The following is a 57,100-nucleotide window of genomic DNA, read 5'->3' on the forward strand; positions in this document are numbered from 1 at the left end:
CACCTGACCGAGCTGCTGCTGCGCATCGCTGCCCACGGTGCCACCGTTCACCAGAACGTCGGTACCCACCTGACCGAGCTGCTGCTGCGCATCGCTACCCACGGTGCCACCGTTCACCAGAACGTCGGTACCCACCTGACCGAGCTGCTGCTGCGCATCGCTGCCCACGGTGCCGAGCTGGCGTTGCACGTGTGCTGCGGCGGCGCCGCTGTTCTGCTGCAGATCGCTGCCGAACTGGCCCAGCTGCTGCTGCGCATTGCTGGCAGCTGTGCCGCCGTTGATCTGCAGGTTGCTGCCGAACCGGCCGATGTTCTGCGTCAGGTTGGATCCGAACTTGCCCAGCCGCTGCAGCGGGGACTTGTTTGTGCTCTGTTGCGACGAGGTTTGCCCCGTCTCGGCGTGTGCGGTGCCGGCGGCCACCGTGGCCGCGCCCATGCCCAGCGCGATGCCACCCCCGGCCACGAGCGTCGCGGCAATCATCCGGACGGAGGTTCCTGAACGACGGTCCATGTTGATTCTCCCTTTCAGCAAAGTCCCCAACCAACACAGCGAAGCTACCACGGCGGTTGCCCAGCGGGAAAGACCTTCGCTCAAAGCACGGTCCGGCCCCTAGCATGCCGTGGCGGCGGTATTTGCCGGCGACTGTGGTGAGAGCGCTCGACTTACACGATATACGCTCTCAATCAGCGCTTTCGCCAGCGTTTCCGCACCAGGGCACGCGTTTGAGTGCGATAGCCGCACATTGCCCACCCAGCCCCTGGCGACCCCGTAACAACCTTTGCCAGCACACCGATTTCAAGATCACGTGAATCGATATAGCAAAGTTATTGTCAACGAGGCGCAAAAGTTGTCCACTCGCCGCAGCAATCGTCGACGGCACCAGTGGTCGATCCGCCGACTGCGGGTGACAAACATTAGAGGCGCATTCCGGCCGGCGCCATGGCGCCGTTGCTGCCGGCTACTGCGTGAGGACCACCTTGACGCCGACCCATGGCACCCAGGTCATGTGGCCGCGCTGGAAGTCGACCCGGGTCCCCCGATAAGTCCACCGCTCTGAGGACGTCGCCAGGCCGAGTTCGGGCACCCACTTCTTGGCGAACTCCATGCTGGCGGTGTGCAGCCCTGTCTCCGGCGAGTACCAGACCCGGAACGGCTGCCAGCCGCCGAAATCCTGATAACCGTCCTTGAAGCTCGTCTTGGGCAGCATGTTCCGCTTACGGACCAGGTCGGCGACCGCCGTCGGAGACGCGATGATCTTGCCCGGCGATACCTCCCACAACGTGCCGAGCGTGCGCAACTGCGTCGGCACCTTGAAGGGGCCCGTGTAGACCGGACTGAGCACTTCACCGAACATCGGATCGGTGAACGCGGTGAACCGTTGAAAGGCCGCATTGGTGCCCGGTGGGGATGCCACGATCTGCTGGGCGGCCTTGGGCACCCAGTTCGACCGGTACAGACCGAAACGGTCATCATCGGAGTTACTGGAACTGTTGAGATCCCTTGTGGTGTACAGCATCAACGGTCCGGCGTACGGAAGTTCGCGCCACGTGCTGATCATGTCCGAGATGAACGCCGCCTGCGTTGCCTCGCTGACCCGATTGGTGGGGGCGCCGTACTCGGACACCCAGATCTTCTTCGGGCCGTCGCCCTGTTCCAGCATCACCCGTCGCATCCGGACCAACTGCTCCACCGGGGAATCCCGCTGCAGCATGCCCTGTGAGAATTTCATGGTGTAGCTGTAGGGGTGATAGGACAACGCGTCGAAGAACGGTTTGGCACCTGCCTTGTACATCCGAGTCAAGAAGGTGACCGGATCGATCGTCCACGAGCCCCACGTCTTGCCGGACCCCAGCACCCCGCCGATGACGATGGCGGCCGGGTCGACGGCCTTGATTCGCGGATAAGCGGCCTTCAACAGGTCGGTATATCCCGCCGGATCGGGAGCCGGGTGATAACCGAATATCCCGTTCGGCTCATTCCAGATCTCGTATGCCGCAATTCTGCCTTTGTACCTTTCGGCGACTTTCGCGGTGAATTTCCCATACTGATCGGGCGAGGCCGGCCGGCCGTGCGGCGGCAAGGCATTGTGCGCCTTGGCCCACCACGGACTGGAGGTGATGGCGCAGATGATCGAGATGTTTGCCGCAGCTGCGGCAGCGACCACCCGGTCGGACCGCGACCAGTCATACCGGCCCTGCCAGGCCTCGACACCTGCCCACGGAATTCCGATCCGCACGGTGCGGATATTGTTCTGCACCCATCGCTGCACCGTCGCGGCGACCTCGGCGTCGTCGTAGAAGTAGACCTGCGAATCGGCGAAACCGAGAGTGGTCGCTGAATTGCTCAGTGCCGTCAGATCATCGGTGACCACCTGACGGTGCCGCTGCGAGGTCGGGGTCGTGATCAGAGCCACCACACAAAGCCCGGAGACAATGGCACCGAGAGCCGCGCGTATTAATTTGCGACGCCGGAATATCCGTCCGCCGCGCACCGTGCTCACATTCAGCCCCGACCCTTCTCGAATTTGAGTCATTTGTAACGGAAAGGGCGTCGGAACCATGGCAGCCAATTCGGCGTGTCGAAAACCCCCGGTCACGGTACGGATACGGCCGGCGGGGCCGTCGGGCATGCTGGGCACATGCGGATCGGGGTGGTGTTCCCACAGACGGAACTGGGCGGTGACGCGGGAGCGGTGCGCGCGTACGGACAGCGCGTCGAGGAACTGGGCTTCACACACATCCTGGCCTACGACCATGTCGTCGGCGCCGACCCCGAGGTGCACACCGGGTGGAACGGACCGTACGACGTCCACACCACGTTCCACGAGCCTTTGGTCATGTTCGGGTATCTGGCTGGGGTCACCCACGCCGTCGAACTGGTCACCGGCGTCATCATCCTTCCGCAGCGCCAGACGGTGTTGGTGGCCAAGCAGGCCGCCGAGGTCGATCTGCTCAGCGGCGGCCGGCTGCGGTTGGGTGTCGGGATCGGTTGGAATGCCGTCGAATACGAGGCACTGGGTGAAAACTTCGGTGACCGCGGCAAGAGATCGGGTGAGCAGATCGAGGTCCTGAGACGGTTGTGGACCGAGCCGACGGTGACCTTCACCGGCGGCCACCACCGCATCACGGGAGCCGGGTTGGCGCCGATGCCGGTGCAACGGCCGATCCCGCTCTGGATCGGCGCGGCGTCCGATGCGGGCTACCGCCGGGCCGGCCGGCTCGCCGACGGCTGGTTCCCGATGATGGCGCCCGGCCCCCGCCTGCAGCAGGCCCGCTCGGTGGTCGATCAGGCCGCGACGGCCGCGGGCCGGGATCCGGCATCGCTCGGAATGGAGGGCCGCGTCGCGTGGAACGGTGATGACGACGCGGTTCTGGCCGACGTCGCCGCCTGGTCACAAACCGGGGCGACGCATCTGTCCATCAACACGATGGGCGCCGGACTGACCACGGTGGACGCTCACCTCGCGGTGCTGGAGCGGCTGGCCGCCGGGCTCTGAGCCGCGCAGCGCCGCCCGTACCCTGGTGGGACCATGCGTGCGATCCCCGATGCCGGCCCACGCAGAACGGCACGGGTGGCCTCGCTCACGGGTCTGCGCGCTCCGGCCGCTCTGCTGATCGTCGCCACCCACGCCGCCTACGGAACGGGCCAGCTGACCAACGGTTATCTGGGCTCGTTGTATGCGCGTCTGGAGGTGGGCGTGCCGATCTTCTTCGCCCTCTCCGGTTATCTGCTGTTCCGGCCCTGGCTGGTCGCCCTGCGCGACGGCACCGCGGCACCCTCGGTGCGACGTTATGCGCGGCACCGGGTGCGGCGGATCGCGCCGGCGTATGTCGTGACGGTGGTGATCGCCTACGCGGTCTACGAGTTCCGCGACGCCGGGCCCAATCCCGGACACACCTGGTTGGGTCTGGTGCAGCATCTGACATTGACCCAGATCTATCCGCCGCTGGCGGTCCTGCATCAGGGCCTGACCCAGATGTGGAGCCTGGCGGTCGAGGTGGCGTTCTATGCGGTGCTGCCGCTGCTGGCCGGTCTGCTGCTGACGGTGTTGTGCCGGCGGCGGTGGCGGCCGAAGTTGTTGTTGGCCGGGCTGGCCGCCCTCGGCGCGCTGACCCCGCTGTGGCTGTGGATTCAACACGCCACCGACGTGCTGCCGACCTCGGCCAATATCTGGTTGCCGGCCCAGTTGATCCACTTCATCGGCGGAATGGCGCTGGCGGTGCTGCAGGTGGCCGGGGCGCGCTGCCGCGGATATCTGATCTGGCCGGCCGCGCTGATCGCGCTACTGGTGGTGGCGCTACCGATTGCCGGTGAGGTCACCGCGACCGTGGTGCAGCCCGGACAGGCGGTGGTGCGATCCACCCTGTATGCGGTGGTGGCCGTCGGTCTGCTGGCGCCGTTGGTGCTCGATCCCGGTGGCGGTCCGGCCCGCGTGTTGGGTAGCCGCCCGGTGGTGTGGCTGGGTGAGATCTCGTATGAGATCTTCCTGGTGCACGTGATCCTGATGGAGATCGCGATGGCGTCGATCCTGGGCTGGCCGGTGTTCACCGGCTCGATGCTCGGGCTCTTCGCGACCACGCTCGCGCTGTCGATTCCCGTCGCATGGCTGCTGCACCGCTGGACCCGGGTGCGCCCCGATCCGGTTGGCGCACAACCCCGTCAGCTGGTCTGAGGTTGTTCCCGGATCCGTTGCTGCCAGGGCCAGCGACCGCTGATCTCCAGTTCCAGCGAGAAGCTCAGGAACGTACGGATCAGGACGATCACCGCGAGCACCGCGACACTCTCCCAGGTCGGGGTCAGCGCGACGGTCCGGATGATGTCGGCGGCGACCAGCAGTTCCAGTCCGAGCAGGATGGAGCGGCCCAACCGTTCGCGGAAGAACCGGTACGCGTCACCGGATTTGCCCACCAGGCGGCGGACGGTGGCCGCCGCCGCGATCAGCGCACCGATGGCGATGACCGCCACGCCGATGCCGTCGATTGCCTTGCCGACCGTCTCGATGACCTCGTAGAAGCTCATGGCGCAACGTTATGCCCCACGAGTCGTCAGTCGCAGCACGATCGCTGCTGCGGAACTGGGGCGCAGCAGTTTTCACCGCGCCACGCCTGCCTGCCCTCCTTGACCGCCACGGCGGCGATCACCAGGGCCGCGACCGGGTCGGCCCAGGACAGCCCGAAGGCGCTGTTGAGCACCAGACCGACCAGCAGAACCGCCGACAGGTAGGTGCACAGCAGTGTCTGTTTGGAATCCGCGACGGCCGACAGCGATCCCAGTTCGCGACCGGCCCGGCGCTGCGCCCAGGACAGTACCGGCATGATCACCAGGCTGAGTGCGGCCAAACCGATGCCGATCGACGAGTGCCGGGCCTCCTCGGCACCGGTCAACGTGCGCACGGCATCCACCGTCACGAACAGCGCCAGACCGAAGAACGAGAACGCGATGATCCGCAGCGCCACCTTCTCCCGCGCTTCCGGATCGGAACCGGAGAACTGCCAAGCCACCGCGGCCGCCGAGGCGACCTCGATCGTGGAGTCCAGGCCGAACCCGATCAGCGCGCTCGACGACACCCGCGCGCCCTCGGTGATCGCCACGAAGGCTTCGACGATGTTGTAGGTGATGGTCATGGCGACGAACCACCTGATGCGTCGCGACAGCACCGCGCGTCGCGCCTCGGTCACCGGGGCGGCCATCAGCAGCACACGCAATCGGTGCAGCAACCGGGATCGACCGCCAGGACGAGGCCCATCAGGTCGCCGAGTGCCCGACCGATGCGGGCATCGGCCAATTCGTAGCGGGTGCGGCGCCCCTCAGGAACCGCGACCACCAGACCGCACCCGCGCAGGCAGCTCAGGTGGTTGGACAGGATCTGACGCGTCACGCCCAGTTGCTCGGCGAGTTCGGAGGGATAGCCCGGTGCCCGATCGAGGCTCAGCAATATCTGTGCGCGGGTGATATCGGACAAGGCGTGACCGAACCGGGCCAGCGCATCGGTGTGGGTCAACGTCTGCACACACCAGATAGTACATCGAAATCTGTACTGATTGTCGCCGGTTCATGATCGAGCCGCACCACATTGGGGTATACGACGCGCCATGATCGTCACCGGGGCGCTGCTGGCCGAGTCGGCGGTCGTCGTCGACAACAAACTCGACATCGTCGGCGGCGTGGTCGACACCTGCCGGCCCGGCTCCGATCGCACGGCCCGCGTCACGCTGGTGGTGCTCATCGCGCCCGAACCCGGCGATGCGTCACCCACGATCGACATCCGGTTCACCGATCCGACCGGCACGGGAATGGACCTGCGCCTCGACGTTCCGCCGTCGAGCCTGGGCGGCGAGATCGGATTCGCCTACTACCCACTGGCGCTGCCGGTGCCGGTCGGCGGGCGGTATCTGCTGACCGTCACCAGTCGCGGCGGGTTCGTCTCGCTGCCGCTGAAGGTGCTCGGCTGACCTTTCCGATCAACGGACTTACGTCGTTGTCATGGAAAAGAAACACATCGGCGCCGCAGTCCTGCAAGCATGAGCACACCCGCACGACATGATTGGAACGCCACTGGTGACCGAATTCCTCAGTACCGTCAACAGCTACATCTGGAGTAACGCCCTCGTCTATCTGTGTCTGGCAGCCGGCATCTACTTTTCGATCCGCTCCCGGTTCGTACAGGTTCGGCAGATACCCGAGATGGTGCGGTTGATGTTGCGCGGCGAGAAGTCGCCCTCGGGTGTGTCATCCTTCCAGGCGCTCACCATGTCCCTGGCCGGCCGCGTCGGCACCGGCAACATCGCCGGTGTCGCGACCGCCATCGCCTTCGGTGGACCCGGCGCCCTGTTCTGGATGTGGACGGTGGCTTTCCTCGGGGCGTCCACCTCGTTCGTCGAGTGCACGCTCGGTCAGATCTACAAGGTGCGCGACCAACTCACCGGCGAGTACCGCGGCGGACCGGCCTATTACCTCAGCCGAGCATTGGCACACACCAAGGCGGCACCGTTCTTCAAACTGTATGGGCTGCTGTTCGCCGCGGTCACGGTGCTGGCCTGCGGCCTCCTGCTGCCCAGCGTGCAGTCCAACTCGATGGCCTCGGCGATGAGCGGTGCATGGGGCGTGTCGACCTGGTGGGTCGCCATCGGCACGGTGATCCTGCTGGCATTCATCATCATCGGCGGTGTCAAGCGCATCGCGACGTTCGCCTCCGTGGTGGTGCCGTTCATGGCGCTGATCTATATCTTGCTGGCCTTGATCATCGTGGCTGCGAACGCTTCCGAAGTACCCGGCGTGATCAGCATGGTCATCTCGAGTGCGTTCGGTGCCGATGCGGCGTTCGGTGCGATCCTAGGTGCCGCGATCATGTGGGGCGTCAAGCGCGGTATCTACTCCAACGAGGCCGGACAGGGCACCGGTCCGCACGCCGCGGCCGCCGCAGAGGTGTCACATCCCGCCAAGCAGGGTCTGGTGCAGGCATTCGCGGTGTACGTAGACACGCTGTTCATCTGCAGCGCAACCGGGTTCCTGATCCTGTCGACCGGAGCGTACCGGGTGTACGAGGGTGAAAGCGCCACGGGGTCGGTACTGGCCGACGGCGGCCGACTGCCCGCCGACGCCGAAGTGGGTCCGACCTTCGCCCAGGTCGGCTTCGACACGCTGTGGGCCGGCGGCGGTTCGACGTTCATCGCGGTGTCGCTGTTCTTCTTCTGCCTCACCACCATCATCGCCTATTACTACATGGCCGAGACGAATCTCCGTTTCCTGCTTGGCAAGTCCGCAACGGCCACCGTCCCGTTCCTGCGCGGCAGCGTCGGTCGCACGTCCACCATGCTGCTGCAGGCACTGATCCTGGTGTCGGTGACCATCGGCGCGGTGTCCACCGCCAGCGACGCCTGGACCCTCGGCGATATCGGCGTCGGGTTGATGGCGTGGCTCAACATCATCGGCATCCTGATCCTGCAGCAACCCGCCTACAAGGCGCTGCGCGATTACGAGCGGCAGAAGAAATCCGGGCTCGACCCCGCCTTCGACCCGGTGGCACTGGGCATCGTCGGCGCGACGTTCTGGGAGAACTACGACCCGAAGACGGGTAAGGATCGGGTACCGCCGGTGACGACCGGTCCCAGCAGCGGATAAGCCCCGGCGCCAATCACTTCCACTCGCGGAAGGCCGCCAGCAACCGGTCCCGGAAGGCCGGGTCGAGCTCACCGGAATCGACCCGGCCCAGGGTGTCCACCGTGGTCTGCAACTGCTGCAGGTAGTTGTCGCAGCCGTCGCACTCGGTGAGGTGGATGTCGAACCGCGCGCGGGTGTCCAGATCGAGGGCGCCCTCCAGGTAGGCGGTCACCAGCTCCACCAGTTCGTTGCAGTCCATCGATTCCGCGCTCATGCGGACTCCTTCAGATAATCCTCAAGTGCCTGCCGCACCGCGGCACGACCGCGGTGCAGCAGCACGCGTTGGTTGGCGACGCTGATCTGTAGCAACTCGCACACTTCGGCGGCATCCATGCCGAGCACATCTCGCATGGTCACGACCTCCCGCTGCCGGACGGGCAGTTTGTCCAGTTCCCGGCGGGTCACGTCCAGCAGCTCATCCCCGAGCACCGACCCCTCGGGGGTGTCGGGGAACGGCGACGGCGCCTCGCTGTCCTTCCAATGGCCGGCCCACTCCTCGCCGGCGTCGCGAAACCGTGCCGGGTCGACGGTGCCCTCGGTGAACGCCAGTACCTGCACCTCGGTGTCACGCCGTTCACGCAGTCCGCGCGCCTTGGCGATGTTGACCATGATGGTGAAAAGCCATGTGCGCAACGATGATCGGCCCTCGAATCGGTCGATGCCCTTGAGCAGCGCGATCCAGGTCTCCTGGACGACCTCCTCGGCGATCTGGTGATTGGGCACGTAGCCGGCCGCGATCCGCAGCATGGCCGGAGTGTGCTTTTCGACCAGGGCGGCGAAGGCCGCCTCGTCACCACCGCGCAGGGCGGCGACAAGGGCGGCCTCCTCCGTTGCCGATGTGATCATCGCCGGACCATCGTAGGTCTCAGCGCAGGTCCGCGAGGTCACTTCGGCTGCGGACCGCGGCCAGCGCATCGGCCACCAGCCACAGTGAGATCCCGATCAGGGCAACATCTTTGATCAGGAACTGGCCGGTCATCGACAGTACCGGGAAGCCGCCCGCGGTGGCCTCGCCCACCCCGGGTGTGGTGAACAGGAAGCTGATGGTCGCGGCGAACAGCCCCACCGCGATCACGCCGCCGGCCACGGCCACCCGCGGCAGCCACGGCTTGACGGCCAGCATGGCGGCCGTCGCGAGTTCCAGCACGCCGAGCAGCGCCGAGAAGCCGGTCACCGAGAAGATGTCGTATACCCAGCTCATCAGGGGTGAATTGGCGACCAGCGGCTCGATGCCGTGGGCCTCGTAGGAGGTGAACTTCAACGCCCCGATCCACCCGATCACCACCACCAGGCCGTAGCGGGCGACGTGCCCGCCGATGGTGGCGAGGGTGGACTGAGCCGAAGCGATGGGGTTTTGCTGGATGACGGTCATGACTGACTCCCTTGTTCGATGGATATGCAAGGGAGTGTGTCGTTCGGGGCCTACCGTTACAGACCGTCGCCGATCACCGCCGCGACCGCATCAGCCGGCGATGCGGATGAGTTTCTTGTTGACGAATTCGTCGATGCCGAAGCGGCCCAGTTCGCGGCCGAACCCGGAGCGCTTCACCCCGCCGAAGGGCAGTTCGGCGCCCTCGGCGCCGACGGCGTTGACGAACACCATGCCGGCGTCGATCTTGTCGGCGACGCGCTTGGCCTGCTCGGCGTCGGTGGTGAAGACGTAGGAGCCCAGGCCGAACGGGGTGTCGTTGGCCAGCGCGACGGCCGCGTCCTCACCGGAGACCTTGTAGACGGTGGCGACCGGACCGAACAGTTCCTCCTTGGCCGACGGCTTGTCCGGCGAGACACCGGTGAGCACGCCGGGCGGGAAGAACGCACCGTTGCGCTGACCGTCGGAGGTCAACGTGGCGCCGTCGGCGACCGCGCGATTGACCTGATCCTCCAGCCGTTCGGCAGCGGCCACCGAGGACAGCGGCGCCAACCCGTCGCCCTTGGCCAACACCTTGGCGGTGAACTTGTCGATGAATTCGTCATAGACGCCCGCCTCGACGATGATGCGCTTGGCGGCGTTGCACGCCTGCCCGGTGTTCTCGAAGCGACCGTCGACCGCGGCCTCCACGGCGGCGTCCAGATCATCGGCCGAGAGCAGGATGAACGGATCCGACCCGCCCAGTTCCAGCACGACCTTCTTCAGGTTGCGGCCGGCGATCTCGGCGACCGCGGCGCCGGCACGCTCGGAACCGGTCAGCGACACGCCCTGCACGCGCGGGTCGGCGATGGCCTCGGCGATCTGCTCGTTGGTGGCGTAGACGTTGACGTAGGCACCCTCGGGGTACCCGGCGTCGAGGAAGATCTGCTGCAGCGCGGCCGCGGACTCGGGGCACTGCGGGGCGTGCTTGAGCACGATGGTGTTGCCCAGCACCAGATTCGGGCCGGCGAAGCGGGCCACCTGGTAGTAGGGGTAGTTCCACGGCATGATGCCCAGCAGCACACCGACCGGACTGCGCCGGATGAGCGCGCTGCCTTCGCCTTCGAGCAGATCGATGGGCTCATCGGCCAGGAACTTCTCGGCATTGTCGGCGTAGAACTCGTAGATGGCGGCGCTGAACTCCACCTCACCGACGGACTGGTCCAGCGGCTTGCCCATCTCGCGCTGGATGATCTTGGCCAGTTCGTCCTTGCGCTCGTTGTGCAGGGCGGCGACCTTGCGGATCAACTCCGCGCGTTGGGCGACGGTGGTGGTCTTGGACCAATCGCCGAACGCCTGGGCCGCAGCGGCCAGCGCCTCCTCGATCTGGTCATCGGTGGCGGTCGGGTACTCGCGCACCACCTCGCCGGTTGCCGGATCAACCACTGCGTAGAGACTCATGTGTCGGCCTTTCTTCGATGTCGTTCGATCACAGCATGTCTGGGCGCTTCAACGGCGCGCCATGACGTTCGGGATGACGCGTTGCAACGCACCCGACGGCCAGAGTCTGCGTCCGACGCACGGCTTCCACACCGGGGCGCGGCATCGGTTCTCCTGTCGGCAGATCTGGGCGGTCAACCCGATCGTACAAGCCGAACAACCGGCCGTCCGGCCGATCCGACGGAACTCGTGCATCGCCGATGCAGGTACGTGTTCAGCCCATTCATCGGACTCGACGAAATCCGAGGCGGGCGTCAAGAGAGGCGCTCGTTTCGTCAAACACACTGTCCGACAACGGGTTGATCGACACGTATCGGTTCCCGGCGCGCAGGGCTGCCGCCCTGCGCGCCGGTGTGAACGGTGGACTACAACCGAATCCACTGCCCCAGGAACCAGAAGCCCCAACCGTCGCCGTTGCCGGCGCGCAGCGGTTCCACCCGGTGCCCGTTGTACATGAAGGGCTGATGGTCGTTGCGGGCCTGATCCATACCGCGTTGCTGCCAGTTGTTGTTCTGCGGAGCGGGTGCGCAGGCTGCGGCATCCGGACCCCCGCAGGGACGGCCCGGGTCGGCGCTCGCGGTGCCCATCCCGGCTCCGAGCAGGCCGGCCACCGCGATACCGCCGGCCAGGATCGGGGCGGCGGCGCGACGCGTGAGCTTCATGGGGACTCCATTCATCCGTGTGTGTTCTCGCGGCACCTCACCGCCACACGGATCAGCACGCTATGGCCGCCCGTTGGGCGGCCACTGTGGCGAAGTTAGGCGCGCGCTGTGCGTCGGATAACGAATCGGAACAGTTACCGGCACAGAACTATTCGACACCGGACACGATCAGGTCGGCCAGCGCGTCCAGGTAGCCGTCATCGACCTCTCGACCGTGGGTCAGGCGCCAGAAGACCGGCGCCGCCATCAGGTCCAGGATCAGCTCGATCCGCCCCGCAGGCACCTGCGCGCGTTCCAGTGCGGCGCGGCCCCATTCCCGACGCGGGCCGCCGATATGCGTGGCAGCGGCCTCGGCCAGGGCCGGATTGCGGTCGTACTCGGCGATCAGACTGGGCAGGATGGCGCGGATCCGCGGGTCGCCGAGCCACTGGGTCACCGCGGTGAGCATGGCTCGGACATCACCGCGCAGGGATCCGGTGTCGGGGGCCGGATCCTGCGGGACGCTGAGCCGCGCGAGCACCTCGGTGACCAGGTCCACCTTGGACGGCCAGCGCCGGTACAGCGCATGCTTGCCGACCCCGGCCCGCCGGGCCACCTTCTCCATGGCCAGTTTGGCGTAGCCCTGCTCGACGAGTTCGTCGATGGCGGCGTTGGCGATCGCCTCGGTGACGGCCGGTCGCATGACGGCGCCGCCGCTGGGTTTACGCCGGGGTGCCGTCATGACCGCAGCCTATCTCCCCCGAACGACACGGTGCCGTCCGGTATGTAGTGTGAACGGCACGGGTCCGTTCCATTCATGGAGGTGTTCAGATGAACGATGCCCAGCGCGCCCACACCAATGCCGTCATCGACCGGGCCTTCGAACTGCTACTCAGCCAGGACATGGCCGCCTTCGCCATGTTGTGGGCGCCCGCCGGAATCATGGAGTTTCCGTTCGCCGGCCCCGGACAGCCGCGCAGGTTGGACGGTCGCGCGGCCGTCACCGACTATCTCGCCGGTTACACCGACATGCTCGATCTGCGGGCCATCCCCGTTCAGACGCGGCACCAGACGCTGGATCCGCAGACGGTGATCGTGGAGTTCGAGGCCGAGGGGATCGCCGTGGCGGCGCAGCGGCCGTACCGCTTGGGCTACATCGCCGTGATCACAGTGACCACCGACGGCATCGCGTCCTATCGGGACTACTGGAGTCCGGCCGCCGCGGCCGAGGCGCTGGGATGACGCCGGTTCTGGTCACCGGCGCGACCGGCAACACCGGGTCGCTGGTATGGCGTGAGCTCGCCCGGGCCGGCGTCGTGGTGCGTGCGGCAAGCCGCGATCCCGGCCCGTCCGGGGTGCGCTTCGACTGGGCCGACCCGGGCACCCATCCCGCGGCCCTGGCCGGGGTGGAACGGATGTATCTCGTTGCGCCGGTGGGCGTCGCGGAACCGGCGCCGATCGTCGGTCCGGTGTTGGAGCGGGGTCTGCGCGACGGCCTGCGGCGGGTGGTGCTGCTCAGTTCGTCGGCCACCGAGCCGAGCGACACCGGCCTGGGTGCGTTGCATCGGCTGGTGACCGAACTGGTGCCGGAATGGGCGATCCTGAGACCGTCCTGGTTCATGTCGAACTTCGTCGGCGACCACCCCGTCGCGACCGGCCTGCAGTCGGGCACGCTGACCACCGCCACCGGTGACGGCCGGGTCGGTTTCGTCGACGTGGCCGATATCGCCTCGGTGGCAACAGTATTGCTCCGCCGGGATGCCGCTCCCAACGACGAGTTCATCCTGACCGGGCCGCAGGCGCTCAGCTATGCCGAGGTGTGCGCGACCTACTCGTGCGTGACCGGCCGCGCGGCCAAGCATGTGAGCGTCACCGCCGCCGAACGCATCACCCAGCTGATTGCATCTGGGTTGTCCCCCGACTTCGCGCAGATTCTCGCCGGCATGGATGCGAGCATCAGCCGTGGGTCCGAGGACCGGGTGACCGACACAGTCCACCAGATCACCGGCCGCCTACCGCGTTCGCTTGAGGAGTTCCTGTCGCATCGCTTTCGTCGATCGGGACGACCGAACTGTCACCGCTGACAATGGGCCGGGCAAGCTGCCGTCCGCAGGTGATCGCGGCCAGTTCGGACCCAACCCAACCACATTTTGATATCGCTGACCGGGCGACACGTACCGTCGTAGTCATGGTGCTGGAGCGGGAAGTGGGTGCGATCCGGGACGGTTTGGGTCGCGCGTTGTTCGGGTTGGTCGCCGGACCGGACGGGCCGGACAACCGGGCCCGGATCCACGAGACGCCGGGACCCCGGTGGTTCGCCGAGGATCGGCCGATCCGCCGGGTCCATGCCGACGCCTCGATGTTCGTCGGTGGGTTGCGCGCGCTGCTGTTGCAGTCGCTGCATCCGTTGGCCATGGCCGGCGTCGCCGAGCACTCCGACTATCGCGGCGATCCGTGGGGACGCCTGCAGCGCACCAGCACCTTCCTGGCGGAGACCACGTTCGGGCCGGCCACCGACGCCCAGCGTGCCGTCGACAAGGTCCGTGGCATCCACCGCCGCGTCCACGGGGTGGCACCGGACTTCACACCCTATGCAGCCTCCGACCCGCACCTGCTGGAGTGGGTGCACATCGCCGAGGTCGACAGCTTCCTGCTGGCCCATCAGCTCTACGGCGCCCAACCGCTGGACCCGGCCGGATGCGACGCGTACGTCGCCGATACCGCCCGCGTCGCCGAAGCACTCGGCGTGCCGGATCCGCCGCGGACCAGGCACGAGTTGCGCGAGCGCATCGAGGCCTATCGGCCGGAGCTGCGCAGCACCGCCGCGGCGCGCGAAGCCGCCCGTTTCCTGTTGCTGACCCCGCCGTTGCCGTTGCCGGCCCGCGCACCGTATGGGGTGCTGGCCACGACCTCGGTGGCGATGCTGCCGAGCTGGGCGCGAAAGCCGTTGTGGCTGCCCTACTTTCCGCCGCTGGAGGCGACGGTGGTGCGGATGTCCGGCCGCATCCTGGTCGGTGGCATCCGGTGGGTGTTGACGGCGCGGCGCGCTGAACAGGAGCAGACAGCGTCGGCCTGACCAGAGGTCCGCGCCCAGCCGAAACACCGGCGAACGCATGACTCGCACCACAACGGGGCATCCCGATTAGGTGACGACGACACAACGACCCAAGGTACTGATCATCGGCGGCGGGTTCGGCGGGCTGTTCTGCGCGCGGCGACTCGCCCGCCTCGACGTCGACGTGACGGTGCTGGACCGTTCGGCGAGCCACCTGTTCCAGCCGTTGCTCTACCAATGCGCGACCGGCAAGCTGAGCATCGGGCACATCAGCCGACCGCTGCGCGAGGAGTTCGCCCGCCACCACAACGTGCGGGCGCTGCTGGGCGAGGCCATCGAGCTGGACCCCGACGCGCACACCGTCACTGCCCTGCGACCCGACGAGACGGAGTTCACCATCGACTACGACGTGCTGGTGCTCGCCGCCGGCATGCGGCAGTCCTATATGGGCAACGAGCGCTTTGCCGAATGGGCGCCGGGAATGAAGACGCTCGACGATGCGCTGGAGATCCGTCAGCGGGTGCTCACCGCGTTCGAGATCGCCGAGACCCTGCCACCGGGACCGGAACGGACCAGCTGGCTGACGTTCGCCGTCGCAGGCGGCGGACCGACCGGTGTCGAACTGGCCGGCCAGATCCGCGAGATGGCGACCCACACCCTGGCCCACGAGTTCCACAGCATCCAACCGCGCGAGGCCCGGGTGCTGCTGTTCGACGGCGGCGACCGGGTCCTGAAGACGTTTGCCCCGCAGCTGTCGACGAAGGCGCAAGACACCCTGCAGGGGCTCGGCGTCGAGATGCACTTCGGCGTGCACGTCACCGATGTGCGCCGCGACGGTGTGACCATCACGCCGAAAAAGGATGGCGAGTCAACGGATTTCGCGACGCGCACGGTGTTCTGGACCGCGGGGGTGGAGGCCGTGCCATTCGCCCGCCATGTCGCCGCGACGCTCGGCGCCACGACCGACCGCGGTGGCCGCATCGCCGTCGAACCGGATCTGACGATCGCCGGGCATCCCGAGATATTCGTCATCGGTGACCTCGCCGGCCGGGACAAGCTGCCCGGTGTCGCCGAGAACGCGATGCAGGGCGGCTGGCACGCCGCGGCATGTATCCGGCGCGATCTCGAAGGACGACCCCGGCGCGCCTACCGCTACCGCGACCTCGGATCGGCGGCATACATCAGCCACCGCAACGCGATCCTGCAGGTGGGGCCGCTGCGGGTGGCCGGTGCGCCGGGCTGGCTGGCGTGGGGGCTGATCCACATCGCGTTTTTGACCGGTGTGAGCAACCGGATCAGCACCGTCGCGACCTGGCTGGCCTCGCTGGCGCGTCGCGGCCGCTATCACCGGGCCTTCATGCTCGGCGAGCACGACCGCCCGCAACAGCGCTACACGTACGCCAACTGGGATCCCGAGGAACCGTTCCGCCATATCCGCGGCAACGTCGCGCAGTGAGGACCGCGGCCCACCGGCATCCGATCCGACCCGAGTAGTCCGATACTCACACCGCCCGGCCCCGCTACCAGCACAATGCGAACTCAAGTGCTGGAGTTCGACACGGGCTGCGGGGGGATCATGAGTAACGGGCTGGGCTTCGGATTCGTACGGTCGGCCGTCGTGGCGCTGACGCTGTCACTCGGCTTCTGGCTGGTGGCACCTCCCGGTTCCGCCGGGGCGGTCACCGCGCTCATGATGGGCGGCACCACCCAGCCCTATCCCGATCGGGTGAACGGCTACATGGACACGACGTCCCGTCGTTACCTCGATCCGGTGTCGCCGTGCAAGGTGAGCACGTGCACGTTGCAGCCGGTCTACATCCCGAATGAGGCGTCACCGATCTACACCGACGGGATGGCATTCGGCCCGTCGGTGGTCGTGGGGACGGGTTTGCTCGAGGCCGCCGTGCGGTTGGCGCTAGCCCAGACCGACGAGCAGATCGTGGTGTTCGGCAATTCCCAGAGCGCGACGGTGGCCACCGAGGTGAAGCGGCTGCTGGGCGCCGACGCCACCGTCGACAAGAGCCGGCTCAGCTTCGTGATGATCGGTAATCCGAACCGGCCGAACGGCGGTTTCATGCAGCGGTTCTTCCCGGGCGAGGTCCCGATCTTCGAGTACGTGCCCAAGGGCACGCCGGCCAACGACACGGGGATGACGACCACCGATATCGCCTTCCACTACGACATCGCCGCCGATTTTCCCCGGTATCCGCTCAATCTGCTCGCCGTGCTGAATGTGTTCGTGGGCATGGCCGTTCACGGCGCCTACGACGACAAGGTGAATCCGAACGGTTACACCGAGGAGGAGCTGCAGGCTCAGATCAACGATCCGAAGAATCGGATCGTCATCGGCGACACCACCTATGTCACCATCCCGACCAAGGTGCTGCCGCTGGCACAGGCGATCCGCGGAATCGGTCACAGCACGGGCACCAGCGCGATCCTCACTCCGCTGGCCGACCTGCTGGAGCCGGTGTTGCGGGTGCTCGTCGAGCTGGGCTATGACCGCAGCACCCCTGCGGCGGTGCAGCGGTCCTTCGGCCTGTTGCCGGCCGTCAACCCGTTGAAAGTGCTCAAAGATCTCGGCGACGCCATCGGCCAGGGCGTGCACGACATGGTGACCAATATCGCTGCGCGTCAGCGTGGTACGTCCGGCCAGCAGCCGACAGAGCCCGCTACCACTGCCCCGGAACCGTCGGCGGCGCTGCAGTTCTCACCCCAGGCAGAACTGGAGCCCGCTTCGCGGCGCGCCGACTTGCAGACCCCGACGATCGATGACGACGATGCGGACGATCGAGAGCCGATCCGGACCCTCGATACCGAGGACCGGAACACCGACCTGCTCGACGGCTCGGACGATGACGGCGATACCGCGGTCGATCTGCTGACCGGGTCGGGTGCCGGTGACGACGACGCGTCCAACTCGCCGGCACGCGATGACGACGAGACCGTCACCGACGGCTCCGACGACGACTCCCCCGAGGAAGCCCACGGCGACGATGCGGACGCAGACGGGGGCACCGGCGGCGACGACGAGCCGTCGGAGGCGACCCCGTCGCAGGAGTGACCGCAAGCCGCGGATCCGATCCCGAGGCAATCCGCCGTCGGGCAAATGTGCGAACACACGCCCCGTAGCGGATAGAGTCTGCCCATATTGACGAGGGGGACAAATCGTGACGGGACACAATCCGATCCGCGCTGCGAAGCACCGACGGCCGGGACGCCGGCGGGCTGAGGGCCTGCCGGTCAGGTATTGGCTGGCAGCAGGCGCTGCGTCAGCCGGGATGACGGCGACACTGTGGGGCCTGACGCTTGTCGGTCCCGAGATTGCGGTCGCCGCCGCGGATGACGGTGTCTCGTCGAGCTCGAGCAGCACCGGCGGTGCGGACTCATCCGATAGCGGCAACGCCGGACCATCCGCCGATGAAGGTAGTTCCTCCGGTGGGGATGACGACCGAACGGCCGCGCCGGGGTCGGGCACCGCGCAGACCGACGACGAATCCGACGACGAATCCGACGCGCCCTCGGTCTCGAAGGACGACGAGGACGAAGACGGCGACGAGGGCGGTATCGCCGAGCCGGAGTCGCGCCTGGCAACCGCATCGACGGACCCGACGCCGCGGCGCTACGCGGCCGCGCCGGCCGACCGGACCGAGGACATCGACACCGAGGCGCAGCCCCACGCCACGGTGAGCGACGCCGCCGCCGACCCGCAGCCGGAACCGGCCGCGTTGGCCACTGCTCCCCCGGCCGAACCGGTGCCGGCGCCCAGCGATGTCGAGACGGTGACCCCGACGCACAACGCGGTCGTCGCACTCAACCGGCCCAGCTTCGGGCGGCAGTTGGTGGCCAACCAGATCTCGGCGTTGATGGGCACCGGACGAACCCTGATCTCGATCCTGCCCGTCGCCAATCCGGTGAAGGACTGGCTCAACGACTCACTCAACGGGACGCGCCGCACGCTGTTCAACCAGGCGCCGTGGCTCAGCCCCTTCCAGGTCAATGCGCAGGGATCGGTTCCGATCGTCGGCTCGCTGGGTGCTGTCGACCTCGAGGGCGATGTGATCCGGTACAAGGTCGTCACGGCACCGCTGTCGGGCACCTTGATCATCGAGGATGACGGGACCTTCACCTATACGCCGCATGAGGGGTTCACCGGCGTCGACAACTTCGTCATCTCCGCGAGCGACCTGGGCAACCACATCAACCTGCTCGATCCGTTCCGCAGCGCGAGCACGCGCGCCTCGCTGCTGGTGAATCAGAACGCGGTCACCTTCGTCTTCAACTACACCAGGGGCTCGCAGTACTGGACTCCCGAGGCGCGCAGCGCCTTGCAGCGGGCGGCCAACAATCTGATGGGCCAGTTCATCGTGACCACCCCGGTGGTCATCGACTACGACATCATCGGCGAGAACTCTTTCGACACAGACAATTTGGCGTCCGCGGGTAGCCCGCTGATCGGGTCCGGAGCGGGCTTCTTCCCCACCGTGGTGCAGCACAAGTTGCTCACCGGGGCCGATGCCAACGGTGCGGCGGCCGACGGCGAGATCAACTGGAACTTCGCCTATCCGTGGGCCTTTGGCGATTTCGTGTCCAGCTTCCAATACGACTTCACCACCGTCGCGATGCACGAGTTCATGCACTCGCTGGGCTTCATGTCGTATGCGCAGCCGTCGGAGGCGGGTACGCAGCGACGCTGGACGCTCTACGACAAGTTCCTGCGCACCGCTGATGACACCAGCCTGATCGGCACCGACTTCCGGATGGATCCGGCGCTGGCCGCCAGCCTGACCGGGGCGCTCGGTGGCCTGTACTTCGGCGGCGCCGGCGCGGTGGGCGCCTACGGCACTTTGGTTCCGCTGTACGCGCCGTCGTCGTGGGTAGAGGGCAGTTCCGTCTCGCATCTGGACAGCACGGTGTTCACCGGGTCCAACCGGCAGTTGATGAACCCGCAGGTGCCCACCGGTACCGGGGTGCGGGCCCTAAGCGATATCGAGCGGGCCATCATGGAGGACCTGGGCTACACCCTGGCGCCGATCAATGTGACCTCGGCGCTGGCGCTCGTCGGCTTCGTGTTCCTGCGGCGCCGGCGGACGCTGGACTGACTGCCCGGGGACCGGTCGCAATCATCTCCTAAGCTCGGGGCGGTGGCGTCGGGCAGCGGGCGATGGGGGCCTTGGTCAGGGGTGTCACGATCGGCCCGGACTGCGCGCTCCAAGCTGTACCGACAAGGATCGGCGATCTTCGCGATGCTGCCGCATCCGGTGCAACAGACCTGCAGACTAGCCGACGGCACCGTGCGCGGGGCGCTCGACGACCGGGTGCCCGGGCTGGCTGCCGAAGCCGCGCTGTTCACATTGATCTCGCTGCCGGCGCTGCTGCTTGCCATCATCGGCTCGTTGGGATTTGTCGCCGAGGCGCTGGGGCCGGCGGGTACCCGCGAGTTGCGGGAACTGGTGTTAGAGATCCCCCGTCCGTTTCTCTCCGCTGCCACCTACGCGTCCTATGAGAACCTCATCGACACCGTGCTGGCCCACACGCGCGGCGGAGTTGTCTCGGCCGGCCTTCTGCTGAGCTTCTGGACCGGATCCCGTGCCACCAATCGCTTCCTCGAAACGATCACCATCGCCTACAACGTCGACCCTCCATCCAGCTGGCGACGTCGGCTGTTGGCACTTGGACTGACCTTCGGCGGCCTGCTCGGCGCCGTCGCGATCCTGCCGCCGATGGTGCTAGGTCCGCAGCTGATCAGGTCGATGTTGCCGGACGCGATTGCCAACTCCACGTTGCAACTGTTCGATCACTTGTTCTGGCCGATGATGGCGGTGCTGGTGCTGGCGGGCTTGGCCACGCTGTATCACGTCGGCGTGCCGTGGCGGACACCGTGGTTACGCGATCTGCCGGGCGCAGTGCTGGCGATGGCGCTGTGGCTGATCGCGTCCGCCGGGCTGCGCGCCTATCTGGCGTTCAGCGCGCGCGATGACGCGATTTTCCGGCAACTCGCTGTTCCGCTGGCGGTGGTGCTGTGGCTCTATCTCACCGCTTTCGTGGTGCTGTTGGGCGCCGAGCTCAACGCGGAGATCGAGCGGATGTGGCCACACCGAGAACACCCGTGGCGGATCCGCCGGTTGCGCCGCACGGGCTCGGACAACCCCAGCTGAATCCTGTCGTTGGCCGTCCCGGCCCAGTGCCCCCAGTCGGACTCGAACCGACACTTGGCGGATTTTAAGTCCGCTGCCTCTGCCAATTGGGCTATGGGGGCTTTGCAGCTCAGAGCATACTTTAGGCCGTTTCAGCCTTCCTCTGACGTCCCGAATACCGCAGCGATACCGCAGTGCTGTCGATGGCCTTGCCCAGCGCATCAGCCACACCGCTCAAATCGTCGTTGAGCAGGTGCCCATAACGATCGAGCGTCATGGCCGCCGTTGCATGCCCCAGGAGTCTCTGCACGACCTTGACGTTAGCGCCTGCACTGATCGCCAGTGACGCCGTGGTGTGTCTCAGGCCGTGCGGTACCAGCCCTTCGATGCCGACGTCTTCACACGCGTTGTCGAATGCCCAGCGGTACTCACCGAGTGGCAGGAACCCGCCCTTCCGACTGGGAAACACCAGCGCATTCGGGTCGGCGGGCAGCTCAGCCTTGAGTTTCTTCCAGACAGGTTCGGGCACGGGCACGTGGCGATCCCGCTTCGTCTTGGTCGTCGACTCCACGATGCCCTTGCCGGTGACCGCCGTTGCAGACGAGCGCACCGTCAGCACCCGGTCCCCCACATGCCGGCGCCGCAATGCAACGGCTTCGCCGAACCTCAATCCGCAGTACCCCAGGACCAGCGTCAGCGTCTCGAACCGATCGGCAGCCTTGGCCAGCATCAACAGCTCGGAATGGCTCAGATATCGCCGCTCACGCTCCGCTTGCTCGGGAAGATCCTCGTCCCGCTTGATCTCCAACGCGACGTTCTTCGCCACCTTGCCAGTCCGTTGGGCGTACTTCAGGACAGCACCTACCAGCTGATGCGCTTGGTTGATCCGACTTGCCGATAAACCTGCTCCGCGTTGCCCACCGTCGACCGACAGCGACCCCAACCAGGTTGAATAGGACTCGTAGTCAAGCCTTTTCAGCGGAACACCTTCCCACTTCGGCAGCACCACGGTGTCGAGCAACGAGCGATATCCTGCGACGGTTTTCGGCTTACGGTGCTGTTTGGTGGCGAACCACTGCTCGGCCACTGACCCGAACGTCTCCGCGCTCTTCCTCGGGTCAACATACTCACCGCGCTGAAGATCAGCGGTCAGGCCGTTGAGGTACGCCTGCGCATCCGGCTTGCGCTGGAAACTCTTGGTGCGTTCGGCACCTGTGCTGTCGACCCATCTGACGCGCCAGCGCGAGACCTTGCCGTAGACCGCAGACCGCTCCGTGCGCATCGTCCCGTTCGGGTCCTTGACGCGCTTGCGCCAGCGGTCGTCGATTCCTGCCCGTTCGTTCCGGGTGATCACGAAACAACCGTACCGCAGCGATCCGTCGTTGTGATCCGCTTTGCAATCCGCAAGCAGGTGTCTTCGTCGGTTGGGCCCGCCCGATTCGGACAATTTTTCTACGGATGTGCTTGCGGTGGTGGACAGCTCCTTTGTACCCGGTCACTGTTGGCTCAGCTAAATCAATCGTGATTCAGGAGGAATCTCATGGAACTACTAGGAGCTAGGGAAGTCTCAGATCTAACCGGCGTGCCAGTTGGGACGCTGCGATACTGGCGCCATTCGGATATCGGTCCGGCGAGCTTCACATTGGGCCGCCGGGTCGTGTATCGACGCGATGAGGTTCTGCGATGGATCTCCGAGCGGGAGACTGCAACCCGCCGCGGAGGCGGCGACGCCGCGTGATGCTCACTCGTTAGAAAGACCTCGGGGTCTAGCCCGAGGTCTTTCGTTCGAACCACCCGATCGCTCAACCGGAAGTTCCCCATGAGAATAGCCCGTCATCCCCGCCTACAGAAGCACCGCACGCGGGAAAACCCATGAGCGCCAACCACGAGAGCGACAAGAAGTCAGTCGCCGCGCGCCTGGTAGCCATGGCTCAAGAACGGTATCTCCTCGGCGTCTCCGAAGACGGAGAGCCTTTTGGCGCTGACCGTGCCCGCCCTCATATGGCGATTCTGCTGCGTGCGGGAAAGTCGGGGCTGCGCGCCGAACTCGCCTCCCGCTATTTCACCGAGACCGGAACGGTCGCCGGCGGCCAGGCCCTCAGCGACGCCACCCTGGTTCTTGAAGGTCTGGCCGCCAACCAGCCACCCGAGAGGCTGCATCTCCGCGTCGCCGAACTTCACGGGACCAGCTACATCGACACCGGACGAACCGACGGGAAGGTCATTCGCGTCCGAGCAGGCACCTGGTCGGTGATCGACACCGCCCCGGTACGGTTCCTGCGCACCAAGCTGACCGCGGCCATGCCCCTACCGCCCCCGGCCGGGGACCTGTACCGGTTGTGGGATTTCATCAACGTCGCCCTCGCAGACCGTCCCGTGCTGCTCGCGGCACTCACCGCGGCACTGGTCCAGGGCGATGTGCCGCACCCAGTGTTGGCACTTTTCGCCGAGCAGGGCAGTGCAAAGACCACGACGACGCGCATGTTGGTCGACCTCATCGACCCCTCCCCCGTTCCGCTGCGCCAGGCGCCGCGCGACGCCGACTCCTGGGTGACCGCCGCCTCCGGCTCCTGGGTGGTCGCTCTGGACAACCTCTCAGCGATCCCGCCTTGGTTATCGGACTCGCTGTGCCGCGCCGCCACCGGCGACGGCAACGTCAAACGTGCGCTCTACACCGACGCCGACCTCGCCGTGGTCAAGTTCCGCCGCTGCATCATCATCAATGGCATCGACGTCGGCGCGGTGCGTCCCGACCTCGCTGAACGCATGGCGATGATCGATTTACGACGCATTGACCGCCACGTGCGAAAGCCAGAGGCCACGATGCGACAACAGTGGGAGGAAGCTCGACCAAGCATTTTGAGCGGGCTTCTCGATTTGGCTGCTCGCGTGCATCACCGTCTAGAGACCGTCCACCTCGACGATGCGCCACGGATGGCGGATTTCGGTCGCGTGCTGGCATGCGTCGACGAGATTCTGTTCTCGGATGGCCTGCGTCGCTATATGTCGCGTGCGGACCAGCTGTCTGAGGACAGCCTCTCCGCCGACCCGTTCGTCGAACGCCTGCGCCACCACACCCGCGAACCGTTGTGCGGGAAGTCCGGTGTCGACCTGCTCGCGTTGATCACGCCGATGAGCGGTGACTGGCGACGACCCAAGGAATGGCCCAGGAACGGCCGCGACGTCACGAGCCTCCTCCGAAGGCACGCGCCGGCGCTGCGGAAACTCGGATGGGCGATCGAGGACGACGGGGCACGCAACCACCGCAACGTCCTGCAGTGGACCATCTACCCCCCACCCAAAGACGTGGCTGCCCACCAAGCCTCGCAACCCTCGCGTCCCTCGCTGCTGCGGCCCGGCCCTTCAGCAGGGCCCGGGACCGAGCACCCAGCGACCTCGCTAACCGACGAGCACCGCGACAACCTCTCCGCATAGCGGCACACTGCTCTCGAAGATTCGACTTGTCGGTGCCTGCAGGCAGTATCAGGACAGCCTGGAGGGAGCAGCTGTCATGAGCCTGCACGACGACCTGGAGAACTTGGCCACTGCCGCGGTCAGCGATTGGCCCGAGATCAGCTTCTCCGGCCAGCTCGATGCCGCAATCCGCGACCTCTACCGAACACATCTACCCTTCCCGCAGTTCTGGACCCTAGAGGAGCGCGAAGAGTACGTCGAAGAATGGGCCAGTTTCGATTATCAACGGTTGGCCACGCAGTTCGACGACGCCAGCGACATCGTGATCGACCGGTTCGGCCGGCAGAACGGATATCTGCCGCAGTCTGAGGACGCGGCAGAGATGATCGCCGAAGCACGCAAGGAAGCCGTCTACGAATTGGACGCGAGTATCGCCTACCTTGCCGAAGACCTCGCCCAGAAGGCGATCCATACGGCGGGCCGTACCGTCTCGAGCATGACCGGGTGCAGTCCGACCGCACGACGTTCGCGAAGAAAGTCAAAACGCAGGCGTCGCCGGACCAGGTGATTATTACCAATCGCGGTGCGGATGAACGGCATTGGATAGCTCCCGCGCAGCCGTCAGTGTCGCACGGTCAAGCTTCTTGAGCCGAGCCTGCTCCACCAAGCGTGCAAGCAACCCGCGTAGGGCCTCGCCGTCGTCGAGGACTTTGTTCGCGGCGTCCATCGGTGCGACGGCCCCGCGCGGCTCGGCTGTTTCTGCCGAGCGCTGCTGCGGAGCTGCGGCTTTCGGTACTTCGATCACGCGAATCGGCGCCCCATATCGCTGTGCGGCGTTGCGTGCTGCCGATGCGTCCCGACGACAAGTATCCGAGCAATATAGCCGGCGACGGCCGCGTCGAGGAGCAGCGTCTTCATCGAGCATGGCTGCATCACAGCGGATGCACCGGGTCGGATCGTAGGCACCAGTGCCACCGCTTGATAATCCCGCCGCCGCATCTTCTGAGCGCGGATCGAGGCCGATCGGGTCGGGATCGGATCGTCCATTCGCCCCCGACGACGCTGATCGGCCTTGCCTGCCCGTATCACCGGATCGCGCCCGCCGCAGCGCGGTCTGAAGCTCGCGACCGTCCACGCCGGCGAGTTCTGCGATCTGCGCCAAATTCTGGCCGCGAGCCCGCATCTGCTCGATGACGATTTGAAGTCCGCGGAAGTGACAGGACCGCCTCTTCACCGCATCAGCGCGGATGCTCTCGGCAGCGTGGTCGAAACGCTTGCGTTCCCAAGTGTCGACCGCACCAACGCGGTGCAGAATTGCCCGAATCTCCTCGGCTCCGGCCGCATTGGCTCGATCACGCCGAGCCCGCTCTTCGTTCTTCTTGCGCTGCAGTTCGACCGCTCGGTACCGCGCCCGCAGCTTCTCGTTCGCGCTCATGCCTCGAACGTACGAAGCTCCGGGCGAAATAGTCCACCACCATAGTCATATTCGCGCATATCCGGGATATCGCGCGTACACCAACCGGCGACGAAAAATGCCTCTGGAACCGCGGATCAACGCGCGTACGACACAGCCAGCCGAAGTTCATTTGACCGCGCTCGCTGAAATTCCCCACTGAGGCTCATCGAAATTCCCCACCTGTGTGGCTCCGCCGAGAAGGGCGGGCCTCCCTCGATGCTGCTGGTGTCTGACGCCAGTAGCTGTGTCGAAGGAGGCCCGCTTTCTCATGCTCACATGGGAGGACGACATGGAAGTACACGCCCTACGAAAACGTGGTTGGTCGATCTCTGCGATCGCCCGTCACACCGGCTTCGACCGCAAGACGGTCCGCAAGTATCTGGCCGGCGACACCGAGCCCGGGGTGCGGGCCCGGCCGGGCCCTGACCCGTTCGAGCCGTTCGTCGACTACGTGACCGCCCGACTGGTCGAGGACCCGCACCTGTGGGCCCGCACCCTCTACGACGAACTCGAAGACCTCGGCTTCGGGCTGTCGTATCAGAGCTTGACCCGCAATATCCGCACCCGCAGTCTGCGCCCGGCGTGCGAGGCCTGCCGCACCGCGGCAGACCGGCCCAACGCGGTCATCGCGCACCCGCCGGGTGAGGAAACCCAATGGGACTGGCTGGAATTGCCCGATCCACCCGCATCCTGGGGATGGGGCAAGAATGCGTTCCTGCTGGTCGGCTCGCTGGCGCATTCGGGCAAGTGGCGGGCGGTGCTCTCACCGTCGATGGATCAACCGCACCTGGTGGCCGCCATCGACCGCATCGTGCGCGGCCTGGGCGGGCTGACCCGCATCTGGCGGTTCGACCGGATGGCCACAGTCTGCGACCCAGGCTCGGGCCGGGTGACCGCCTCGTTAGCCGGGGTCGCCAAACACTACGGCGTCTCGGTAGCGATCTGCCCACCGCGACGCGGCAACCGCAAGGGTGTCGTGGAGAAGGTCAATCACACTGCCGCGCACCGCTGGTGGCGCACCCTGGCCGACGACCTGACCGTTGAGGCGGCCCAGGCCAGCGTGGACCGCTTCGCACGTCTGCGAGGTGACACCCGGATCCGGGCCACCACCGACGGGCGCTCCTCGGTCGCCATGGTCGCCAAAGCTGAGCCGCTGACCCCGGCACCAGTGACGCCGTATCCGGTGATCGTGTCCGAGGCCCGAACCGCGTCACGCCAAGCCCTGGTGTCCTACCGCGGCAACCGCTACTCGGTGCCACCAGAGTTGGCCGCCGCCCAGGTCACCGTCAGCCACCCCTTCGGTGGCCAGTACATCGACATCGCCACGATGACCGGCATCGTCGTGGCCCGCCACCACCGCGCCACAGACGGCCTCGGACTCATGGTCCGCGACAGCGGCCACATCATCGCCCTGGACACCGCGGCCATGGCCACCGCCACGACCGGGCGACCGCACCGCCGCAAGGAACGCATCCAACCCGGTGCAGCCGCCAAAGCTGCTGCCGCCCAACTACTCCAGACCACCACCGCCAACACCGTGGCCGCCGAAACCGCGGCTTCGGCAACCGATTCCACAGTCATCGACCTGTCCGCCTACGAGCGGGCCGCCCAGCGAAGGACCATCCAATGACACCCGCCCCACGCACCCCGAAAACCACCGCCACCCCTGAGGGCCCGTCGGCGGCGGCCAGCCGCTATCAGCAGTTGCGCTCGCACCTAGCCGAACTCAAACTGCACGCCGCCGCCGAAGCCCTGCCTGCAGTCCTGGACCAAGCCAGCGCCGAAAACCTCTCACTCACCGTCGCCCTGGAGCGGCTGCTGGCCGTGGAAGTCGACGCCAGCACCGCACGAAGGCTGGCCGGACGGCTACGGTTCGCCTGCCTACCCACCCCGGCCACGCTGGCTGACTTCGACGTCGATGCCGCCGCCGGCATCGACCGCAAGCTCATCGACGAACTCGGCACCTGCCGCTACCTGGAATCAGCGACCAACATCCTGCTCATCGGCCCACCCGGCACCGGCAAAACCCACCTCTCGGTCGGTCTGGCCCGCGCAGCCGCCCACGCCGGCTACCGCACCTACTTCACCACCGCCGCCGACCTGGCCGCCCGCTGCCACCGCGCCGCCATCGAAGGACGCTGGGCCACCACCATGCGCTTCTACGCCGGCCCCACACTGCTGGTCATCGACGAGCTCGGCTACCTGCCACTGCCCGCCGAAGCAGCATCGGCACTGTTTCAGGTTGTCTCCCAACGATACTTGAAAACCAGCATCGTCATCACCACCAACCGCGGAGTCGGCGCCTGGGGCGACATCCTCGGCGACACCACCGTCGCCGCCGCCATGCTCGATCGCCTCCTGCACCGATCGGTAGTCATCAACCTCGACGGCCAGTCCTACCGACTACGCGACCACCACGACGCCGCCGAAACCCTACGACGCACCACCACCGGCACCCGCCAACCACTACACTGACCGCTGCTCACAGGTGAGGAATTTCAACGAGCACACCTGGGGACTTTCGATGAGCGCCGTCACATTGACTTCCATGCTCGTGAGGTGGGCGATGTCGTCCAACGAGCTTCCATATTCGAGCATGCGCTCGACCTGCTTGCCGTACGTACTCAGAGCCTTGGTGAGTTCTGCCGAAGCCTCGGCGCGCTCAAGCTCGTCAATGTCGTCGCCACCCGCCGATAGCGTCTCAAGCTTCGACACCTTCACCTCGGCAATACCGGCCAGTGCATGTGTGAGAATCACGCCATCGGCCATGTTCGCCAGCGCTCGCTCGGTTTTCGAATTGTGGGTTCGCGCTTTTTCAACCATGGCCGAACCATAGAACCCCGCCCGCGTTTTCGGCCACCACCGCAGCCACATTCGCCCGCAAGTCAAACGAGTCGTCGACACGCTGGCTTCACGCGGTCACGCGCACTTGGTTCCGACCGACATCCTCTCCCCACCTACAAGAACATCGCGGCTGTCGCCTGCCAGCACCAGACGAAGCACACACCTCTTGCACTCTGGGGACGAAGGTCGCGAATCAACCTGAAGTTGACGCGTATATCTGGCGCATGGGACCAGCGCCGGATGCGCTTCATTGAACCACTTTCGTGTTCCTCCTGGTAGACGGATTTCGCTCGCAGGTGTGGTAACTTGCGGTTGTCATTGACAACTCTAAGTTGACGATAGATGGAGGTTCCCTTGTGAGCGTTCCGGGGTCGGCGCACTTGGTTCTTGCCTCGGGCGTGGTTCACCTGGACGAGGCCAGCGCAGTCTTCGAAGCGATGCTGTCTGGGTGGGGTCGTCAACAGGCGTCTCGGCTACTCGCTGCTGAGGCCACGATCGAGCCGCGGCTGGCGTTGGTGCGGCGGTTCGCAGAGTTCGCCGGGGCGCCTCCGTGGGACTGGACTGCCGGCGATGTCGAAGACTTCACGGCCGCTTTGATGTCGGGCCCGGAACGCAAAGCACCGTCGACCATTCGCGGCTATCACATGTCGTTGCGGATGTTCTGCGACTACCTACTCGATAGCCGCTACGGTTGGATCGCGCAATGCGAGAACAGGTTCGGACGGATCCCATCGCAGGTCTGTCACGACTACAACACCGCCGCGCATCTGGTCGACTACGAGGGCAAGCCCGCGCGTCGCCCGTTCACCTACGACGAACTGGAAACATTGTTCGATTTCCTCGATGATCGCGTCGATGTTCTCGCTCGGTCCAGGAACAAAGGCGCGTTCGCGGCGCTGCGCGACGCACAGATGATCAAGACGGCCTACGCCTTCGGTTTACGCCGCCGCGAGCTGTGCTATCTCGATCTCGCCGACCTGCGTCCGAACTCGCGGATGCCGGCCTGGGGCACGTTCGGCGCCGTCCACGTTCGCTACGCCAAATCACGTCGCGGCAGCTCTCCCAGGCGTCGCACCGTGCTCGCCGTTCCGGAGTTCGACTGGGTGATCGACGGACTGCGCCAATGGGTCGACCACGGCCGCCCACTCCTCAGCCCCGGGAACCGTCAAGAGCTCTGGCTGACCGAGCGTCGACGGCGCGTGGCGACCAAGACCATGGATAGGCGATTCGCCGTCGCACGGGTGCAAGCGGGACTGCCTGCCGAGCTCACCTTGCACTGCCTGCGGCACTCCTATGTCACCCATCTGATCGAGTTCGGTTATCCGGAGCGGTTCGTCACCGAACAGGTGGGGCACTCGTATGCCTCGACCACCGCGATCTATACCTCGGTGTCCGACGACTTCAAGACCAAAACACTGCAGGCGGCGCTGCGCCGCGTCTACGGATCATCCACGACGACAGGTGAAGGCGGAGATGAGCACTAGGACCGTGCTGCGGTGGAACCTGCGTCAGCTGATGGCCCAGAACGGAATGTTCGCCACCACCGACCTTGTCGCACCGCTGCACGAGCGTGGCGTGGAGATCTCCCGACAGATGGTGCACCGGATCGCGACCAAGCCCCCGCAGCGCATCAATCTCGACCTGCTCGCCGCCCTCTGCGACATCTTGTCGTGCACGCCCAACGACCTGCTCGAGCTCGTCGCCGAACAAGTCCGTGAGGCGCCCGCGGTCAACGACAGCGGACCCGGCATCGGCGACCTGCGACCCATCCGCGCCACCATCCGCCGCCCCCACGACAACCAGTGACTCAGCGGGCCTGCTGGGAGTGTGCAAGCACCATCCGGCTAACCCCACTGACGCACGGGCGTCGCATCTGTGTCGCATGCCGTCGCAGACGGCACTATCACCCCGAGAAATGCCCGCGGTGTAAGACCGTGCGGCCACTGGCGTGGCAGCTCGACGATGCCATCGTGTGCGCCTCCTGCGCCGGTGTCGCATCGATCTTCACCTGCAGCGAATGCGGCCGCGAAGAACACCCCTACGGGTTCTACCGATGCGCCCGCTGCTTCCTACGCGAGCGCCTCACCGAGCTGCTCACCGACCCGATCAGCGGCACGATTCATCACCGACTACGGCCCGTGTTCGACGAACTGATCAACGCCGACCGCCCACAGACGGTGCTCTGGTGGCTGCGAAAGAAGCCCGGTACCGGCCCGCAGCTCCTTCGCGACATGGCCTGCGGAACGCGTGAAATCAGCCACGACACCTTCAGCGATCTTCCCTCGGACCGAGCCCACGATTACTTGCGCAGCCTCCTGGTCGCGGTCGGCGTTCTGGGCCCGATCGACATCCGCGTCGAACGGATGCTGCCCTGGATCGAGGACGTTGTAGCCGAGCTTCCGGCCGAAGACGCCGCCATCGTTCGCCGATTCGCGCATTGGCATGTACTGCGCCAGATGCGCAAGGCCTCCCACGAGAACCGGCTGACGAGATCGATGACCGATGCCTGCCGTCGTCGCGTCCGCGTGGCGATTCAGTTCATGGCGTTTCTGCACACCCACGACGCCACTCCGGCGACAGCGACACAGGAGATGCTGGAGCGCTACCAGGCGCTCCACCGGAGGCCGCTCACTGCCGAGTACGCCTTCCTCGTCTGGCTACGCCAATCCCGCATCAACACCACACTGAGGGTCACCGATCCGCCACGGTCACCTCCCTCGGTAACCGTCTCGGATTCCCAGCGGTGGGCCGCCGTCGGGCGGCTGCTGCACGACGACACAATCCGCCGCAAAACCCGCATCGCGGGACTGCTCACATTGTTGTTCGCCCAACCTCTTTCGCGCATCGTCGCCCTGCGATCAAGCCAAATCTCGATCTCCGACGATCACGCCGTGCATGTCGTCTTCGCCGCCATCCCCATCCAAATGCCTCCCCTACTCGACGACCTCATCCGCGAGCATCTGGAGCAGCAATGCGAAAGCCGCTACACCCCATCCCATACGGGCTGGCTGTTCCCCGGCCGACTTCCCGGCACCCACCTGTCCACCGAGAACATCCGCACCCAGCTCGTCGCGGTCGGGGTGAAACCCTACGAACATCGCAAAGCCGCCCTCTTCCAGCTCGCCAGCGACATGCCCGCACCCGTGCTGGCCGAACTGCTCGCGATCACCACCAAGAACGCAGCCGCCTGGGCCAAACTCGCCGCCCGCGACTGGACCGATTACGTCACCGAACGCGGCAGATCAATGCCGCATCGAAGGCGGAGCTAACTCGCAACAGCGATGTCGTAACCACTCCATGCCGCCGAGGCCACGATTCGCCTGCTCTCGTCAAAGTTGTTCTTTGTCAATCCTCCTCGCCACAAGTCAAGCAATCGAGAAACGGGTTCAAGCAGTTGCGCGCCCTCAAGCGTCTGAGACGCCGAACCGCGGGTGACCTGCACTTCGGGTAGCTCACTACCCTGCTGCGAGTCTCCGCACCTCGCTGTGGAACGGAAACCAGCGTACGGCCTCGCCGATGATGGCGACGAATGGTCCTTCGATGCCATCACCGACGCGATTTGCGAGAGGCGAAAAGGGCCCGAAGACCAGCCGGCTCGACATTGTGATTTCGTTGTGCCTAGCGAGCTGAGCGCGCCGGGCGGCCCGTCTTCTTGGTGGCGATGTTCGATTTTATGGCGTCGCTGTCGGTGTTGCGGTGGGCGGCGAGAAAGTCATCGACGATGTTCGCGCAGTCATTGTGAGTGATAGTGCGAAGCCCGGTCATTCGGGCGAAGGCGAGTGGTCCGACGAGTTGGCAAAGCGCCAGTTCCTGGTCGAAGTCGTTGAGTTCGGCTTGAGCTTTTGGGCTGGTGAGTACGGCGTCAAATGGTTGACGATATTGATCGACAACTCGGGTCCGTAGCGCCCCGGATGTGTGGCGGTCTTCCGCTTGGGCATTGGAGCCGGTGGGCCCCAATGAGAGCCACGCGAGTGTCGTGACATGCAGCGGTGCGTCGTTGAAAAGGGCGGCTTGGCTGCTGAGCAATTCGATCAGCTGCTCACGGAGGGGTCCGCTGGTCGGTGCCGGAGTGGTCACTTGTGGAAGTAGGCGTTCGAACGTGGCTGCCAGTAAATGCGACGAACTGTGGAAGTGGCGGTACAGCGTGGTTCGGGCCACTTTGGATGCTTTGGTGACGGCATCGATAGTGACCGCTTCCACCCCACCGGTGCTCAGTAGCGTTGCCGCAGCATCCAGCAGCCGGGTGCGTGACCGGATGAGCCGAGGGTCCACGTCGTCGTCAGGGACGGGCACTGCCTGACTGTCGCTCACTCGTTCACCTCGGCGGTCGATCTTCACGCGATGCTGTCACGGCAGTCTAGCAGTGTGGTACTAACGGTAGCGCAGCGAAACCGATCGTATTGGAGGGTGACGGTGCCCGAAAGCCTGTTGCCGCCCGAGCGGCTGCCCTCGCACACCACGACATGCATGGGTTGCGGCCCGGACAACCCCCACGGACTGCGGTTGGTGGTGCATCGTAGCGGCGACGCGGTGTACACCGATGTGACGTTCGATGAGCGCCATATCGGGGCCCCGGGCCTGGCCCATGGCGGGGCAGTGGCCGCGGCATGTGATGACGTCCTGGGCTTCACGTTGTGGATCGCCGGAACCCCGGCGGTGACCCGCACCCTGACGGTCGAATATTTGCGGCCGGTGCCGCTGCATCAGACCCACCGGATTACTGCCCACATCGTCTCTCGTGAAGGGCGGGCGCTGCATGTCACGGCGACAGGCACGGGTGAGGGTGGGATCGCCCGCTTCACCGCCAGTGCAGTGTTCATTGTCGTCAGCCCTGAGCACTTCGCCGCACACGGCGATGTCAGCGCTTTCGGCGATCTTCTGGAGCAGTTCTCGCGCCGCGGCGGCCTCGACCCGGAGCCGTCATGACTGTCCCTCAGGCGCGCAGCCACGGGAAAACCCCGCCTTCGGAAGCGAACTCGGTCGCTGCAGAGAAGCGAGCCGCTAACGCGTCGCGTTCACGCGCGTCCGCACGGCGCCGGGAGACCATTCTTGATGCAGCTTTGGTCGTGGCCGCGGCGGGTGGTTACGAGGCGGTTCAGATGCGGACAGTTGCCGAGCGGGTCGGCATCGCCGTCGGCACGCTTTACCGCTATTTCCCGGCGAAAACCCACTTGCTGGTGGCAGCGCTGACGCGCGAGTTCCGTCGACTCGACTCGGCCGGGGACTGGGCGAGTGGTGAGGGCACACCGCTGGAACGGCTCGAACGGCTCACCGCACATCTGCATGACCGCTGGCAGCGCGACCCATGGCTGACGACGGCCATGACACGGGCCTTCGCAGTCGCAGATACCCGCGCCGCCGCGGAACTCGACCGCGCGGCCGATGAGATCCAGATCCTGCTGGCCCGCACGCTCAGGGGCGGCGAGCCCACTCCTACCGATCTGCACGTGGCTGGGATCATCTCCGACATCTGGCTGGCCAACCTCGTGGCCTTCAGCGGCCACCGCGCGACAGCCGCCGACACCCGCGACCGCATTGACCGAGCCACCAGGCGCGTCGTGACCAGCGCTGCTAGGCCAGCCGTCTACCGGTAACGATACTGCTGGTATCGCAGCGATACTTGGCGTACTCTTTGGGGATACGGCTCAACGATGCGTCGAAAAGAGACTGCCATGTACACCCAATGGATCGAAAACCTTGTCGTACAACGCCTCTCGCTGCACGGCGGCCTGGTTCTGGATCTCGATGATTACAACGAAATCGTCATCTCCTGCCCCCTACTATTGACGCTTCCTGCCGTCGGCACCTACCCCATCGAGGCGGTGCGTATTGACCCCCTCAGGATCGCGACCCACGAACGCCCGCTGCTGAACCTCGCCGGCGCACTGTGCACCCAGGCCTGGTCCAGCGACGATGGAGGGCTACACCTGAGCTTCTCGCGCGGACATCGCATCGATGTCGATCCCGACGCTGAACAGACAGCGTGGGAGCTCTATGGCATGCGCCACGGCTACATGGCCTGTCTACCTCAAGGACGGGTACGCGTGGTCCGCCATGACCTCCCCGACACCGACGACGCCAACATCGTCAACAGCGTCAGGCAATCATCGGCGGGGTCGGCGCGGCAGACCCACTAATCCGGCCGCGGACACTGCGACGGGTCGACTTGGGCGGCAATACGTGGATCAGGTTGAACGTGGACAGGACCGCCCTGGCGACATCGAGGCGGGCGAGCATTCCCGGATGATGCTGTCGAGGTTTTGTTGCACGCGTTCGGCAGTGATGCCGACCGATGGTGAATACAGCATGATGTGGTCGAGGACGCCGTTGTACCGTCTCAATTGTTCACGGACCTCGTGCGCCGTCCCGGCGACACCCATGGCGTCGATCATCTCCTCGGACACAGCGGCGAACATCGCCGGGAAATCGCGCTGGGCGAATGCTTGCCGGATGGCTCGGCCTTCGCTGGCGAAGCCGTTCACATCGAGTACCGTCTCGTAGGATTTGACCGAGGAGTAGAACGCAATCTGCTGCGCCAGTTCGCGCCTGGCGACCTCGGCGTCGTCGTGGATGGCGCACATCACCATGGAAATGATTTCCACGTCATTGGGGTCGCGGCCGGTGTGCGCGGCGCCCCTGGCGATAGCGGGCCGGACGACCTCTTCGACGTAGGTGGTTGTGAACAGCGGATGTCCGGCTAGGCCGTCGGCCACCCGCCCGGCCGCCTCGCACATCCGGGGCCGGACACCGGCAGTGACGATCGGGATCGGCCTGCTGGAGGGTCCCACGTCGCCGGTCGGGGTGAGATTCATTCTGTAGAAACGGCCCTCGTGATGGATCGGGCCTTCATGCAGGTTCCATATCCGGCGCAGCAGCATCACGAGTTCTTCCATCCGCAGGGCGGGTGCGGAGGTGTCGGGCACGCCGTGCCAGTCGCCCATCATCCGTTTGGTGCCGTTGCCGATGCCGAGTACCAGTCGTCCGTTGGAGAGTTCGTCGAGGTCGCGCGCCTCGGTGGCCAGCACCAGGGGGCTTCGGCCGACGCCGTAGAGAATGGAGGAACCGATCCGACAGTTCTGGGTGCTGTTGGCCATCGCGGCCATGGAGATCGATCCGGACCGAGAATAGAACTCCGAGGCCCATACGGCGTCGAACCCGGCCGCATCAGCGGCCTGGGCGGTCTGGGCCAGTGACTTCAGATCCGCGCCGAGAACCGACAGGCCGTAGGTGCTCATGACTGGTCTCCTGTGCGCGGGCGCAGCCCGTCGAATATGACGGCGCTGAGGGTGCTGGCGACCACCGTCTCGTCGAGGTGGTTATCGGTGACCAGGTACATGAGTGCATTGATGGTGACCGCGCCGAACAGCGCAATCGACGTCGATCGCGCATCGGGCTGAGCGACGAGGGATCCGTCGCGGGCCCCTTCGATGAGCAGGGTTTCGACGGGTTGTTGGTAGGCGGTATTGATCATCTCGGCGATAGCCGGCATGCGGGCCGCTCGTCCCAATTCGCCGATGAGTGCACGGCATACCGCTGGCCGCTGCGCCATTGCCCGCAGTTGTGCGCGGATCACGAGTTCGAGGCGTTCGGCACCGGTGCCGCCGGTGTGCACGATCGCGGTCACAGCATCGAAGATGTCCTTGAGGAGGTCTTCGAGCAGGAAAGCAAGGATGTCCTCTTTACCGGCGAAGTAGTAGTACAGCGTCGCTTTCGGCACACCGGTCACCGCGGCGACGTCTTCGATCTTGGAGTCGTTGAGCCCCTTCTCGGCGAACAAGTCCGCCGCGGCGGGAAGCCGGTCAGAGATCTGACGTGGAATCTTGCGCATTGCCCCCCTGTCCCGTTCGGCCGGTTTAGACTGCGAGTCTAAACCGTCGTTACTTTGGTGGTCGGAGGTCTTGGTGGTCTCGGTGCAAATTCGTTACGACCCGTTCGACGCCTCGATTCTCAACGACCCCTATCCGACGTATCGGTCGTTGCGTGACACGGCTCCGGTGTACCGCGCCGAGGAATCCCATACCTGGGTGTTGAGCCGGCACGCCGACGTCCAGGCCGCAGCACTGGATCACGGCACGTACTCCTCGGTGGACGGCATCTTCCCCACCCCACCGGGATCGGACTTCATCGGCTCGTTCCTGCCGATGATGATCGTGATGGACCCTCCGCGCCACGACCAGTTGCGTGCCCTGGTGAGCCGGGCGTTCACTCCCCGGCGGGTGGCCGGGCTGCAGGGCGCCATCACACAGATGGCCGCGGAGTTGTTCGAGCGCCTCGACGAGGGCTCTGGTTCGGCGGACTTCGTGACCGACTTCGCCGCGATCCTGCCCGCCGCGGTGATCGCCGATCTACTGGGCATTCCCGCCACCGATCGTGATCAGTTCCGATTGTGGTCGAGCCAACTGGTCCAGGTCGACGTCAACCACGGACAAACCACCGACGCACTGACCGCCGCCACCTCGATCTACGCCTACTTCACCGACTTCCTCGCCGACCGCCGCCAAACCCCCCGCGAGGACATGATGTCGGCGTTGGCGAACGCCACAGTCGACGGGATCAGACTGACCGACGAGGAAGTCCTCGGCTTCTGCGCGCTGCTGCTCGTCGCGGGCTACGAGACCACCACCAATCTGCTGGGGAACTCCGCGGTCGTGCTGGCCCAGCATCGGCAGACCCGCCGACGCCTGGCCGCCGATCGAACACTATTGGGGCCGGCAGTTGAGGAGTTGCTGCGCTACGACTCACCGGCACAGGGACTTTCACGAACCCTGACCCGCGACGTCACACTGCACGACACGACCATGCGTCAAGGTGAGAAGGTGCTGCTGCTGTTCGGGTCGGCCAACCGCGACGAGCGCGCCTTCCCCGATCCTGACGTGTTCGACATCGAGCGCACCAGTGAGCACCAGGTCGCCTTCGGTCGCGGCATCCACTTCTGTCTGGGCGCGGCACTGGCGCGGATGGAGGCCCGCATCGCTCTGGATGCTCTGTTGGACAAGGTGCCCGACTGGGAGGTCGATCTTGAATCGGCGCGGCGGCTGCGGTCCGGACCGATCCGCGGCTACACATCGCTGCCCATCACTTGGACCACACCGGTCTAGCCCGTGCCCCTCCTCGACGACGCGTCGTGTGCATCACCGCGCGGCCAGGTTCTTCATCGCCGTCGATATCGAGCACTCCGCCGCGCACGGCGACCTCGGCGCATTCGGCGACATGCTCAAACGATTCGCGGGCTCGAACGGTGATCGACCCATGACCGGACAGGAGAAAGGGGCATGGTGGTGGCAGTGACATTCGCGCACTTCGATGAGCAGATCGCCGACCAGCTGCTCAGATCGCCGAACACAGCAGGTGGACTGTCGAGGTTTCTGAGCTTTCGGCACACCGAACTCGCCGCCGGTCGGCTGGTGGCAGAGATGGAAACCCGCGCCGAACTGCTCACACCCTTCGGCACCCTGCACGGCGGATGTCTATCGGCGATGGTCGACCACTGTCTCGGAGTCGTGTTCTACCCCGTCATTCCGGCCGGATCATGGGTCGCCACCACCGAATTCAAGCTAAATTTGCTGCGACCCGTGTCCACCGGTGTGTGTGTCGCCGTCACCGACATCGTGTCGCTGGGCAAGCGCAGTGGAGTGGCGCGCATCGACATTAGCAACGGCGACAAAGCCGTCTGCGTAGCCCAGGGCACGGTCACGATCGTGAACGCCGCGGGCAACGCACTATGAAGGCGCTTGCTGCCGGGCCCACGCTTCGGGCGGACGACGATCTCGCCAGGAAGGTGTCATGACCTCCGCCGTGCAGCATCGGGTCCGAACCCAGGACGGGATCGCCCTGGCTGCGGACTGCTACGGCCACGATGACGCCCGTCCCGTCGTGCTGCTCCTGCACGGCGGCGGCCAGAACCGGCACGCGTGGAGCACTTCAGCGCGTCGCCTCCACGCATGCGGATACACAGTCGTCGCCTACGACACCCGCGGTCACGGCGACAGCGACTGGGACCCAGCCGGCAGGTACGACATCGAGCGACTCGCGACCGATCTTCTCGCCGTGCGCGAGCACTTCAGCGCCTATACCGCCCCTGCGGTCGTAGGTGCATCCCTTGGGGGCATGACCGTGCTCGGCACGCATCTGTTGACATCCGGGGCGTCGTGGGCGGCGGTCGTCCTGGTCGACGTCACCCCGCGACTTGAATTCCAGGGCGCCCGTCGCGTGGTGACGTTCATGGCCGCACATCCCGATGGCTTTAGCACCCTCTCTGACGCCGCAGAGGTGATCGCCGCGTACAACCCCCATCGCTCGCGCCCGGCCAACGTCGACGGCCTGCGCAAGGTGCTACGGCAGCGTCACGACGGCCGCTGGATCTGGCGGTGGGACCCGGCATTCATTCACTCCAACTTCGACTTTCTCCGCGACGAATCGACCACGGGAACGGAGCAATTCGACGCAATCAGCCACCTGCTGATCGACGGAGCCCGACGGGTCAATGCCCCAACACTTCTCGTAAGGGGCCTCTTGTCCGACGTGGTCTCCCAAGCCACCGTCGACGAGTTCAAGCAACTGGTTCCCCACGCCGAGACCGTCGACGTATCCGGCACCGGACACATGATCGCCGGCGACGACAACGACGCCTTCGGCTGCGCCGTCACCGAGTTCCTCGGCCGGAACCTCCTGTAGGTCGCGACGTTGGTCGAGCACCATCGATCGGCCAGTAGTCAGAACCGATCTTGACTTCACAGCGCGCGAAGCGGAGCCCATGAAGTGTTCTTCGGTTAAGGCCGACTTTGAACTGTGCCGGGCTCTGGTCGAGCTAGACGCCACTACGCACTTGCTGGCCACCATCGGCGTCGAAGAGTTCCTTGGTCCAGCGTTCGAGGATTTCTGCGCTGTCCCAGTCGTCGGGATGAAATCCGGCGCGGGTGTAGGAGCGAAAGCGCGCAATTGCTGCTGGGCTGAATAGCGGGTTATGACGGAAGGCTCGAAGGCTGCGCAGCAAGCGCACCGGGTTGTAGGCGGAACGGTCACCAGCCAGAGAGCGGGTGGTCTGGATGACCAACTCGCTGAACAAGAGGAGGCTGGCGATCCGCATCCCCCAGACCCTGGTGCGTTCGCTTCCACCGACCGTCTCGTAGACATCGAAAGCAACGGCCTTATGCTCGCATTCTTCCAGTGCGTGCCAGAGCAGAATAGGCCGCACTTCGGTGTCGCCGATCAGTTCTTGAGCTTCGTCGCTGGTGAGAATGATCTCGGCGAATGTCGCCGTGTAGTGCTCGAGGGCGGCCGTCACAGCCAGGCGCATCTTGGGAGAAAAACGCTTCTCAAGTCGGCCAACCAGCTTCTTGACATGCCGATCGATCCCCTCGGTGGGATAGCCCATTGCTTGAAGCCGATCGTTGAGCAGCCGATGCTGGTGTCGGTGGGTGGCCTCTTGTGCGATAAACCCCTTGACCGCCTCCTTGAGGTCAGCGTCGCTGATGTGGTCCCGGTACTCGCGGACTGACCGGATAAAGAAGTCTTCGCCTTCGGGGAACGTGGCCGACAAGGTGGACACAAAGTGGCTCATCACCAAGTCGCCATCAACGAAGTGCTGCCGACTGGTCCCAGCAGGCATATCGAATCGAACACGGCGGGGCTTCGGGACGACCCGTGCGGTGGGCCGTGTGGACGAATCGTCGCTCATGTTGTTCTCCCATTCGCCAAGGACGCGCTGTCAATCTGACTCTAAGCCTTGTCAGAATTAGATGGCAAGCTATCCACGTGGTTTCGGCGCGGGTGTATAGCGGAATGTCCGCCGAGGAGCGTCACCGGAACCGGCGCACCCGTCTCATCGAGGCCGCAACGGAGTTGATCGGCACGCGCGGCGTTGCCGCCGCCACTGTGACTGCCGTCTGCGCTGAATCGGGTGTCACGTCACGGTACTTCTACCAGCACTTCTCCGACCGAGACGCACTCCTGCGGGCTGTCTACCAGCAGCTCTATGCCACCTTCCAGGAGGTGATAGTCGACGCGATCCCCGATGCCGGCGAGCCACCGGAGGTATTGGCGTACGCGCCAATCCGCAGGCTGGTCGGCATGATCGACAACGACCCGCGGCTGGGTCGGATCCTGTTCGTGGAATCTGCAACCGAGCCGCTGCTCCGAGAGCTACGCAGCGAACTAATGGCAGGTTTCACCGACCTTGTCTTGCGCGAAGCCAGACTTCACCTCGACATCGCCGACTCTGCCGTGGGGGTTGCCCATTTGGCTTCGACCTTGGGCGTGGGAGGGCTATTCGAAGTCTTGCGCCGCCGACTCGACGGAGAACTGGAATTCACCACAGATGAACTCGTTCAGCACTGCGCAGGTTTCCTGGGCAGCCTAGGCAATTACGTGCTGCTGCAGAACACGGGCCAGTCGGCCACAACCGAAGCGCAAACCTAGAGCTAGCGGCCCCGCTACGCGATGTGGCCGTGCGTGCGCCCGACGACCAACGTCCGAGAACAGCAACAGCAAGACCCTGAACGGCATCCAAGGCCAGTGTCGTCGACTTACAGCGTCAGCCCTGGCTTCCAGAAACCCACTGAGTGTTCGATCATTCCTCTGCCCACTGCGACCGTCGGCCCGGTCCCGACTCGATAGCGGTCGCCGGCCCCTTCGCCAGCCGCGCGCTTTGCGCGGCCTGGCGACGACGGCCCCGCCACCACTTGCACTACATGCGGTAGCGTAGCGATACCGATAGTATCGCTACGATTCGCTACTAGTGGAGGCCCAGTGACCGACGGCACTGCAGATTCCCCAGGCCAGGCCACGCGCCGTGGCCAGCGGGACAACGGATCCCCCAACCCGGCCGAAACCCGCGAGTACAGCGAACGGTTGGCAGCGCTAGCCCGATTCACCCTCCGACACAAAGCGCTGGTCATCGGGGTATGGCTAGGCGCCGCGGTCGTCCTCGCGTTGCTGTTCCCCCAGCTAGAAACCGTGGTGCGCCAACAGTCGGTGGACCTCATCCCTCGCGATGCGCCGTCCTTGCAGACGGTTGACCGCATGAGCGCCGCTTTCGGCGAAGAAGGCTCAAAAACCATGGTGTTCGTCGCCATGGAAGACCCCAATGGCTTGACTCCGACTGCACGGCAGCGCTACGGCGAACTCGTGCGCCGGTTGCAGGGCGAAGGCAACCACGTCCTGCTGGTGCAGGACCTACTGTCCGATCCGATTACCGAAGCCCAGGCAGTCAGCGCCGACCGCAAAGCTTGGTACCTGCCCGTAGGTGTCACCGGCACCCTCGGAGACCCCACGGCCGCCGAATCGGTAAACGCGGTGCGCAACATCGCCGCCGAGGTCTTCACCGGCTCGACCACGACCGTGCAAGTGACGGGACCACCGGCAACCTTCAGCGACATGATCGCATCCGCCGAGCACGACCTGCTGCTGATCTCAATCGCTACCGCGGGCGTGATCGCCCTGATCCTGCTGATCGTCTACCGGTCGGTGTTCACCGCGCTGTTACCGCTGCTAGTAATCGGGCTGAGCCTGGCAGTCGGGCGCGGCGTGCTGTCCGCCCTCGGCGAGATGGGCATGCCCGTCTCCCAGTTCACCGTCGCCTTCATGACGGCGATCCTGCTCGGCGCGGGAACCGACTACACCGTATTTCTGATCAGCCGATACCACGAACAGCGCCGCGCCCAAGTACCCGCCGATCAGGCCATCATCCACGCCACCGCCAGCATCGGGCGCGTCATCCTCGCCTCCGCCGCCACCGTCGCACTCGCGTTCCTGGCCATGGTCTTCGCGCGGCTCAGCGTCTTCGCCGCCCTTGGCCCCGCGTGTGCCATCGCCGTACTGTTCGGATTTCTGGCCACCGTCACCCTGCTGCCACCGGTGCTGTCGCTAGCCGCCAAACGCGGCATCGGTGAACCCAAACCCGATCGCACCCGCCGCTACTGGAACAGCGTCGCCGTCGCCGTGGTCCGCCGTCCCGTGCCACTACTCATCGTCAGCCTGGTCATCTTGCTCGCCCTGTCGGCAGCGGCAGCAACCATCAAAATCAGCTACGACGACCGCAAGGGCCAACCAGACACCACGGCCAGCAACCTGGGCTACCACCTGCTGGACCGCCACTTCCGCAAAGACGTCGTCATCAGCGAATTCCTCGTCGTGGAAAATCCGACCGACATGCGGACCGGCAAAGGACTGGCCGATCTTGACGAGATGGCCTCCCGCGTCTCCCAGATCCCCGGCGTCACCAAGGTTTCCGGAGTCACCCGCCCCACCGGAGAGCGCCTCGACCAAGCAGAACTGGCCTGGCAGAACGGCCAGATCGGCGACAAAATGGCCGGCGCCGTCGCCGAGGGCAACTCCCGCAAAGACGACCTCACCAAACTCACCGACGGCGCCGACCAGCTCGCCGACGGCCTCGCCCAACTCGACAGCACCGTGCGCACCGCCTTCACACCACTAGCCGGAATCCTCACCCAAGCCCAATCCGCAGGAACTCAGGTCAACCAATTCCGGCCGCTGCTGCAACAACTTTCCGCCACTGCCCCCGCCGTCGACCAAGCCATCCAATCCGGCCCAGGACTACGACCGCTGGCCAACCAAGCCCAAAACGCAATCACTCAACTCGACCCACTCGTCGGCGCCCTCAACACCTCACCCTGGTGCGCCACCACCCCACAATGCGCCCAAATCCACGACCAGGTGAAGATCCTGGTCACTCTGCGCGACAACGGATTCTTCACCCAAATCGCCGACCTCGGGGACCGCTACGATCCCGCCACCAATGCCACCGTTGGTGGCACCCTCGCCAACGTCCAGAACGCAGTCGCCTCACTGGACAAGGCATTCGGAGCCCTGGGTGACCCCGCCGACCTGACCACAAATCTCCGCCGATTGCAGGACGGAATCGGACAGCTGGCCTCCGGCGCCCAAGCACTCGCCACCGGCGTCCGCACCCTCGCCGACAGCAACATCGAAATGCTGTCCGGCATGAGCCAGATCGCCACCCAACTACAGAACTCCTCGCGCGCAGCGGCCGACTCCGACTCCTCGAGCGGTTTCTACCTGCCCGCCAACGCATTCGAGAACCGGCAATTCACCGACGTCGCCGAACAATTCCTCTCACCGGACGGCAAAACAGCGCGGTTCATGATCGAAAGCAGCCACGACCCATACAGCGTTGAAGCCATGGACCTCGCCAGCCGCATCACCGACACCGCCAACACCGCACGACCCAACACGTCACTCGCCGACGCCACCGTGTCCGTAGCCGGCTTCCCCGCCGTCAACTCCGATATCCAACGACTCCTCTGGGCCGACTTCGCACAACTGGCCATCGCCACCATCATCATCGTCGGCGTCATCCTGGTCCTACTACTGCGCGCACTCCTAGCACCGCTCTACCTACTAGGCACCGTCGTGCTCAACTACCTCGCATCACTCGGCATCGGCGTCGTAGTCTTCCAATGGGGACTGGGCCACGAAATCGCCTGGCCCGTACCGCTGCTGGCGTTCATCATCCTCGTCGCCGTCGGCGCCGACTACAACATGCTGCTCGTCTCACGGCTCCGCGAAGAATCCGGAACCAACATCCGCGTCGGCGTCCTGCGCACCGTGGCAAACACCGGAGCCGTCATCACCTCCGCTGGCCTCATATTCGCCGCCAGCATGTTCGGCCTCATGGTCGGCTCAGTCGCCATCATGATCCAAGCCGGCCTCATCATCGGCTTCGGGCTGCTGCTCGACACCTTCCTCGTGCGCACCCTCACCGTGCCCGCCATCGCCACACTCCTACGCGAAGCCAGCTGGTGGCCCACCAAAGCAACAAACCCGCGACCCGGTCAGACCAACCCAGGAGGCATTAAGGACGCACCTCACGTGCTGGTCCAGGAGAGGTGAAAAGCGAACAGAGCAATACCCGGCGCTACATGCCGACCAGCGTGAAGGCGTATTCACCCCGAATGAATACGACCCCTGCGCCGGTAAACCCGCAGCTTATCGACGGACGAAATTCCTGAAAGCCGTCCCAACGGCGACCAAGGATGGGAATGTGCGAGCGCTGCGAGGACCGAACACGTAGACAATCTGCCAACACAATTTGCCAACGCCTAGGTACACGACTCTGGACGAGCCCACTGAAGCCGTCCTCTCGAGGAACGACCCGAGGAAAGATGTGTGTACCAACGCCAGCGTTCCGGCCTGAAACGCAATCGTCGACGTCCTATCCATCGCACACTGGGCTGGATGCGGATCACGCCGAGCCATCCGCTGGATTATTCAGATTCCGGATCGGGCGGACTCAGTTCTTCCATACCCGACGCGTGCTCATCTGCGGAAGGCCGGCGAAGCTCGGCGGTTGCGAGCGAAAGCGCTGTATGGATTAGCAGCGCCGCGGTACCAGGATCGCCGTAGTCATTGATTCCATGCGACAACAAGTTGCGAGTGTTGAGTCCCGCCGGGTCGGTTAGAACAGCCGTCAGAAATCGTTGTCGCGATTCCGAGATTTCGTATTCCTCGAAGAAGATCGGCAGCATGGCACCCAACCCCGGAAACTGCCCGGGTTTGTGTGTGCTGCGCAGCTTATATATCCCGTGACTAGTCCGCAGGATTAGTTCCCTTACCAGCGCCTCGATCTGAGGCACCAAAGTGTAGATTGCGCCCTCGCTGTCGCCACCCCAAAAGCGATACATCGCCCTTGCAATCCCGCCCAGGGCTTGCACCGTCATGCCGGGCATAGTTCGGAGGTACAGTGCTAACTCGGCTGATGGGGGAAGTCCGAACCGTTCGACGATGGTGTGAAGCGCAGAAACCAGCGGACGAAGGTAGTTCTGAAGTTGCTGGAGTTCACACCTCACCAGGTCGTACGCGTACTTCTCCTCCTCGGTAATTGCGGTCAGAATTGGAAGCCTATCCGGCCCAAGGAGAGTCACCGGCATCAACGAAACAAGTGGGCTTGCCGCGCGAAGTTGGGTGACCAAGGCCCTGTTGGATTCCAACTCACCGGTCAAGGGGCCGGCATTCGCGAAAAAGCTGAGCGCCTGTTGCCATGTCGCCCCTGCAATAAACGAGTCCCGCAGGCGCTCGAACAGCTCTTCATACAACGTAGAGCTCGATTCGAACCGAATGAGCCCCAGGTCCTCGTTACGCACTCCTTGCAAGGCGGCGGCCGCGTGTTGCCGAAGTTCAGGAATGTTGGATTCCTCCGCTATTGCCAGCGCGTCCTGTAAGTAGACCATCCGGAGTATTCCCCCTGCCGCCGCCGACATCTCAATGTATGCGTCGACTCGTCTCACCCATACAGCGCGCCGACAGCTATCGTCTGCACAACGCTTGTGGATCAATCTGAGCGCTTGATCTCGAAGGTCGGCGTCTAGGAGCCGCTTCGCTGCCAGCTCGAGTGTCGCGTCGACGCGCGACGGGCAGAGGGGTTCTTCAACTACGTGATTTAGGGCTCGAAGAACAGGTCCAGCTAGAGGCTCAGTGTCGTTTAGCTGAGCCTCCGCGACGTCGAGTAAGCCATCAAGAGCGAGCTTGGTTCGCTCTTCGTCACCCATGGCACGTGCCAAACGAAGAGCCAGTCCGAGGTCGTCAACAGCGTCAAGCCGCCGGCCCCAGTCTCGAGCGGCCTTTAGGTATGCATCAATAGCGCGCGCGGCGTCGAGATGCCTTTCCGGGCCACCGATCTCAAACAAGATGTGAGCTAGGCGCGCTTGGGAAACAGGAGACCCCACTAGCTGCAGAAGATCACGCCATATCGCCTTTATCCCGTCTGGGGCGTCCCGCACCGGCGGCGGATAAGGTGCGTCGTCGAATGAATGCCTCGGGAGCACGCGCGCTCGGCGACTACCGCCTTCTTCAATAACTTCGATGTTGTAATCGACAGCCCAAATCACGGCAGTGGTCTCATTTGGAGTGCCCTCGGGCAGCTCGCCGAAGGACGCACATTGCAACTGCTCGCGGATTGCCAAAGACATCATGTATCGACTTTCACTGGCCGCAGCTACATCAAATCTTGATGCGTACCACGGCAAGTCCCGCTCCGGCTCAGCTGCCGATTGTTCTTCATCCCCTGCCATGTATCCCCCAATGCTCTGTCGTGTGAATCGAGATAGCAGAGACAAGAGTCCGGGTCGGACGAGGCCAACCACCTTCACGACCTGTTGGCACTTCAACTCGGCCAAGAGTTCGACAAACCGAACAAGCCCGCGCTGCCAGCTCCCGGGGTTTCAAAAGTCTCTCCACTTTCTTGCACAGACACCACTCCGAACGGATCCGTTGTGGCTAGAGGGTGGTGCGCCCATGGATTGACCCACAGCTTCGGGAACACCGAAGCGACAGTGCGGTGGCCCAGTTGCTGCCCGAAGAGAACACCCGAAACCCGAGCACCGCGTGGGGGTGAGTTGACGTCCGCGGGTCGCCAATACCCGTTCTTAAGCCGGACAAGTCGTGCCGAATTTGTTGGTGGCGCAGAGAATTCGATTGTCTTTCGTCCAAATACAGCGTCAGTGACATCCTCTTCATCCGTGAAGCCGGTTACGCTGGCCAGAGCGACAATGAGTGGCTTGTCAAGCCTTTCGCCGTATTTCCCTCCCTTGTCCCTTAATGCCCGATGGAGGACGTCGACGTCATTCACAATGAACGTACCGCTTGGTGGGAGGATGCCGAGAAGGCGGCCGTTGCCTGTCCGCTTGGCTGGAGCTATGGGGTACGCGGTGAAACTTAGTTCCCAATCCTTTGCGTTCAGGCAGAGCGCCGGAAAATCGGAGGTGGGGGCGGCGTCCGCATCTAACCCTGCCAACCACGATCTGAGGGGTCGCGTAATATCGCTTACCCGAGGTTGTTGTGTTCCGCTGTTTACGATTCGCAATCCGATGTAGAAATTGGGGTCATTAACCTCGTTAATAGCGTCGTAGATCCATGCCTGGCCGCTCCAGTCCTGCTCCCCGGAGTGCGACCGCGGGGAGACAACGGTGCACTCCACGTAGACGGCTGTAGATCCATCGGAAACAAGAAAATCAGGACGTGTGTCAATGCTGGAGTTCGGCAACTCAGGATGCACCTGCACCTGATAGCCCAGCGCCCGGTACATCGCGAATACGTAGAGTTCCCACCAGGCGCCAAAATGCTTGCTGTATGTCGCGCTCATGAACTCGTTCTTCAGCTTCTGCTTTTCCGTGGCTGGGTAGAGGGTGAACCAGCTCTCCAGAAGATTCCGGATATTCTCGGCCTCAGGCCAAGCAGATCTATTCAGAAAGTCGTATGAGCTTTCCCTGTACCGCGCCGGAGTGCCATCTATGCGTGCAGCGTCGTCAAATAGCTTGATCGAAATTTTGCTCATGCTCCGGAAATCCGAGTTGGGATTGGAACCGCCAGTTGGGTTGCAATAGGCGTGTAGAGATCTACACCTTGCTCGGCGGTGCGCAACGACAGAATGAGTGCGTAGCGCACGGGAATGTCGCGGCGATCCAGTCGCCTATTATTCTTCCACCAACCGCCGACGGGGTAGACCGCGACCGAGTTACATTGCGCTAGTTCAATTCCCGTCCCAGTCCACTCATCCTGGTGTAGCGATCCGAGGCCACGCTGGCGCTCGCCAAGGAGCCAGCGATCGGATGTGGTTGCCGCCGACCCACCATCTTCCTGCGCTTGCGCATCGCGATTGATGCGGTTGATGAACTCCTGGCGAGTCTCAAGCTGCCCCTGCAGGTCGAATTGCAGTGAGTGCGAGGCGTACGCGTAGCGGTTTCGCCATCCGCGACGAGAGGCGGAGGGTTCGATGAAGTAAGACAAGGTGACTCGCAGTCGCACATCGGCGCCGCCGAGATCCTCGAGCGCCTCACGCGGCCACGGCAACGTGTGCAGCCGGAATTGCCTCATGCGGAAGTCGGCACCTTCAAACGGTACAAACTGGTCTTGAGTGAGCAGGGTGACAGCTCGCCGAGTCGAGTTGAGGACTGATTCTGCTCCCGGCACACCCCAGCCATAACGCCGCAACTGCTCAAGCCGCATCTTCTTTGGCTGTTGGGGCCTGATCCTGCGGTCCATAGCGGCTGTCCACTCCGCTTCATGGGTCAATAGGCCACGGATCGACTCAGGCCAATAATCGGGATATCGATCCATTGCCAAGGCGGCGAGCCTCGCAGCCTGAGCGGTCGCGGCACTCGTGGCATTGGCGGATGTCAGCGATATGTCGCTTGTGTTGCTGGTAGAGCGCAGGGAAAGAATGGGGAGTCGGTCCTCGAAAGTCTGAGCACCGTCGGCGAGCACATTGCCGCCCTCCATACAGATGTCCGGCTTAATCGGCGCCCTGCGGTGACTGAACATCATCGACGTACGACTGTGAGGCGACAGCTCGCCAGGATCAGCCAAGGGCATCCAGCCGGAATACTGCGGATGTTGCGGGACTCCCACAAGGTCGGTGTATGCACCGACAGTCAGGGCGTTCCATGCCTGCGCCGGGTCTTCAATCGCCGCAAGGTCGGAGTTGTCGAGGTGATTCTCGGCGTAGAAATCCACATTGCCGGCCGCGACAACGATGAGTCTTGACGCTTCAGGATCTGGCGCAGAAATCAATTGGAACTGATCACCTTCCCGGTCCGAGTCCGTCCCGACCGCCAAAGCGTCGACGGCAGCAGACCATAGCGTTGGCTCTCCAGGGTTATCTGCCGTGGTACTGAGCGTTAATGCGAAAACGCGTCTGCGCCCATTTGCGACCTCCGGCAACGCGACCGCCTGAACGGTGGCGCTGCCATAGTCCAACGGATCCAGCATGCCTTCCCCGGGACCCGGTTTCATGCGCACTGACTCGAGACGATGGCGCAGCACGACCCGATCGCCGTTCTGAAACGCTGCGTCTAAGTCACCAAAGAGAGCAAGGCCGGCCATAGACGTGCCGTGCCCCCGACGATCCATGTCATTGCCGGATACTCCAATAATCGTGTGTAGATCAGACGGAGCAAGCGACTCCGCCAGGAGCACGTGACTGCGAAGTACTCCGGTGTCGAGATGGCATACGGCAGGGGCATTTTCGTCGGCACCGTCGATACGCTCGGAGAGTTCGTAAACGTACTCTTCCTGTTCTGCGACCGAAAGGTCTTCAATTGTTTCTATGAATTCCGGTCGCCGGATCTCAGCCAACGGGACGACAGTGAAGGGAAGAGGCTCGAGCTCCGCCCAGGTTGCCTCGATCCAGAAAACCGCACGGTCTCGAAATCGGAATGAACGGGGCAGTATCCGTAACTGGTGCGCCTCAGCGAACCCCTGAATCTTGTCGGTGTGCTCACTGGCGGTATCGAGCCACAGTTCCCACCAATGCCGCCCTCTCCGCGGGGGCTCTGATTCCGACGTCCACAGATCCGCGAGAACTGCCGTCCGGATACGAGAGATGTTCGCAACCAGATCCTGGTTCCTCGGTTCCCCCTTTTCTGTCGACTCAGCAAGATAGTCCTGAAAGAGCTTCATAAAAGCGGGACGGTGATCATCAGACACCCACACCGTCGCGCGCTCAGGGTCGGTTGCTGTTGCCTCCCGCACCGACAGAAGCAGCCAACGCGGCCGCTTGGGCACCTTCCGATGCCGAGTCAGACTGTTGAGCGAATCAAGTTTTATTGGATACGCAGCGCCTTCGCCCTCAAGCACGATGATCGTGCCCTGTGCACGCAGGGCCTCGTCGGGCATCGCTGCGGTCGTCCGCTCGGCTTCGGAAGCTGTGATTGAGTCCTCAAGCTCGCCATAGAGCGAGGCTCCATGGGACATACGATCGACGGTCCGCCGCCTCGAACCACCTCCACCGCCGCCCGAATAGCGGCGGAACTCTTCGGACGTGGAATAACCCTGTACATAGAGATGGTCGTACTGTTCTCCTCCGCCGGCGGCGCCTCCCCCATCAGCCAAGTGTCGCCGATCGTCGTGCCTTCAGAGCCACGATGACGTCATCTCGCTCCACCTGGGTCTCACCTCGCATTAACACAGCCTTCGCCGCGGACTCCGCAGCCTTCACCAGGTCAGCATGGCTCAAGCCGGTGGTATAGCTGCTGAGCTTGGCTAGATCCGTTTTCGCGGCGAGTGAACCAAGTCGAGCGCGCATCACGGTTACTGCTTGACGCGCATCAGGCAGTGTGTAATCCATCACCATGTCGAAGCGACGAAACAACGCCTTATCCAGAATGGCGCGGTGGTTCGTTGCCGCGATCACGATCGATTCCGGGCTCGAGTTCTCAAGGAACACCAGAAACGAGTTCAGTATCCGGCGCGCTTCGCCGACGTCGTTCCCCGACCGGTCTGCCCCGAGCGCGTCAAATTCGTCGAAGAGATAGACAGCTCGTTCAGCTGCGACGGCGTCGAACACGACGCGCAACTTCGCAGCCGTCTCTCCCATGAACTTGCTCAGTAGGCCGTCGAGTCGGACCGTGTACATCGGCAACGAGAGTTCCGTCGCTAGAACGGCCGCTGTCATTGTCTTCCCAGTACCAGGAGGTCCTTCGAGGAGCAGCCGATGCGACGGGGCGAAGCCATGTTCGAGCAGATTTTTTCGCTGTCGCTGCTCGGCAAGAATCTGCTTTATTTGCGCGACCCGCTCAGTCGGAGCAACTAGTTCCCGCAACTTCACCTGTGGATTGGACAGCTCGACGAGTTCGCTCAGCTCACCGCGCACCCGGGGCAGAGCGGTTACATTAGCCAGGGGCGCGCGTTCTCGCGACGAATCGACAGCCTTCTTGATGTTGTTGGCGAGGACGTGGTGCCCCTGCCTCGCCTCCCGCGCGGCAATCTGGAGAGCCACGGCGTAGAAGGCTGAGTCGTCACCCGAAGCGTGACTGCGCACCATCGCAGTGATGTGCTCGCCCAGCCCAGCCATGTTCACCTCCCCCAAGCCTTTAGTCGCCTTCGGTCTAGATGGTACGGTCCGGATCTTCGTAGTCTTCCTGGTTCGGCCACGTTCGATGTGCCGTCCCCAAATGGCCTCACGCACGGTATTGCGCGTTCATAGAAGCACACAACGCCGACCAGTCCAGTGCGAACCGAGTCCGGTACCCAAGAAGCGTGTCCGATAGTCAATCAAGGTAGCCAACCCCGGTGACTTCGGCATTCCCAAACCACCGCAACACAACCTTCGCTCGGGTTGCCTGGTGTCGTCCTTCGCGACTCAGAAGTCGGCGGACACGGACTCGGCGATACCGCAGTGCTTCCATTCAGCCTTGGCGCCGACCAACACCACCAACACTAAATCCGCAGCTAGAGACGGTACAGCTAACAGCTATCGCCAACACCCAACGCAACAAACATCCAGTTCAGAGGATTTTAAGTCCGCTGCCTCTGCCAATTGGGCTATGGGGGCGTTGCAGATCAGAGGGTACTTCAGGCCGTCTCGCCCACATCGCGACGTCCCGATTACCGCAGCGCCGCCGGCGCTACTCGCCGCTGACCACCTCGGCACCGTCACGTCGTGTCACTATCCTCGCGGATATTGGCATTCCCGCCACTGGAACGCACCGGCCGCGCCGTCGACACTTGGAAGAACCGCCCGACTTCACGCGTTAAGGACGCAGACCCACGATGAGGAATAGGTACATGACCGATCAGATGAAGGCTGTCGTGCTCACCCGCTTCGGAGGGTCTGATGCGTTCGAGCTACGCGACGTCCCCGTACCGGACGTCGGGCCCCGCCAGGTGCGGGTGCGCGTCCATGCGACCGCCGTCAACCCGCTCGACTATCAAATCCGTCGCGGAGACTACGCCGAGCTGGTGCCGCTGCCGGCGATCATCGGGCACGACATCTCCGGCGTCATCGAGGAAGTCGGCAGCCACGTAACGGAGTTCGGCGTCGGCGACGCGGTGTACTACACGCCTCAGATCTTCGGTGGCCCCGGCTCCTACGCCGAGCAGCACGTCGCCGACGTCGACCTCGTCGGCCGCAAGCCGGACAACGTCAGTCACCTGGAGGCGGCCAGCCTGACTCTCGTCGGCGGAACGGTCTGGGAGTCCCTGGTGACGCGGGCCCAGCTCACCGTGGGAGAGACGATCCTCATCCATGGCGGCTCGGGCGGTGTCGGCACCATCGCGATTCAGATCGCCAAGGCGATCGGTGCAAGGGTGATCACCACCGCGAGATCGGGCGACCATGACTTCGTGCGCTCGCTCGGAGCGGACGCGGCCATCGACTACGCGTCCACGGACTACGTCGATGCCGTCGCCGAGATCACGCGCGGCAACGGGGTCGACGTCGTCTACGACACGATCGGTGGCGACGCCCTCACCCGGAGCCCGCTGACGCTCGCCGACTCCGGACGTGTGGTCAGCATCGTCGATATCGCCCAGCCGCAGAACCTCATCGAGGCATGGGGCCGCAACGCCGCGTATCACTTCGTCTTCACCCGGCAGAACCGCGGAAAACTCGACGCACTCACCACTCTCGTCGAGCGCGGTCTGGTCAAGCCGGTCATCGGGGCGACCCTTCCACTCGCCCGAACCGGTGAGGCACACGAACTCCTGGAGGACCGGCGCTCGTATGCGCTGCGCGGCAAGGTCGCCATCGACGTGGCGGGCGAGACGGTGGACCTTCCCCCTCGCGCCTCGTAGCGGCGGTCAGTTCCGCCCGCAGAAGGTGGCGCGGTACTCCGAGGGCGATACATCCAGCAGCCGGCGGAAATGCAGACGGAGGTTCGATCCCGTTCCCAGGCCCACGTTTTCGGCGATGCGGTCCACCGGCAGCCTCGTGCTCTCCAGCAGTTCGCGGGCGGCGTCGACCCGCGCCCGCAGAATCCATTGCAGCGGCGTGGTACCGGTCTCCTCGGCGAAGCGACGCAGAAACGTGCGCGGTGACATCCGCGCGTGGTCGGCCAGAGCGGCGAGCGTGAGCTGCTGGTCGAGCCGCGTCAGCGCCCATTCACGCGTCGCGGCAAGGGATTCGCCGTGGACTTCCGAGCTGGTCTTCGGCAGGTACTGGGCCTGTCCCCCGGCCCGGTACGGCGCGGTGACGAGTCCGCGCGCGATCTCGTTGGCCGCGCTGACGCCGAGGTCGCGCCGGACGATGTGCAGGCACAGATCCAGGCCGGCCGCGGCGCCCGCCGATGTGAGGACGGATCCCTCGTCGACGAACAGCACGTTCGGCTCGACCGTGATCTGCGGATGGCGCTGCGCGAGTTTATCCGCCGCATCCCAGTGGGTCGTCGCCCGCAGCCCGTCGAGCAGGCCGGCATCCGCGAGGGCGAACGCGCCGTAACAGATCGACACCATGCGCGCCCCGCCCGCCGCCGCGCTGCGCAGCGCTTCACCCACCTCCGGCGGTATCGGCCGACCCGCCGGCGCGTAGCCCGGGACGACGACCGTGTCGGCATCGGCCAGCGCCTCCAGACCCCGCGCGACCGAGTAACCGAAGCTTCCGTGCGACGGCACGGTTCCGGCGGTGACCCCGCACGCCGTCACCTCGTAGGGAAATCCGGTCTCCGGGTGGAACACCTCGGCCGGGATCCCCACGTCCAGCGGCAGCGCCCCTTCGAGCAGGAGGACCACCACCCGATGCGGTCGCGCCATGTCCGGACTCCGTTCGGATCGACGCCCGCCGACCGTGTCATCATCCTCGCATGTGTGCGCATTACCGCCAACGGCCTCCGATCGAGAGTCAGTGCTCCGGCGGACCGCCGGTGGCCGGAACTGTTGCGGCACCGACGTTCTCGGGGATCTCGTCCGGGCGGTAGCCGGGCAGCCGGGATGCCGGCAGGATGGCGACGACGCTGACACCGGCCAGGATGAGCAGTCCCAGTTTGAGGGCCCGCAACCGGGCGTCGGTGTTGATCTGCACGGCGGCGGCGACCTCCGCCTCGGACGCATCGGTCCTGGACAGCACCTCGCGCAGCTGGTCGTTGCTGACGAAGTTGACCTGGTCGAGGTCGACCTGCGCGATCAGCCGGTCCGGGATCTCGACGTCGTTGATCACCGCCTGACCGACGTTGAGCGACAGGATCCCGACCAGCATGGCGCCGGCGATCGCGGTACCGACCGCCGAGGCGAGGTTCTGGGTAGTGCCGCGCACCGAGCCGACGTCACCGGCCAGTTCCTTGGGCGCGGCGGTCACCAGGACGTTGAACACCAAGGTGACCAGGGCGCCCTGGCCGATACCGAAGACGATGAGACCGATGATGGTCGGCGCGGTCTCCCAGTTGTTGGTGACGACCACCGACAACCACACCAACGCAATGGTGGTCAGGGTGAAGGAGAAGACGCCGATGGCCCGTGGGGTGAATCGCTTGTAGAACCGCACCACCAGCGTCGCGGTGATGAACACCGTCAGGTTGAACGGCAACATCGCCAGGGACGTGTCAAAAGGTGTGCGGCCCTGCACGATCTGGATGTACAGCGGCACCGTGAAGTTCAGGGCCGCCTCCAGCGCGACGACGATGAACATGGCGTACACCGCGGCGCGTTCCCGGGGCGATCCGAGCACGGACAGGCTGACCAGCGGCACCTTGCCGGACTCGGTGCGCCGCCGCGTCCACACGAAGAAGGCCTGTCCCAGCACGATTCCGAGCAGCACCAGCACCGGCGCCGGTGACAGGCCGAGCAGGTCGAACGGCGCGTCGGCCGAAGCCTGCAGCAGGCCCCATCCGTTCAGATTGTTGAAGCCGAGGGTCAGCGACATGATGGCTACGCCGATCAGCAGGGCCGCCACGATGTCGATGTCCACGGATTTGTCACCGGCGGCCGACTGCAACCGGAAGCTGAATACGAACACCGCGATCGCGAGGGCCAGCACGATGAGGAACACCGGTCGCCATCCGACGAACGTGCCGAGCGTGCCACCGATCAGGAATGCGCTGACACCGGACAAGGCCCGCGCCGAACCGAGCGAACCGACCGCCGTAGCCTGTTGTTCGCCTCGGTAATTCGCGGCGATCAGGGCGACGAGCGACGGCACGATGATCGCCGCCGAGGCACCCGCCACCGCCTGCGCGGCGATCACCCAGCCGACCGACGGTGACAGCACCATCATCAGCGCGGACCCGGCGAACGCGGCGACCACCACCCGGAAGACGACGATCCAGCCGATCCGTTGGCCCAGTTTGGCGCCCACCATCACCAGGGCCGCGACCACCAGCCCGTAGGTCACGATCGCGGTGCTCACCGCGGTGGGTGGCACGCCGAAGTCCTCGACCATGCCGCCGATCGAAACCGGAAGCGCGGCAACGTTGAACGACATCAACATCTGGGCAAGGAACAGTCCCACCATGGGAAGCCAGGACGCGCGTTCCTGACCACTCGTCATCGGCTGAGCGTTCACCGGCGGTTCCTCCTCTGCGCTGACAGGGTGTGTGCTTGTGAGGCAAAGATGTTGAGTCCCAACACGCGTGACAGGTAGGCGGTGGCACCCTGCCCGCGCACACTGTTACCCGCCGGATCCAACGGCGGCGAGAACGTACCGATACCGGCCTTGCCCGGCGCGACGGTGACCAGACCTCCGGCGACACCGGACTTACCCGGCAAGCCGATCTCGAACAGCCACTCCCCGGACCGTTCGTAGGCGCCGTTGGCCGCCAGGATGGCCAGGGTGTCGCGACAGACCCCCGCCGAGACGACCCGCCGCCCCGTCACCGGGTTGATGCCGCCGTCGGCCAGCGTCGCACCCATGATCGCCAGGTCTTTTGCCGTCACCCGCAAGGCGCACTGGCGGGTGTAGACGTCGACCACCGCCAGTGGATCCAGGTCGAGGCGACCGTAGCTTTCCAGTAGCCGGGCGATGGCCCGGTTACGTTGATTGGTCTGGGCTTCGGACCGGTAGACCTCCTCGTCCAGTTCCAAGGACCGCCCGGCGAACTCCGACAATCCGCTGACGATGTGGGCCCACTGTGCATCCGGAGTGACTCCTGGGATCAATGCCGTCGTGGCGATGGCACCGGCATTCACCATCGGGTTCATCGGATGGCCGTCGTTGAGTTCGATGGCGATGACCGAATTGAACGGCAGCCCGGTGTTGTTCACCCCGATGCGTTCCGCTACGGCTTGGTGGCCGAGCTGTTCGCACACCAGCGCGTAGACGAACGCCTTCGAGATCGATTGGATCGAGAATTCGATATCGCAGTCACCGGCGGTGTGCACTTCCCCGTCCACCTCGGCGACGCAGACCCCGAACCAGTGCGGATCGGCATCGGCCAGCGCCGGAATGTAGTCCGCGACCACACCGCCGGTATCGGCCTTGCAGCGCCGGTGCGCGGCCTCGACCAGGGATTCGACCTCAGACCATTCCGGCAGATCACCGGTATACGCCGCTTGCGCAACGTCGCCCACCTCGACATCCATCGCCGGGTCCCCTCCATGGCGTATCGACTGGCCAGGCCACGCCGCAACGCGCGGATAGCACGAAGCCTAGGCAACAGAACGCCGTGATGGGACGGTTCGCGGTGAACACGTTTCGGCCGCGGAGGCGCAGCTAATTGTCCGGTGTTGGCGGAGGCTTCGGTCGAAAGGGGGTGTACCACATCCATTGGGCCTTCTCCCCCGACGGACCGCGGCACGGTGCCACATGCGGGGGCGGCCCGGTCGGTGGGCGCGCCAGCGACGCGGCGGTCAACGTGCGGCCCCACC

At 64.8% G+C, this 57,100-nt stretch carries 54 protein-coding genes, 1 tRNA gene and 1 pseudogene (1 of these 56 cut by a window edge); 29 read left to right on the plus strand and 27 right to left on the minus strand.

Annotated features, from left to right (window positions below; translation table 11 throughout):
* Both ACWDUN_RS07870 and ACWDUN_RS07875 read right to left on the minus strand, forming a co-directional pair.
* Positions 1-510: hypothetical protein (locus ACWDUN_RS07870; RefSeq protein ID WP_449926946.1), on the minus strand; the 510-nt coding region annotated here is incomplete at its 3' end.
* 448 nt (positions 511-958) lie between these two features.
* On the minus strand, positions 959-2,413 hold the full coding sequence (locus tag ACWDUN_RS07875) for a cellulase family glycosylhydrolase (RefSeq protein ID WP_449926949.1): 1,455 nt from the start codon (positions 2,411-2,413) through the stop codon (positions 959-961).
* 225 nt (positions 2,414-2,638) lie between these two features.
* Here ACWDUN_RS07875 and ACWDUN_RS07880 point away from each other — a divergent pair, with 225 nt between their 5' ends.
* Complete coding sequence (locus ACWDUN_RS07880) at positions 2,639-3,496, plus strand: LLM class F420-dependent oxidoreductase (RefSeq protein ID WP_449926953.1); 858 nt, start codon at positions 2,639-2,641, stop codon at positions 3,494-3,496.
* A 33-nt stretch (positions 3,497-3,529) separates the two neighbouring features.
* Complete coding sequence (locus ACWDUN_RS07885; RefSeq protein ID WP_449926956.1) at positions 3,530-4,672, plus strand: acyltransferase family protein; 1,143 nt, start codon at positions 3,530-3,532, stop codon at positions 4,670-4,672.
* Here the strand turns inward: ACWDUN_RS07885 and ACWDUN_RS07890 are convergent.
* The 3 genes from ACWDUN_RS07890 to ACWDUN_RS07900 are packed head-to-tail and all read right to left on the minus strand — an operon-like array spanning position 4,660 to position 6,010.
* Complete coding sequence (locus ACWDUN_RS07890; protein WP_449926959.1) at positions 4,660-5,019, minus strand: DUF1622 domain-containing protein; 360 nt, start codon at positions 5,017-5,019, stop codon at positions 4,660-4,662. The two genes, ACWDUN_RS07885 and ACWDUN_RS07890, sit on opposite strands and share 13 nt — an antisense overlap.
* 26 nt (positions 5,020-5,045) lie before the next feature.
* Complete coding sequence (locus ACWDUN_RS07895) at positions 5,046-5,690, minus strand: cation transporter (RefSeq protein WP_449927777.1); 645 nt, start codon at positions 5,688-5,690, stop codon at positions 5,046-5,048.
* Positions 5,690-6,010 (minus strand): ArsR/SmtB family transcription factor, encoded by a 321-nt coding sequence (locus tag ACWDUN_RS07900; protein WP_449926962.1) that lies wholly within the window; start codon positions 6,008-6,010, stop codon positions 5,690-5,692. The genes ACWDUN_RS07895 and ACWDUN_RS07900 overlap by 1 nt, the downstream gene beginning before the upstream one ends.
* 82 nt (positions 6,011-6,092) lie before the next feature.
* On the opposite strand from ACWDUN_RS07900, the gene ACWDUN_RS07905 reads away from it, so the two are divergent.
* A complete protein-coding gene (locus ACWDUN_RS07905; RefSeq protein WP_449926965.1) occupies positions 6,093-6,452 on the plus strand; it encodes a hypothetical protein in 360 nt (119 codons plus the stop codon).
* 106 nt (positions 6,453-6,558) lie between these two features.
* Positions 6,559-8,121, plus strand: coding sequence for an alanine/glycine:cation symporter family protein (locus ACWDUN_RS07910; RefSeq protein WP_449927779.1), 1,563 nt, complete (start codon positions 6,559-6,561; stop codon positions 8,119-8,121).
* A 13-nt stretch (positions 8,122-8,134) separates the two neighbouring features.
* Here the strand turns inward: ACWDUN_RS07910 and ACWDUN_RS07915 are convergent, their stop codons facing one another.
* From ACWDUN_RS07915 to ACWDUN_RS07940, 6 genes are all read right to left on the minus strand, one after another.
* Positions 8,135-8,374, minus strand: coding sequence for an anti-sigma factor family protein (locus tag ACWDUN_RS07915; RefSeq protein WP_449926967.1), 240 nt, complete (start codon positions 8,372-8,374; stop codon positions 8,135-8,137).
* Complete coding sequence (locus ACWDUN_RS07920) at positions 8,371-9,006, minus strand: RNA polymerase sigma factor (protein WP_449926970.1); 636 nt, start codon at positions 9,004-9,006, stop codon at positions 8,371-8,373. The genes ACWDUN_RS07915 and ACWDUN_RS07920 overlap by 4 nt, the downstream gene beginning before the upstream one ends.
* Positions 9,007-9,025: 19 nt before the next feature.
* A complete protein-coding gene (locus tag ACWDUN_RS07925) occupies positions 9,026-9,532 on the minus strand; it encodes a YkgB family protein (protein WP_449926973.1) in 507 nt (168 codons plus the stop codon).
* A gap of 90 nt (positions 9,533-9,622) precedes the next feature.
* A complete protein-coding gene (locus tag ACWDUN_RS07930; protein WP_449926976.1) occupies positions 9,623-10,969 on the minus strand; it encodes an NAD-dependent succinate-semialdehyde dehydrogenase in 1,347 nt (448 codons plus the stop codon).
* Between the two features lie 404 nt (positions 10,970-11,373).
* Positions 11,374-11,670 (minus strand): hypothetical protein, encoded by a 297-nt coding sequence (locus ACWDUN_RS07935; RefSeq protein ID WP_449926979.1) that lies wholly within the window; start codon positions 11,668-11,670, stop codon positions 11,374-11,376.
* Positions 11,671-11,818: 148 nt separating this feature from the next.
* Positions 11,819-12,391 (minus strand): TetR/AcrR family transcriptional regulator, encoded by a 573-nt coding sequence (locus ACWDUN_RS07940; RefSeq protein WP_449926982.1) that lies wholly within the window; start codon positions 12,389-12,391, stop codon positions 11,819-11,821.
* Positions 12,392-12,480: 89 nt separating this feature from the next.
* On the opposite strand from ACWDUN_RS07940, the gene ACWDUN_RS07945 reads away from it, so the two are divergent.
* From ACWDUN_RS07945 to ACWDUN_RS07975, 7 genes are all read left to right on the plus strand, one after another.
* Positions 12,481-12,891, plus strand: coding sequence for a nuclear transport factor 2 family protein (locus tag ACWDUN_RS07945; RefSeq protein WP_449926986.1), 411 nt, complete (start codon positions 12,481-12,483; stop codon positions 12,889-12,891).
* Positions 12,888-13,733 carry an ergot alkaloid biosynthesis protein gene (locus ACWDUN_RS07950; protein WP_449926989.1) on the plus strand — a complete coding sequence of 282 codons (846 nt, stop codon included), beginning with the start codon at positions 12,888-12,890 and terminating at the stop codon, positions 13,731-13,733. The genes ACWDUN_RS07945 and ACWDUN_RS07950 overlap by 4 nt, the downstream gene beginning before the upstream one ends.
* A gap of 104 nt (positions 13,734-13,837) precedes the next feature.
* Positions 13,838-14,725, plus strand: a complete 888-nt coding sequence (locus ACWDUN_RS07955) for an oxygenase MpaB family protein (protein ID WP_449926991.1) — start codon at positions 13,838-13,840, stop codon at positions 14,723-14,725.
* A gap of 70 nt (positions 14,726-14,795) precedes the next feature.
* Entirely contained in the window at positions 14,796-16,160 is a 1,365-nt protein-coding gene (locus ACWDUN_RS07960; protein ID WP_449926994.1) for an NAD(P)/FAD-dependent oxidoreductase, read from the plus strand.
* A 120-nt stretch (positions 16,161-16,280) separates the two neighbouring features.
* Positions 16,281-17,768: a PE-PPE domain-containing protein gene (locus ACWDUN_RS07965; RefSeq protein WP_449926997.1), complete on the plus strand. Its 1,488-nt coding sequence runs from the start codon at positions 16,281-16,283 to the stop codon at positions 17,766-17,768.
* Positions 17,769-17,985: 217 nt separating this feature from the next.
* Positions 17,986-19,806 (plus strand): Ig-like domain-containing protein, encoded by a 1,821-nt coding sequence (locus ACWDUN_RS07970; protein ID WP_449927000.1) that lies wholly within the window; start codon positions 17,986-17,988, stop codon positions 19,804-19,806.
* Positions 19,807-19,887: 81 nt separating this feature from the next.
* Positions 19,888-20,862: a YihY/virulence factor BrkB family protein gene (locus ACWDUN_RS07975; RefSeq protein WP_449927002.1), complete on the plus strand. Its 975-nt coding sequence runs from the start codon at positions 19,888-19,890 to the stop codon at positions 20,860-20,862.
* Positions 20,863-20,889: 27 nt separating this feature from the next.
* Here ACWDUN_RS07975 and ACWDUN_RS07980 read toward each other — a convergent pair.
* Both ACWDUN_RS07980 and ACWDUN_RS07985 read right to left on the minus strand, forming a co-directional pair.
* A tRNA-Leu gene (locus ACWDUN_RS07980) sits at positions 20,890-20,963 on the minus strand.
* A gap of 20 nt (positions 20,964-20,983) precedes the next feature.
* Positions 20,984-22,195 carry a tyrosine-type recombinase/integrase gene (locus ACWDUN_RS07985; protein WP_449927005.1) on the minus strand — a complete coding sequence of 404 codons (1,212 nt, stop codon included), beginning with the start codon at positions 22,193-22,195 and terminating at the stop codon, positions 20,984-20,986.
* 186 nt (positions 22,196-22,381) lie between these two features.
* Between ACWDUN_RS07985 and ACWDUN_RS07990 the strand changes: the two genes are divergently transcribed.
* The 3 genes from ACWDUN_RS07990 (at position 22,382) to ACWDUN_RS08000 (ending at position 24,823) form a co-directional block, all read left to right on the plus strand.
* Positions 22,382-22,579, plus strand: coding sequence for a helix-turn-helix transcriptional regulator (locus ACWDUN_RS07990; protein ID WP_449927008.1), 198 nt, complete (start codon positions 22,382-22,384; stop codon positions 22,577-22,579).
* A 134-nt stretch (positions 22,580-22,713) separates the two neighbouring features.
* Entirely contained in the window at positions 22,714-24,276 is a 1,563-nt protein-coding gene (locus ACWDUN_RS07995; RefSeq protein ID WP_449927011.1) for an ATP-binding protein, read from the plus strand.
* Between the two features lie 76 nt (positions 24,277-24,352).
* A complete protein-coding gene (locus ACWDUN_RS08000; protein ID WP_449927014.1) occupies positions 24,353-24,823 on the plus strand; it encodes a transposase in 471 nt (156 codons plus the stop codon).
* Positions 24,824-24,826: 3 nt separating this feature from the next.
* Here ACWDUN_RS08000 and ACWDUN_RS08005 read toward each other — a convergent pair whose 3' ends face one another.
* Positions 24,827-25,690 (minus strand): hypothetical protein, encoded by an 864-nt coding sequence (locus ACWDUN_RS08005; RefSeq protein ID WP_449927017.1) that lies wholly within the window; start codon positions 25,688-25,690, stop codon positions 24,827-24,829.
* A gap of 289 nt (positions 25,691-25,979) precedes the next feature.
* Here ACWDUN_RS08005 and ACWDUN_RS08010 point away from each other — a divergent pair, with 289 nt between their 5' ends.
* Together ACWDUN_RS08010 and istB are read left to right on the plus strand one after the other, a co-directional pair.
* The gene (locus ACWDUN_RS08010) at positions 25,980-27,341 is read left to right on the plus strand and encodes an IS21/IS408/IS1162 family transposase (RefSeq protein WP_449927020.1); all 1,362 of its coding nucleotides are present in this window, start codon (positions 25,980-25,982) and stop codon (positions 27,339-27,341) included.
* On the plus strand, positions 27,338-28,186 hold the full coding sequence (gene istB / locus ACWDUN_RS08015) for an IS21-like element helper ATPase IstB (protein WP_449927023.1): 849 nt from the start codon (positions 27,338-27,340) through the stop codon (positions 28,184-28,186). Before ACWDUN_RS08010 ends, istB begins: the two co-directional genes overlap by 4 nt.
* Here the strand turns inward: istB and ACWDUN_RS08020 are convergent.
* The gene (locus tag ACWDUN_RS08020) at positions 28,178-28,534 is read right to left on the minus strand and encodes a hypothetical protein (protein WP_449927026.1); all 357 of its coding nucleotides are present in this window, start codon (positions 28,532-28,534) and stop codon (positions 28,178-28,180) included. The two genes, istB and ACWDUN_RS08020, sit on opposite strands and share 9 nt — an antisense overlap.
* A 377-nt stretch (positions 28,535-28,911) precedes the next feature.
* Between ACWDUN_RS08020 and ACWDUN_RS08025 the strand changes: the two genes are divergently transcribed.
* The 3 genes from ACWDUN_RS08025 to ACWDUN_RS08035 all read left to right on the plus strand — a co-directional run bounded on the left by ACWDUN_RS08025 (position 28,912) and on the right by ACWDUN_RS08035 (position 31,824).
* On the plus strand, positions 28,912-30,039 hold the full coding sequence (locus ACWDUN_RS08025; RefSeq protein WP_046363131.1) for a tyrosine-type recombinase/integrase: 1,128 nt from the start codon (positions 28,912-28,914) through the stop codon (positions 30,037-30,039).
* Positions 30,029-30,361 (plus strand): helix-turn-helix domain-containing protein, encoded by a 333-nt coding sequence (locus ACWDUN_RS08030; RefSeq protein ID WP_024449211.1) that lies wholly within the window; start codon positions 30,029-30,031, stop codon positions 30,359-30,361. Before ACWDUN_RS08025 ends, ACWDUN_RS08030 begins: the two co-directional genes overlap by 11 nt.
* A 332-nt stretch (positions 30,362-30,693) precedes the next feature.
* Positions 30,694-31,824, plus strand: a complete 1,131-nt coding sequence (locus ACWDUN_RS08035) for a hypothetical protein (RefSeq protein ID WP_241207983.1) — start codon at positions 30,694-30,696, stop codon at positions 31,822-31,824.
* A 349-nt stretch (positions 31,825-32,173) separates the two neighbouring features.
* On the opposite strand, the gene ACWDUN_RS08040 is transcribed toward ACWDUN_RS08035, so the two are convergent.
* On the minus strand, positions 32,174-32,866 hold the full coding sequence (locus tag ACWDUN_RS08040) for a TetR/AcrR family transcriptional regulator (protein ID WP_449927041.1): 693 nt from the start codon (positions 32,864-32,866) through the stop codon (positions 32,174-32,176).
* A 102-nt stretch (positions 32,867-32,968) separates the two neighbouring features.
* Here ACWDUN_RS08040 and ACWDUN_RS08045 point away from each other — a divergent pair, with 102 nt between their 5' ends.
* The 3 genes from ACWDUN_RS08045 (at position 32,969) to ACWDUN_RS08055 (ending at position 34,692) form a co-directional block, all read left to right on the plus strand.
* Positions 32,969-33,481, plus strand: coding sequence for a PaaI family thioesterase (locus tag ACWDUN_RS08045; RefSeq protein ID WP_011856877.1), 513 nt, complete (start codon positions 32,969-32,971; stop codon positions 33,479-33,481).
* Entirely contained in the window at positions 33,478-34,149 is a 672-nt protein-coding gene (locus ACWDUN_RS08050; RefSeq protein WP_011856878.1) for a TetR family transcriptional regulator, read from the plus strand. Before ACWDUN_RS08045 ends, ACWDUN_RS08050 begins: the two co-directional genes overlap by 4 nt.
* 78 nt (positions 34,150-34,227) lie before the next feature.
* A complete protein-coding gene (locus tag ACWDUN_RS08055; RefSeq protein ID WP_449927046.1) occupies positions 34,228-34,692 on the plus strand; it encodes a DUF6188 family protein in 465 nt (154 codons plus the stop codon).
* Between the two features lie 48 nt (positions 34,693-34,740).
* Here ACWDUN_RS08055 and ACWDUN_RS08060 read toward each other — a convergent pair whose 3' ends face one another.
* Both ACWDUN_RS08060 and ACWDUN_RS08065 read right to left on the minus strand, forming a co-directional pair.
* Positions 34,741-35,790: an LLM class flavin-dependent oxidoreductase gene (locus tag ACWDUN_RS08060; protein ID WP_011856880.1), complete on the minus strand. Its 1,050-nt coding sequence runs from the start codon at positions 35,788-35,790 to the stop codon at positions 34,741-34,743.
* Positions 35,787-36,383: a TetR/AcrR family transcriptional regulator gene (locus tag ACWDUN_RS08065; RefSeq protein WP_449927048.1), complete on the minus strand. Its 597-nt coding sequence runs from the start codon at positions 36,381-36,383 to the stop codon at positions 35,787-35,789. Before ACWDUN_RS08065 ends, ACWDUN_RS08060 begins: the two co-directional genes overlap by 4 nt.
* Before the next feature lie 73 nt (positions 36,384-36,456).
* Between ACWDUN_RS08065 and ACWDUN_RS08070 the strand changes: the two genes are divergently transcribed.
* Genes ACWDUN_RS08070 through ACWDUN_RS08085 form a run of 4 tightly spaced genes read left to right on the plus strand, consistent with a single transcriptional unit; the run spans position 36,457 to position 39,229 of the window.
* Complete coding sequence (locus ACWDUN_RS08070) at positions 36,457-37,653, plus strand: cytochrome P450 (protein WP_011856882.1); 1,197 nt, start codon at positions 36,457-36,459, stop codon at positions 37,651-37,653.
* A gap of 28 nt (positions 37,654-37,681) precedes the next feature.
* On the plus strand, positions 37,682-37,843 hold the full coding sequence (locus tag ACWDUN_RS08075) for a hypothetical protein (RefSeq protein ID WP_156442342.1): 162 nt from the start codon (positions 37,682-37,684) through the stop codon (positions 37,841-37,843).
* The gene (locus ACWDUN_RS08080; RefSeq protein WP_011856883.1) at positions 37,828-38,280 is read left to right on the plus strand and encodes a PaaI family thioesterase; all 453 of its coding nucleotides are present in this window, start codon (positions 37,828-37,830) and stop codon (positions 38,278-38,280) included. The genes ACWDUN_RS08075 and ACWDUN_RS08080 overlap by 16 nt, the downstream gene beginning before the upstream one ends.
* A 58-nt stretch (positions 38,281-38,338) precedes the next feature.
* On the plus strand, positions 38,339-39,229 hold the full coding sequence (locus ACWDUN_RS08085; protein WP_011856884.1) for an alpha/beta fold hydrolase: 891 nt from the start codon (positions 38,339-38,341) through the stop codon (positions 39,227-39,229).
* A gap of 133 nt (positions 39,230-39,362) precedes the next feature.
* Here ACWDUN_RS08085 and ACWDUN_RS08090 read toward each other — a convergent pair whose 3' ends face one another.
* Positions 39,363-40,232 carry a metal-dependent hydrolase gene (locus tag ACWDUN_RS08090; RefSeq protein WP_011856885.1) on the minus strand — a complete coding sequence of 290 codons (870 nt, stop codon included), beginning with the start codon at positions 40,230-40,232 and terminating at the stop codon, positions 39,363-39,365.
* 104 nt (positions 40,233-40,336) lie between these two features.
* Here ACWDUN_RS08090 and ACWDUN_RS08095 point away from each other — a divergent pair, with 104 nt between their 5' ends.
* Both ACWDUN_RS08095 and ACWDUN_RS08100 read left to right on the plus strand, forming a co-directional pair.
* Entirely contained in the window at positions 40,337-40,972 is a 636-nt protein-coding gene (locus ACWDUN_RS08095) for a TetR/AcrR family transcriptional regulator (RefSeq protein WP_011856886.1), read from the plus strand.
* Positions 40,973-41,302: 330 nt separating this feature from the next.
* Entirely contained in the window at positions 41,303-44,425 is a 3,123-nt protein-coding gene (locus tag ACWDUN_RS08100; protein WP_449927058.1) for an MMPL/RND family transporter, read from the plus strand.
* Positions 44,426-44,799: 374 nt separating this feature from the next.
* On the opposite strand, the gene ACWDUN_RS08105 is transcribed toward ACWDUN_RS08100, so the two are convergent.
* The 4 genes from ACWDUN_RS08105 to ACWDUN_RS08120 form a co-directional block, all read right to left on the minus strand.
* The gene (locus ACWDUN_RS08105) at positions 44,800-46,602 is read right to left on the minus strand and encodes a hypothetical protein (RefSeq protein ID WP_449927061.1); all 1,803 of its coding nucleotides are present in this window, start codon (positions 46,600-46,602) and stop codon (positions 44,800-44,802) included.
* A 92-nt stretch (positions 46,603-46,694) separates the two neighbouring features.
* Positions 46,695-47,864: a hypothetical protein gene (locus ACWDUN_RS08110; protein WP_449927063.1), complete on the minus strand. Its 1,170-nt coding sequence runs from the start codon at positions 47,862-47,864 to the stop codon at positions 46,695-46,697.
* Positions 47,861-50,281: a S8 family peptidase gene (locus tag ACWDUN_RS08115; protein ID WP_449927066.1), complete on the minus strand. Its 2,421-nt coding sequence runs from the start codon at positions 50,279-50,281 to the stop codon at positions 47,861-47,863. Before ACWDUN_RS08115 ends, ACWDUN_RS08110 begins: the two co-directional genes overlap by 4 nt.
* Positions 50,282-50,411: 130 nt before the next feature.
* Entirely contained in the window at positions 50,412-51,380 is a 969-nt protein-coding gene (locus ACWDUN_RS08120; protein WP_449927069.1) for an AAA family ATPase, read from the minus strand.
* A gap of 713 nt (positions 51,381-52,093) precedes the next feature.
* Here ACWDUN_RS08120 and ACWDUN_RS08125 point away from each other — a divergent pair.
* Positions 52,094-53,101: a zinc-dependent alcohol dehydrogenase family protein gene (locus ACWDUN_RS08125; RefSeq protein WP_449927072.1), complete on the plus strand. Its 1,008-nt coding sequence runs from the start codon at positions 52,094-52,096 to the stop codon at positions 53,099-53,101.
* 6 nt (positions 53,102-53,107) lie between these two features.
* Here ACWDUN_RS08125 and ACWDUN_RS08130 read toward each other — a convergent pair whose 3' ends face one another.
* The 4 genes and pseudogenes from ACWDUN_RS08130 to ACWDUN_RS08145 form a co-directional block, all read right to left on the minus strand.
* The gene (locus ACWDUN_RS08130; RefSeq protein WP_449927075.1) at positions 53,108-54,055 is read right to left on the minus strand and encodes a GlxA family transcriptional regulator; all 948 of its coding nucleotides are present in this window, start codon (positions 54,053-54,055) and stop codon (positions 53,108-53,110) included.
* Positions 54,056-54,143: 88 nt separating this feature from the next.
* Positions 54,144-55,784, minus strand: coding sequence for an MFS transporter (locus tag ACWDUN_RS08135; RefSeq protein WP_449927078.1), 1,641 nt, complete (start codon positions 55,782-55,784; stop codon positions 54,144-54,146).
* Between the two features lie 11 nt (positions 55,785-55,795).
* Complete coding sequence (gene glsA, locus ACWDUN_RS08140; protein WP_449927081.1) at positions 55,796-56,815, minus strand: glutaminase A; 1,020 nt, start codon at positions 56,813-56,815, stop codon at positions 55,796-55,798.
* A 130-nt stretch (positions 56,816-56,945) separates the two neighbouring features.
* Positions 56,946-57,100 (minus strand): annotated as a pseudogene (locus ACWDUN_RS08145) (DUF222 domain-containing protein) (it continues 1,154 nt past the right edge of the window).

Source organism: Mycobacterium sp. NPDC003323 (assembly GCF_053589535.1).

Coding starts and splice junctions, on each gene's coding strand:
- ACWDUN_RS07880 (WP_449926953.1), top strand. CDS start 2,639: ATGCGGATCGGGGTGGTGTTCCCACAGACGGAACTGGGCGGTGACGCG.
- ACWDUN_RS07885 (WP_449926956.1), top strand. CDS start 3,530: ATGCGTGCGATCCCCGATGCCGGCCCACGCAGAACGGCACGGGTGGCC.
- ACWDUN_RS07890 (WP_449926959.1), bottom strand. CDS start 5,019: ATGAGCTTCTACGAGGTCATCGAGACGGTCGGCAAGGCAATCGACGGC.
- ACWDUN_RS07895 (WP_449927777.1), bottom strand. CDS start 5,690: ATGGCCGCCCCGGTGACCGAGGCGCGACGCGCGGTGCTGTCGCGACGC.
- ACWDUN_RS07905 (WP_449926965.1), top strand. CDS start 6,093: ATGATCGTCACCGGGGCGCTGCTGGCCGAGTCGGCGGTCGTCGTCGAC.
- ACWDUN_RS07915 (WP_449926967.1), bottom strand. CDS start 8,374: ATGAGCGCGGAATCGATGGACTGCAACGAACTGGTGGAGCTGGTGACC.
- ACWDUN_RS07920 (WP_449926970.1), bottom strand. CDS start 9,006: ATGATCACATCGGCAACGGAGGAGGCCGCCCTTGTCGCCGCCCTGCGC.
- ACWDUN_RS07925 (WP_449926973.1), bottom strand. CDS start 9,532: ATGACCGTCATCCAGCAAAACCCCATCGCTTCGGCTCAGTCCACCCTC.
- ACWDUN_RS07930 (WP_449926976.1), bottom strand. CDS start 10,969: ATGAGTCTCTACGCAGTGGTTGATCCGGCAACCGGCGAGGTGGTGCGC.
- ACWDUN_RS07935 (WP_449926979.1), bottom strand. CDS start 11,670: ATGAAGCTCACGCGTCGCGCCGCCGCCCCGATCCTGGCCGGCGGTATC.
- ACWDUN_RS07940 (WP_449926982.1), bottom strand. CDS start 12,391: ATGACGGCACCCCGGCGTAAACCCAGCGGCGGCGCCGTCATGCGACCG.
- ACWDUN_RS07945 (WP_449926986.1), top strand. CDS start 12,481: ATGAACGATGCCCAGCGCGCCCACACCAATGCCGTCATCGACCGGGCC.
- ACWDUN_RS07950 (WP_449926989.1), top strand. CDS start 12,888: ATGACGCCGGTTCTGGTCACCGGCGCGACCGGCAACACCGGGTCGCTG.
- ACWDUN_RS07955 (WP_449926991.1), top strand. CDS start 13,838: ATGGTGCTGGAGCGGGAAGTGGGTGCGATCCGGGACGGTTTGGGTCGC.
- ACWDUN_RS07965 (WP_449926997.1), top strand. CDS start 16,281: ATGAGTAACGGGCTGGGCTTCGGATTCGTACGGTCGGCCGTCGTGGCG.
- ACWDUN_RS07970 (WP_449927000.1), top strand. CDS start 17,986: ATGACGGCGACACTGTGGGGCCTGACGCTTGTCGGTCCCGAGATTGCG.
- ACWDUN_RS07990 (WP_449927008.1), top strand. CDS start 22,382: ATGGAACTACTAGGAGCTAGGGAAGTCTCAGATCTAACCGGCGTGCCA.
- ACWDUN_RS07995 (WP_449927011.1), top strand. CDS start 22,714: ATGAGCGCCAACCACGAGAGCGACAAGAAGTCAGTCGCCGCGCGCCTG.
- ACWDUN_RS08000 (WP_449927014.1), top strand. CDS start 24,353: ATGAGCCTGCACGACGACCTGGAGAACTTGGCCACTGCCGCGGTCAGC.
- ACWDUN_RS08005 (WP_449927017.1), bottom strand. CDS start 25,690: ATGAGCGCGAACGAGAAGCTGCGGGCGCGGTACCGAGCGGTCGAACTG.
- ACWDUN_RS08010 (WP_449927020.1), top strand. CDS start 25,980: ATGCTCACATGGGAGGACGACATGGAAGTACACGCCCTACGAAAACGT.
- istB (WP_449927023.1), top strand. CDS start 27,338: ATGACACCCGCCCCACGCACCCCGAAAACCACCGCCACCCCTGAGGGC.
- ACWDUN_RS08020 (WP_449927026.1), bottom strand. CDS start 28,534: ATGGTTGAAAAAGCGCGAACCCACAATTCGAAAACCGAGCGAGCGCTG.
- ACWDUN_RS08030 (WP_024449211.1), top strand. CDS start 30,029: ATGAGCACTAGGACCGTGCTGCGGTGGAACCTGCGTCAGCTGATGGCC.
- ACWDUN_RS08050 (WP_011856878.1), top strand. CDS start 33,478: ATGACTGTCCCTCAGGCGCGCAGCCACGGGAAAACCCCGCCTTCGGAA.
- ACWDUN_RS08055 (WP_449927046.1), top strand. CDS start 34,228: ATGTACACCCAATGGATCGAAAACCTTGTCGTACAACGCCTCTCGCTG.
- ACWDUN_RS08060 (WP_011856880.1), bottom strand. CDS start 35,790: ATGAGCACCTACGGCCTGTCGGTTCTCGGCGCGGATCTGAAGTCACTG.
- ACWDUN_RS08065 (WP_449927048.1), bottom strand. CDS start 36,383: ATGCGCAAGATTCCACGTCAGATCTCTGACCGGCTTCCCGCCGCGGCG.
- ACWDUN_RS08080 (WP_011856883.1), top strand. CDS start 37,828: ATGGTGGTGGCAGTGACATTCGCGCACTTCGATGAGCAGATCGCCGAC.
- ACWDUN_RS08085 (WP_011856884.1), top strand. CDS start 38,339: ATGACCTCCGCCGTGCAGCATCGGGTCCGAACCCAGGACGGGATCGCC.
- ACWDUN_RS08090 (WP_011856885.1), bottom strand. CDS start 40,232: ATGAGCGACGATTCGTCCACACGGCCCACCGCACGGGTCGTCCCGAAG.
- ACWDUN_RS08095 (WP_011856886.1), top strand. CDS start 40,337: ATGTCCGCCGAGGAGCGTCACCGGAACCGGCGCACCCGTCTCATCGAG.
- ACWDUN_RS08105 (WP_449927061.1), bottom strand. CDS start 46,602: ATGGCAGGGGATGAAGAACAATCGGCAGCTGAGCCGGAGCGGGACTTG.
- ACWDUN_RS08110 (WP_449927063.1), bottom strand. CDS start 47,864: ATGAGCAAAATTTCGATCAAGCTATTTGACGACGCTGCACGCATAGAT.
- ACWDUN_RS08115 (WP_449927066.1), bottom strand. CDS start 50,281: ATGTCCCATGGAGCCTCGCTCTATGGCGAGCTTGAGGACTCAATCACA.
- ACWDUN_RS08120 (WP_449927069.1), bottom strand. CDS start 51,380: ATGGCTGGGCTGGGCGAGCACATCACTGCGATGGTGCGCAGTCACGCT.
- ACWDUN_RS08125 (WP_449927072.1), top strand. CDS start 52,094: ATGACCGATCAGATGAAGGCTGTCGTGCTCACCCGCTTCGGAGGGTCT.
- ACWDUN_RS08130 (WP_449927075.1), bottom strand. CDS start 54,055: ATGGCGCGACCGCATCGGGTGGTGGTCCTCCTGCTCGAAGGGGCGCTG.
- ACWDUN_RS08135 (WP_449927078.1), bottom strand. CDS start 55,784: ATGACGAGTGGTCAGGAACGCGCGTCCTGGCTTCCCATGGTGGGACTG.
- glsA (WP_449927081.1), bottom strand. CDS start 56,815: ATGGATGTCGAGGTGGGCGACGTTGCGCAAGCGGCGTATACCGGTGAT.